At 71.3% G+C, this 56,876-nt stretch carries 53 protein-coding genes and 1 pseudogene (2 of these 54 only partly in view); 39 read left to right on the top strand and 15 right to left on the bottom strand.

Annotated elements, in window-relative coordinates:
• From ACFY2L_RS00675 to ACFY2L_RS00655, 5 genes are all read left to right on the top strand, one after another.
• Positions 1-1,332 carry the 3' portion of a hypothetical protein gene (locus ACFY2L_RS00675; protein ID WP_390656042.1) on the top strand. It extends 108 nt beyond the left edge of the window, so the window shows 1,332 of its 1,440 coding nt (coding positions 109-1,440); its start codon lies beyond the left edge, outside the window; its stop codon occupies positions 1,330-1,332.
• 914 nt (positions 1,333-2,246) lie between these two features.
• The gene (locus ACFY2L_RS00670; protein ID WP_390821160.1) at positions 2,247-3,695 is read left to right on the top strand and encodes an alkaline phosphatase PhoX; all 1,449 of its coding nucleotides are present in this window, start codon (positions 2,247-2,249) and stop codon (positions 3,693-3,695) included.
• Between the two features lie 506 nt (positions 3,696-4,201).
• A complete protein-coding gene (locus ACFY2L_RS00665) occupies positions 4,202-5,785 on the top strand; it encodes a TROVE domain-containing protein (protein ID WP_390656044.1) in 1,584 nt (527 codons plus the stop codon).
• A gap of 84 nt (positions 5,786-5,869) precedes the next feature.
• Entirely contained in the window at positions 5,870-6,517 is a 648-nt protein-coding gene (locus ACFY2L_RS00660) for a GntR family transcriptional regulator (protein ID WP_390656045.1), read from the top strand.
• Between the two features lie 14 nt (positions 6,518-6,531).
• Positions 6,532-7,557 carry a 1-aminocyclopropane-1-carboxylate deaminase gene (locus ACFY2L_RS00655; RefSeq protein ID WP_390656046.1) on the top strand — a complete coding sequence of 342 codons (1,026 nt, stop codon included), beginning with the start codon at positions 6,532-6,534 and terminating at the stop codon, positions 7,555-7,557.
• Positions 7,558-7,682: 125 nt separating this feature from the next.
• On the opposite strand, the gene ACFY2L_RS00650 is transcribed toward ACFY2L_RS00655, so the two are convergent.
• A complete protein-coding gene (locus ACFY2L_RS00650; protein ID WP_390656047.1) occupies positions 7,683-8,090 on the bottom strand; it encodes a MerR family transcriptional regulator in 408 nt (135 codons plus the stop codon).
• Between the two features lie 49 nt (positions 8,091-8,139).
• Between ACFY2L_RS00650 and ACFY2L_RS00645 the strand changes: the two genes are divergently transcribed.
• On the top strand, positions 8,140-9,024 hold the full coding sequence (locus ACFY2L_RS00645) for an NAD(P)-dependent oxidoreductase (RefSeq protein WP_390821158.1): 885 nt from the start codon (positions 8,140-8,142) through the stop codon (positions 9,022-9,024).
• Between the two features lie 12 nt (positions 9,025-9,036).
• Positions 9,037-9,465, top strand: a pseudogene (locus tag ACFY2L_RS00640) (IS1380 family transposase); the annotation flags it as partial.
• A 2-nt stretch (positions 9,466-9,467) separates the two neighbouring features.
• Here ACFY2L_RS00640 and ACFY2L_RS00635 read toward each other — a convergent pair.
• The 3 genes from ACFY2L_RS00635 to ACFY2L_RS00625 all read right to left on the bottom strand — a co-directional run bounded on the left by ACFY2L_RS00635 (position 9,468) and on the right by ACFY2L_RS00625 (position 12,515).
• The gene (locus tag ACFY2L_RS00635) at positions 9,468-10,658 is read right to left on the bottom strand and encodes a TerD family protein (protein ID WP_390821682.1); all 1,191 of its coding nucleotides are present in this window, start codon (positions 10,656-10,658) and stop codon (positions 9,468-9,470) included.
• Positions 10,659-10,740: 82 nt separating this feature from the next.
• Positions 10,741-11,511: a DeoR/GlpR family DNA-binding transcription regulator gene (locus tag ACFY2L_RS00630; RefSeq protein ID WP_390821157.1), complete on the bottom strand. Its 771-nt coding sequence runs from the start codon at positions 11,509-11,511 to the stop codon at positions 10,741-10,743.
• A 194-nt stretch (positions 11,512-11,705) separates the two neighbouring features.
• Positions 11,706-12,515: an NAD-dependent epimerase/dehydratase family protein gene (locus tag ACFY2L_RS00625; RefSeq protein WP_390821156.1), complete on the bottom strand. Its 810-nt coding sequence runs from the start codon at positions 12,513-12,515 to the stop codon at positions 11,706-11,708.
• Between the two features lie 214 nt (positions 12,516-12,729).
• Here ACFY2L_RS00625 and ACFY2L_RS00620 point away from each other — a divergent pair, with 214 nt between their 5' ends.
• The 23 genes from ACFY2L_RS00620 to ACFY2L_RS00510 all read left to right on the top strand — a co-directional run bounded on the left by ACFY2L_RS00620 (position 12,730) and on the right by ACFY2L_RS00510 (position 38,137).
• Complete coding sequence (locus tag ACFY2L_RS00620; RefSeq protein ID WP_390656051.1) at positions 12,730-13,731, top strand: 5-dehydro-4-deoxyglucarate dehydratase; 1,002 nt, start codon at positions 12,730-12,732, stop codon at positions 13,729-13,731.
• A complete protein-coding gene (locus ACFY2L_RS00615) occupies positions 13,728-14,891 on the top strand; it encodes a hypothetical protein (RefSeq protein WP_390821154.1) in 1,164 nt (387 codons plus the stop codon). Before ACFY2L_RS00620 ends, ACFY2L_RS00615 begins: the two co-directional genes overlap by 4 nt.
• 157 nt (positions 14,892-15,048) lie before the next feature.
• Positions 15,049-15,642 carry a TIGR03086 family metal-binding protein gene (locus ACFY2L_RS00610; RefSeq protein WP_390656053.1) on the top strand — a complete coding sequence of 198 codons (594 nt, stop codon included), beginning with the start codon at positions 15,049-15,051 and terminating at the stop codon, positions 15,640-15,642.
• A 75-nt stretch (positions 15,643-15,717) separates the two neighbouring features.
• Positions 15,718-16,470, top strand: a complete 753-nt coding sequence (locus tag ACFY2L_RS00605) for an MBL fold metallo-hydrolase (RefSeq protein WP_390821153.1) — start codon at positions 15,718-15,720, stop codon at positions 16,468-16,470.
• A gap of 173 nt (positions 16,471-16,643) precedes the next feature.
• On the top strand, positions 16,644-17,312 hold the full coding sequence (locus ACFY2L_RS00600; protein WP_390656055.1) for a GntR family transcriptional regulator: 669 nt from the start codon (positions 16,644-16,646) through the stop codon (positions 17,310-17,312).
• Positions 17,309-18,220, top strand: coding sequence for a dihydrodipicolinate synthase family protein (locus ACFY2L_RS00595; RefSeq protein WP_390656056.1), 912 nt, complete (start codon positions 17,309-17,311; stop codon positions 18,218-18,220). Before ACFY2L_RS00600 ends, ACFY2L_RS00595 begins: the two co-directional genes overlap by 4 nt.
• On the top strand, positions 18,217-19,983 hold the full coding sequence (gene araD, locus ACFY2L_RS00590; protein WP_390656057.1) for an L-arabinonate dehydratase: 1,767 nt from the start codon (positions 18,217-18,219) through the stop codon (positions 19,981-19,983). Before ACFY2L_RS00595 ends, araD begins: the two co-directional genes overlap by 4 nt.
• Positions 19,984-20,062: 79 nt before the next feature.
• A complete protein-coding gene (locus ACFY2L_RS00585) occupies positions 20,063-20,998 on the top strand; it encodes a carbohydrate ABC transporter permease (protein WP_390656058.1) in 936 nt (311 codons plus the stop codon).
• A complete protein-coding gene (locus ACFY2L_RS00580) occupies positions 20,995-21,894 on the top strand; it encodes a carbohydrate ABC transporter permease (protein WP_390656059.1) in 900 nt (299 codons plus the stop codon). The genes ACFY2L_RS00585 and ACFY2L_RS00580 overlap by 4 nt, the downstream gene beginning before the upstream one ends.
• On the top strand, positions 21,891-22,088 hold the full coding sequence (locus tag ACFY2L_RS00575; protein ID WP_390656060.1) for a hypothetical protein: 198 nt from the start codon (positions 21,891-21,893) through the stop codon (positions 22,086-22,088). The genes ACFY2L_RS00580 and ACFY2L_RS00575 overlap by 4 nt, the downstream gene beginning before the upstream one ends.
• On the top strand, positions 22,085-23,263 hold the full coding sequence (locus ACFY2L_RS00570; protein WP_390656061.1) for a Gfo/Idh/MocA family protein: 1,179 nt from the start codon (positions 22,085-22,087) through the stop codon (positions 23,261-23,263). The genes ACFY2L_RS00575 and ACFY2L_RS00570 overlap by 4 nt, the downstream gene beginning before the upstream one ends.
• Positions 23,263-24,114, top strand: a complete 852-nt coding sequence (locus tag ACFY2L_RS00565) for a PmoA family protein (protein WP_390656062.1) — start codon at positions 23,263-23,265, stop codon at positions 24,112-24,114. The genes ACFY2L_RS00570 and ACFY2L_RS00565 overlap by 1 nt, the downstream gene beginning before the upstream one ends.
• Entirely contained in the window at positions 24,111-25,673 is a 1,563-nt protein-coding gene (locus tag ACFY2L_RS00560) for a family 43 glycosylhydrolase (RefSeq protein WP_390656063.1), read from the top strand. Before ACFY2L_RS00565 ends, ACFY2L_RS00560 begins: the two co-directional genes overlap by 4 nt.
• A 32-nt stretch (positions 25,674-25,705) precedes the next feature.
• Positions 25,706-27,697, top strand: a complete 1,992-nt coding sequence (locus tag ACFY2L_RS00555) for a pectinesterase family protein (RefSeq protein WP_390656064.1) — start codon at positions 25,706-25,708, stop codon at positions 27,695-27,697.
• A gap of 51 nt (positions 27,698-27,748) precedes the next feature.
• Positions 27,749-29,086 carry an ABC transporter substrate-binding protein gene (locus ACFY2L_RS00550; RefSeq protein ID WP_390656065.1) on the top strand — a complete coding sequence of 446 codons (1,338 nt, stop codon included), beginning with the start codon at positions 27,749-27,751 and terminating at the stop codon, positions 29,084-29,086.
• A 96-nt stretch (positions 29,087-29,182) separates the two neighbouring features.
• Positions 29,183-29,977: a rhamnogalacturonan acetylesterase gene (locus ACFY2L_RS00545; protein WP_390656066.1), complete on the top strand. Its 795-nt coding sequence runs from the start codon at positions 29,183-29,185 to the stop codon at positions 29,975-29,977.
• Between the two features lie 18 nt (positions 29,978-29,995).
• Positions 29,996-31,309 (top strand): polysaccharide lyase family 1 protein, encoded by a 1,314-nt coding sequence (locus tag ACFY2L_RS00540; protein ID WP_390656067.1) that lies wholly within the window; start codon positions 29,996-29,998, stop codon positions 31,307-31,309.
• A gap of 125 nt (positions 31,310-31,434) precedes the next feature.
• Entirely contained in the window at positions 31,435-32,553 is a 1,119-nt protein-coding gene (locus ACFY2L_RS00535; protein ID WP_390656068.1) for a pectinesterase family protein, read from the top strand.
• 4 nt (positions 32,554-32,557) lie between these two features.
• On the top strand, positions 32,558-33,589 hold the full coding sequence (locus ACFY2L_RS00530) for a pectinesterase family protein (RefSeq protein ID WP_390821681.1): 1,032 nt from the start codon (positions 32,558-32,560) through the stop codon (positions 33,587-33,589).
• On the top strand, positions 33,573-34,733 hold the full coding sequence (locus tag ACFY2L_RS00525; RefSeq protein ID WP_390821151.1) for a dienelactone hydrolase family protein: 1,161 nt from the start codon (positions 33,573-33,575) through the stop codon (positions 34,731-34,733). Before ACFY2L_RS00530 ends, ACFY2L_RS00525 begins: the two co-directional genes overlap by 17 nt.
• A gap of 37 nt (positions 34,734-34,770) precedes the next feature.
• Entirely contained in the window at positions 34,771-35,883 is a 1,113-nt protein-coding gene (locus ACFY2L_RS00520) for a chondroitinase-B domain-containing protein (protein ID WP_390821150.1), read from the top strand.
• Positions 35,884-35,991: 108 nt separating this feature from the next.
• Positions 35,992-36,789 (top strand): HAD family acid phosphatase, encoded by a 798-nt coding sequence (locus ACFY2L_RS00515; RefSeq protein ID WP_390656071.1) that lies wholly within the window; start codon positions 35,992-35,994, stop codon positions 36,787-36,789.
• A 187-nt stretch (positions 36,790-36,976) separates the two neighbouring features.
• Entirely contained in the window at positions 36,977-38,137 is a 1,161-nt protein-coding gene (locus ACFY2L_RS00510) for a right-handed parallel beta-helix repeat-containing protein (protein ID WP_390821149.1), read from the top strand.
• A 429-nt stretch (positions 38,138-38,566) separates the two neighbouring features.
• On the opposite strand, the gene ACFY2L_RS00505 is transcribed toward ACFY2L_RS00510, so the two are convergent.
• Both ACFY2L_RS00505 and ACFY2L_RS00500 read right to left on the bottom strand, forming a co-directional pair.
• Positions 38,567-39,451 carry a hypothetical protein gene (locus ACFY2L_RS00505; RefSeq protein WP_390821147.1) on the bottom strand — a complete coding sequence of 295 codons (885 nt, stop codon included), beginning with the start codon at positions 39,449-39,451 and terminating at the stop codon, positions 38,567-38,569.
• Complete coding sequence (locus ACFY2L_RS00500) at positions 39,448-40,011, bottom strand: SigE family RNA polymerase sigma factor (protein ID WP_390656074.1); 564 nt, start codon at positions 40,009-40,011, stop codon at positions 39,448-39,450. Before ACFY2L_RS00500 ends, ACFY2L_RS00505 begins: the two co-directional genes overlap by 4 nt.
• Before the next feature lie 297 nt (positions 40,012-40,308).
• Here ACFY2L_RS00500 and ACFY2L_RS00495 point away from each other — a divergent pair, with 297 nt between their 5' ends.
• Complete coding sequence (locus ACFY2L_RS00495; protein ID WP_390656075.1) at positions 40,309-41,760, top strand: NCS2 family permease; 1,452 nt, start codon at positions 40,309-40,311, stop codon at positions 41,758-41,760.
• A 71-nt stretch (positions 41,761-41,831) separates the two neighbouring features.
• Here ACFY2L_RS00495 and ACFY2L_RS00490 read toward each other — a convergent pair whose 3' ends face one another.
• The 3 genes from ACFY2L_RS00490 to ACFY2L_RS00480 form a co-directional block, all read right to left on the bottom strand.
• Entirely contained in the window at positions 41,832-43,280 is a 1,449-nt protein-coding gene (locus ACFY2L_RS00490) for a peptidoglycan D,D-transpeptidase FtsI family protein (RefSeq protein ID WP_390821146.1), read from the bottom strand.
• A gap of 65 nt (positions 43,281-43,345) precedes the next feature.
• The gene (locus ACFY2L_RS00485) at positions 43,346-43,828 is read right to left on the bottom strand and encodes a GNAT family N-acetyltransferase (RefSeq protein WP_390656077.1); all 483 of its coding nucleotides are present in this window, start codon (positions 43,826-43,828) and stop codon (positions 43,346-43,348) included.
• Between the two features lie 25 nt (positions 43,829-43,853).
• Positions 43,854-44,627, bottom strand: coding sequence for an IclR family transcriptional regulator (locus ACFY2L_RS00480; protein ID WP_390821144.1), 774 nt, complete (start codon positions 44,625-44,627; stop codon positions 43,854-43,856).
• A 149-nt stretch (positions 44,628-44,776) separates the two neighbouring features.
• Between ACFY2L_RS00480 and ACFY2L_RS00475 the strand changes: the two genes are divergently transcribed.
• The 5 genes from ACFY2L_RS00475 to ACFY2L_RS00455 all read left to right on the top strand — a co-directional run bounded on the left by ACFY2L_RS00475 (position 44,777) and on the right by ACFY2L_RS00455 (position 49,647).
• Positions 44,777-46,306, top strand: a complete 1,530-nt coding sequence (locus tag ACFY2L_RS00475; protein WP_390656079.1) for an aldehyde dehydrogenase (NADP(+)) — start codon at positions 44,777-44,779, stop codon at positions 46,304-46,306.
• 45 nt (positions 46,307-46,351) lie between these two features.
• Complete coding sequence (locus tag ACFY2L_RS00470) at positions 46,352-46,960, top strand: DUF1349 domain-containing protein (RefSeq protein ID WP_390656080.1); 609 nt, start codon at positions 46,352-46,354, stop codon at positions 46,958-46,960.
• A 243-nt stretch (positions 46,961-47,203) separates the two neighbouring features.
• Positions 47,204-47,707, top strand: coding sequence for a GNAT family N-acetyltransferase (locus tag ACFY2L_RS00465; protein WP_390821143.1), 504 nt, complete (start codon positions 47,204-47,206; stop codon positions 47,705-47,707).
• A gap of 75 nt (positions 47,708-47,782) precedes the next feature.
• Entirely contained in the window at positions 47,783-48,499 is a 717-nt protein-coding gene (locus ACFY2L_RS00460) for a DsbA family oxidoreductase (RefSeq protein ID WP_390656082.1), read from the top strand.
• A 95-nt stretch (positions 48,500-48,594) separates the two neighbouring features.
• Positions 48,595-49,647 carry an aminotransferase class V-fold PLP-dependent enzyme gene (locus tag ACFY2L_RS00455; RefSeq protein ID WP_390656083.1) on the top strand — a complete coding sequence of 351 codons (1,053 nt, stop codon included), beginning with the start codon at positions 48,595-48,597 and terminating at the stop codon, positions 49,645-49,647.
• A 25-nt stretch (positions 49,648-49,672) separates the two neighbouring features.
• On the opposite strand, the gene thpD is transcribed toward ACFY2L_RS00455, so the two are convergent.
• The 6 genes from thpD to ACFY2L_RS00425 all read right to left on the bottom strand — a co-directional run bounded on the left by thpD (position 49,673) and on the right by ACFY2L_RS00425 (position 54,806).
• Complete coding sequence (thpD, locus tag ACFY2L_RS00450; RefSeq protein WP_390821142.1) at positions 49,673-50,560, bottom strand: ectoine hydroxylase; 888 nt, start codon at positions 50,558-50,560, stop codon at positions 49,673-49,675.
• A gap of 7 nt (positions 50,561-50,567) precedes the next feature.
• Positions 50,568-50,987, bottom strand: a complete 420-nt coding sequence (locus ACFY2L_RS00445; RefSeq protein WP_390656085.1) for an ectoine synthase — start codon at positions 50,985-50,987, stop codon at positions 50,568-50,570.
• 13 nt (positions 50,988-51,000) lie between these two features.
• The gene (gene ectB, locus ACFY2L_RS00440; protein ID WP_390656086.1) at positions 51,001-52,272 is read right to left on the bottom strand and encodes a diaminobutyrate--2-oxoglutarate transaminase; all 1,272 of its coding nucleotides are present in this window, start codon (positions 52,270-52,272) and stop codon (positions 51,001-51,003) included.
• Positions 52,273-52,306: 34 nt separating this feature from the next.
• Positions 52,307-52,819: a diaminobutyrate acetyltransferase gene (gene ectA / locus ACFY2L_RS00435; protein WP_390656087.1), complete on the bottom strand. Its 513-nt coding sequence runs from the start codon at positions 52,817-52,819 to the stop codon at positions 52,307-52,309.
• 247 nt (positions 52,820-53,066) lie between these two features.
• Complete coding sequence (locus ACFY2L_RS00430; protein WP_390821141.1) at positions 53,067-53,594, bottom strand: DinB family protein; 528 nt, start codon at positions 53,592-53,594, stop codon at positions 53,067-53,069.
• 111 nt (positions 53,595-53,705) lie between these two features.
• Positions 53,706-54,806 (bottom strand): pyridoxal-phosphate-dependent aminotransferase family protein, encoded by a 1,101-nt coding sequence (locus ACFY2L_RS00425; RefSeq protein ID WP_390656089.1) that lies wholly within the window; start codon positions 54,804-54,806, stop codon positions 53,706-53,708.
• Between the two features lie 198 nt (positions 54,807-55,004).
• On the opposite strand from ACFY2L_RS00425, the gene ACFY2L_RS00420 reads away from it, so the two are divergent.
• The 3 genes in view from ACFY2L_RS00420 to ACFY2L_RS00410 are tightly spaced (each overlapping or abutting the next) and all read left to right on the top strand, a layout consistent with a single transcriptional unit that may run on beyond the window.
• On the top strand, positions 55,005-55,856 hold the full coding sequence (locus ACFY2L_RS00420; protein ID WP_390821140.1) for a transporter substrate-binding domain-containing protein: 852 nt from the start codon (positions 55,005-55,007) through the stop codon (positions 55,854-55,856).
• Complete coding sequence (locus ACFY2L_RS00415) at positions 55,853-56,686, top strand: amino acid ABC transporter permease (protein ID WP_390821139.1); 834 nt, start codon at positions 55,853-55,855, stop codon at positions 56,684-56,686. Before ACFY2L_RS00420 ends, ACFY2L_RS00415 begins: the two co-directional genes overlap by 4 nt.
• A protein-coding gene (locus ACFY2L_RS00410) for an amino acid ABC transporter ATP-binding protein (protein WP_390656092.1) crosses the window boundary here: on the top strand, positions 56,683-56,876 show its start. 598 nt of this gene lie beyond the right edge of the window; the window shows 194 of its 792 coding nt (coding positions 1-194); the start codon lies at positions 56,683-56,685; its stop codon lies beyond the right edge, outside the window. Before ACFY2L_RS00415 ends, ACFY2L_RS00410 begins: the two co-directional genes overlap by 4 nt.

Raw genomic sequence — 56,876 nt, 5'->3', positions numbered from 1 at the left:
TGGGCCGGCCCCGACACCCGCGTCGACACCGGCGGCCAACTGGTCGAGGAACAGCTGCCGGCCGCCGCCGAGGTGCTCGGACTGACCGGTGACGACGCCGCCGCCTACGCGAGCGAGGCCTGGCGGATCGCCATGGACATCGGGCTCGTCGAGCCCGTCGACGAGGAGGCCGGCACCGTCACGGCCGGCGAGGACCTCGCCCGGCTGACCGGCGGCGCCCCGCACGACGTGCTCGGCGTCTGGCTCGGCGCCCTGGAGTCCGTGATCGCCGACGCGGCCGTACCCGACCTCGACGAGCTGATCGACGCCATGGACGAGGGCGGCGCCGTCGACTTCTCCCAGCTGGACTGGGACCCCGAGCGCGAGGCCGAGTTCCTCAACGGTGTGCTCGGCAACCTCTACCTGCTCACCGCCGGCGAGGACGGCCCCGGCGACGGCCCCGTCCCCCTGCCCGCGCTCGCCGCCTCCATGATCGTCCCCGGCGACATGAGCGAGCCGACCAACGACGTCCTGGAACAGGTCTCCGACGCGATGATGCGCCTCGACGACCAGTTCCGGCTCCTGGAGCCGGTCGGCCTCGTCGTCTACCAGCCCGTCGACGAGGCACTGATGGGGGACGCCGAAGAGAGCGCGGAGGACCCCGCCGCGACCCCGGTCGACGAGACCGACGTCTCCCGCTACGGCATGGTCCGCCTCACCCCGCTCGGCCTGTACGGGCTGCGGGCGCGCCTGCTGGAGGCCGGCTTCCAGGCGCCGGCCGTCGGCGAACTCTCCGACAAGGGCGCCGACGTGCTCCTCGACGGCAGCGCCGGCTACGGTCCGAGCGCCGCCCGCGCCGAGACCGAGCAGTGGCTGGCCCGCCGCGAACCCGTCGCCGCCGCACGGGAGTTGCTCGCCGCCGCCCGCGGCTCGGACCCCGGCGCGCCCCTGCGCCGGCTGCGCTGCCAGCAGGCCCTCTCGCTGGTGGGCGCCCAGGCCGAACCCGCCGTCCGCGAGGTCCTCGACGACGCCGAGCTCGGCGGGCTCGCCCGGGTGTGGCTCACCGAGCTGGGCGCCACCGACGTACCGGCCCCGTCCGAGAAGCTGGTCTTCTGGCTCACCATCGACACGGTGGCCGCGCAGCTCGCCGCCGAGGGCAACTCCGAGGAGCTGCAGGCCCTCGTCGAGGGACTCGCCCAGCAGCACAGCGGCTTCTTCGCGGCCGCCTGGCGCGTCGAGCACCCCGCGACCCCGGACGTCCTGGAGGCGATGGGCCGCCTCCACCCGGACAAGCGCATCGCCAAGGAAGCCCGCAAGGCGGCCTTCAAGGCGCGGTCCCAACAGAACGGCTGAGCGGACCCCTGCCGGGCCCGTCGGGGCCGGGGCCTCCGCCCCGTGAGGGAGCGTCACCGGTTCCTGCCCTGGCGGGCGCGTCCCCGGCTTCCGCTGGGCGGGGGGGGGGGGGGAGTTGTTACCCGCCCGGCGGGTGGGCCCCGTCGTGCCTCTGTTCCGGGATGGGGCGTGACCGGTTCTGCCCTGGCGGGGACGGGTCCGCGGCTTCCGCCCGGCGGAGGGTGTCCCGCCTGGCGGGTGGGCCGCGTCGTGTTCCGTTCCGGGATGGGGCGTGACCGGGTTCTGGCCTGGCGGGGCGCGTCCGTGGCTTCCGTCCGACGGGGGGCGTTGTTTCCCGCCCGGCGGGTGGGCCTCGTCGCGTTCCGTTCCGGGAGGGGGCGTGACCGGTTTCCGCGCTGGTGGGGTGGTGTCACCGGCTCTCGCCCGGCGCGGGGCATCTGGTCTCTTGCCCCGGGAGGCTGGGCGTCTTGGCTTCCACGCTGTCCGCGCGGGCCACCGCTTCGGGCTTCCACCCTGGTGAGGGGGCTTTCGGGGGTCCAGTCCCGCCGAGGGGGCCATCTCGGCTCCCGTCCCGTCCAGGGAGGTGGCTTCGGGCCTGTGTGCCGGCCGGGGTGAGGTGTCTGCGGGCTTCGGTCCTGTCCGGTGAGGCGTCCTCGGGCTCCGGTCGCGTTCGGGGAGGCGTTTCGGCTCGTGTCCCGCCCGAGGCGGGGTTCCTCGGGGCTCCGGCCCTGCCGAGGAAGGGCTCGTCGGGGTTCCCGCCGTTTCGGCCCGGCGGCTGGATGCGGGCGGGTTCATGGAACCGGGTCCCCCCGCGCCGTCCTCCGTTCAACCGCTGTTCAGGCGTGGGCGGGACGGTGGCGCCGGAACCGAGGTCCGCCACCCTCCACGGCACACCCACCGTCTCAGGAGACACCATGTCGCTCACCCGCAGGGACTTCGCCAGACACTCCGCGCTCACCGGTGCCGGGGTGGCACTGGCGGGCAGTGTCGGCGCCCTCGCCACCGCGCCGAACGCCCTCGCCTCCACGGAGACCGAGAGCGCGACGGCGGAGTCCGCGGCCGCACACTGCGGGGTCGGCTACGGGCCGCTGGTCCCCGACCCCGACGGCATCCTCGCGCTGCCCGCCGGGTTCACGTACGAGATCATCACCTACAGCGGCAGGACCAAGCTGGAGTCGGGCGAGTTCACCCCCTCCAACCACGACGGCACCTCCACCTTCGACGGCCCGCGCGGGGCGACCCTCCTGGTCAACAACCACGAGCTGAAGGGCCCCCGGTCGGCCTGGAAGTACCCCGTCCCGCTCACCGAGGGCCTGGTCTACGACCCGGCCGCGTCCGGCGGCTGCACGGTCGTCGAGGTGCGTCCCGGCGGCCATGTCGCCGAGTGGGTCGGCATCGCGGGCACCTCCACCAACTGCGCCGGTGGCAACACCCCTTGGGGCACCTGGCTCACCTGCGAGGAGACCGAGGACAAGGCCGGCCAGAACGGCATGACCAAGGACCACGGCTACGTCTTCGAGGTCGACCCCGAGGACCGGCGCGCCAACAGGGACCCCAAGCCCCTCAAGGCGCTGGGCCGTTACGCCCACGAGGCGGTCGTGGTCGATCCCCGGCGCGGCCACCTCTACCTCACCGAGGACGCCTCGGGCCCCAACGGCCTCCTCTACCGCTGGACCCCGCCGGAGGGCTTCCGCCACGGCCGCGGCAGGCTGCGCACCCTCGGCGACGACGCCGGTGTGCTCCAGGCCTTCAAGTGCTTCGACTCCGGCGGCAAGTTCGTGGACGACCTCTCCCGCGCCACGAAGATCGGCACGGTGTACGGCGTGGACTGGGTGACCGTACCCGACCGCGACGCGAAGACCACGTCCGTCCGCAAGCAGTTCACCGACGGCCAGATCACCCGCGCCCGCAAGCTGGAGGGCATGTGGTGGGGCGACGGCGGCACCTACATCGTCTCCTCGTACGCCCGTGACGAGAGCCCCGTCCAGCACGACGGCGCCGTCTGGTTCTACGACCCCAAGCGCCGCACCCTCACCCTGAAGGTCCTGCTCGGCGTCAACCCGGACCCGGACGCGGACGGCCACTTCGACGGCCCGGACAACATCACGGTCTCCCCGTACGGCGGTCTGGTCATCGCGGAGGACGGCGAGGGAATCCAGCATCTCTTCGGCGCCACCGACAGCGGCCGCACCTACCCGATCGCCCGCAACGAACTCAACATCGGCACCGTGGAGGAGCCGGAGTACAGCGAGTTCACCGGCGTCACCTTCTCACCCGACGGCCGGACCCTGTTCGCCAACATCCAGGACCCGGGAATCATGCTGGCGATCACGGGGCCGTGGAAGCGGCAGAAGCGCGGCTGACGTTCCGCCGAATTAATTCGCTCGCTCGGCCCGCGGCCGCCCTCCTAAAGTGATGAACGTCCAGGTGCGAAGGCAGGACCTACTTCCACTGATAATGGGGCGGTCGCGGGTTCGAGTCCCGCCACCGGTACAACCGGCCGGTGTAGCTCAGGGGTCAGAGCACCTACGTCGGTTCCGCCGACCTCGATCTCTGGACACCACAACTTCATCGCACCTCCCGGTGCGCGGGCTGCGGCTACTTCTTTTCCAAAGAGAATCCGATGCCGCCGCCGACCTGATCTCGGGAGGCGCAGCACATGGTGGGTGCCCGGTGCGCAGGCAGCGGATACTTCAGGGACCTGGTCAAGAAATTGGTACGGGTTCGAATCCCGTCGTCGGCCCGGCGCCGATGTGGCGGAACAGGAAGACGCGCCAGGCGTCAGTCCCGTCGCCGACCTCTGACCTCGGACACCCTCCATCTGCTGTGCCTCCCTCCGAAACAGAACCAGAATTCGGGGGAATTCACCATGGCGCGATTCAACACGAAGGGCGCGAAGGCGCAGCCCACTTCGCGGGTGACGTCGACGGGCCGAGTGCTCCGCACCTATGAGGGCGGCCGCGGACACGAGCGCGAGGCGCGCTCCGAGCTCTTCCTGCTCGCCGTCGCCAACTTCGTGTCACAGCAGACCTTCTACGAGACCGGCGCCGACCGCGACGACCGCTTCGCGCGGCTGGTACGGCGGCTCGCCGTCGAGGACCCGGCCTGGACCGCCGGCCTCCTCGGCTGGCTGCGCGGCGAGGGCAACCTCCGTACGGCCTCGATCGTGGGCGCCGCCGAGTACGTGAAGGCACGCCTCGACGCGGGCGCGACCGACGGCCCGTCGAACCGCCAGGTCGTCGCCTCCGTGCTGCAGCGCCCCGACGAGCCCGGCGAACTGCTCGCGTACTGGACGGCGATGTACGGCCGCAACGTGCCCAAGCCCGTCAAGCGGGGGATCGCCGACGCCGTACGGCGCCTGTACCACGGCACGTCGCTGCTGAAGTACGACACCGCGTCCAAGGGCTACCGCTTCGGCGACATCCTCAACCTCGTGCACGCGGCCCCGGACCCGGACAAGCCGTGGCAGGGCGAGCTGTTCCAGTACGCCCTGGACCGCCGGCACCACCCGGACACCGCGGTGCCGCCCGCGTCGAGCCGTGTGCTCACCGCGCACCGTGAGCTGATGGCGCTGCCGGTGGCGGAGCGGCGCGCGGTGGTCACGGCGGCCGACGGTGCCGAGCGGCTGGCCGCGGCCGGCATCACCTGGGAGGCGCTGGCCGGGTGGCTCCAGGGGCCGATGGACAAGGCGGCCTGGGAGGCCGTGATTCCGTCCATGGGCGCCATGGCACTGGTCCGCAACCTGCGGAACTTCGACCAGGCCGGCGTGTCCGACGAGGTCGCGGCCCGGGTGGCGGCCAGGATCAGCGACCCCGCCGAGGTCGCCCGGTCGCGGCAGTTCCCCTTCCGGTACCTCGCCGCGTACCAGCACGCGCCCTCGCTGCGCTGGTCGTACCCGCTGGAGCAGGCGCTCGGCCACTCGCTGGCCAACGTGCCCGCGCTGCCCGGCCGTACGCTGGTGCTCGTCGACCGTTCGGGCTCGATGTTCTACTCGCGGCTGTCGGACCGCTCGGAACTCAACCGGGCCGACGCGGCGGCGATCTTCGGCACGGCGCTGGCGCTGCGGGCGGCGAAGGCGGATCTCGTGGAGTTCGGAACCACGAGCAAGCGCCTCGCGATCCGCAAGGGCGAGTCGGTGCTCAAGATCCTCGGGCGCTTCGGCGACCTGGGCGGCACCGACACCACCGGGGCGATCCGCGCCCACTACCGGGGGCAGGACCGGGTGCTGATCGTCACCGACGAGCAGTACACCCACCACCGCAACGGTGACCCGACCGAGCAGGTGCCGGCGAACGTGCCGGTCTACACCTGGAACCTCGCCGGCCACCGGGCGGGTCACGGCCCGTCGGGCAAGGCGAACCGTCACACCTTCGGAGGTCTCTCGGACGCGGCCTTCCGGCTGGTGCCTCTCCTGGAGGCCGCCCGGGACGCCGACTGGCCCTGGGCTGCCTGAGCGCCGACCGCGTGGCCCGCACTCCCTCGGGGGTGCGGGCCGCACCCTTGTGCACGGCGAGGACTGACATCTAACATTTCAGTCGTGGAGGCCATGCGACCCGTCCAGCGCACCCTGCTCAGGGACCGCGCCTACGCTTCGATCCGGGACGCCATCGTGTCCGGGGAGCTCGAGCCCGGGGCGGTGGTGCGGGACGCCGAGCTCGCCGAGCGGCTCGGGCTGTCGCGGGCGCCGGTGCGGGAGGCGTTCTCGCGGCTGGTGGACGAGGGGCTCCTGGAGAGCAAGCCGCAGAGCTACACACGGGTGACGCCGGTCGTCGCCGCCGACGTGCGGGACGCGGCGGCCGTGGTCGGCGCCATGCACGAGCTGGTCACCCGGGTCGCGGTGCCCCGGCTGTTCGCGGCGGACGTCGAGGGGATGCGCACGGCCAACGAGCGGTTCGCCGCCGCCGTGCGGGCCGGGGACGTGGACGCCGCGCTGAGCGCCGACGACGACCTGCACGACATCCTCGTCCGCGCCGCCGGCAACCGCGCGGCCGCCGCCACCATCGCCCGCTACACCCCCCTGATCCGGCGGCTGGAGCGACGACGCTTCGGCGAGGGCGGCACCTGCCGTTCGGCCGGGCTGCACGGCCGGCTGATCGAGGCCTGCGCCGGCGGTGACGTGGACGAGGCCGTCCAGGTCACGGCGGAGATCTGGCGCACCCTGGCCGACCTGGCCGACACCGACTGAGCCAAGGAGGCTCCATGGCCCCGAAGTCCCTCTCCTCGTACGAGCGTTACCCCCTCCTCTTCGGCCCCTCGCCGGTGCACCCGCTGGAGCGTCTGACCGCCCGTCTCGGCGGGGCGGCCCTCTGGGCCAAGCGGGAGGACTGCAACTCCCCGATCGCGTACGGCGGGAACAAGACCCGCAAGCTGGAGTACCTGGTCGCGGACGCGCTCGCCCAGGGCTGCGACACGCTGGTGTCGATCGGCGGCGTGCAGTCCAACCACACCCGTCAGGTCGCCGCCGTGGCCGCCCGCGCCGGGCTGAAGTGCGTGCTGGTGCAGGAGAGCTGGGTGGAGTGGCCCGACGCCGTGTACGACAAGGTCGGCAACATCCTGATCAGCCGGCTGGCCGGCGCCGACGTACGGCTGGTGCGCGCCGGGTTCGGGATCGGCTTCAAGGAGAGCTGGGAGCAGGCGCTGCGGGAGGTCGAGGAGTCGGGCGGCAAGCCGTACGCCATTCCGGCCGGGGCCTCCGACCATCCGCTGGGCGGCCTCGGCTTCGCCGGCTGGGCGTACGAAGTGGCCGAGCAGGAGCGTGCGGCGGGCGTCTTCTTCGACACCGTGATCGTGTGCTCGGTGACCGGTTCGACCCAGGCCGGCATGGTCGCCGGTTTCGCGGCGCTGGAGGAGGCCGGTGGCCGCCCCCGTCGGGTGATCGGGATCGACGCCTCGGCCAAGCCCGCCGAGACCCGCGAGCAGATCGCCCGTATCGCCCACCGCACCGGCCGCCTCATCGGACTCACCCGCGAGGTGACCGTCGACGACATCGAGCTGGACGAGCGGTACCACGCGGGCGTCTACGGCGTTCCCGACGAGACGACCCTGGAGGCGATGCGGCTCGCCGCCCGGACCGAGGGCATGGTCACCGACCCCGTCTATGAGGGCAAGTCGATGGCCGGCCTCGTCGACCTGGTCACCCGTGGCGAGATCGCCCCCGACTCCACCGTCCTGTACGCCCACCTGGGCGGCCAGCCCGCACTCAACGCGTACAGCGCGCTGTTCTAGCCCGGGGCTTTCACGATGTTGGGCGCTCCGGATGCTGATCCAATGGGTGGAAGCCCTGCTGACCTGGGAGGACGGGGCTGGTCGAAGGCTCCGTCCACCTCGGGGGAGAGGGGCGCCCCGGCTGCTCAGGCGGGGACGGGCTCCAGGTCGGCACCGTCGAATGGTGGATAGGTCTCGTCGCCCAATCGCTCGGCCGCGTGGATGTAGCCGGCAAGAGCGTCGCGGGACTGAGCGAGTCTGTTGATCTGATCGTCCAGTCGCCGCAGCCGTGACCTCATCGCGGCCAGCGACTCGGGACACCCGAGCAGCTCCGGGGCCTCCCCGACCACACAGGGCAGCAAGTACGCGATGTCCTCGCAGGACAAACCGGCACCAAGCAGGTGCCGGATCTGCGTCACCCGCAGCACGGCGTTCTCGGCGTACTCGCGGTATCCGTTCGCACCGCGGTCTGCCTCCAGCAGGCCCTGGGCCTCGTAGTAGCGCAACTGATGGGCATGGACGCCCGTCCGGCGGCTCAGTTCCCCGATTCGCATCGAAACCTCACTTGACCTTCACGCCGGTATCAACGTTGACGATGCTGCCATGAACAACAAACCCGGAACACCCGTGACGGTCATCGGACTTGGACTGATGGGCCAGGCACTCGCCGGAGCGTTCCTGAAAGCCGGGCATCCCACAACCGTGTGGAACCGCACGACCTCCAAGGCCGACCAACTGGTGGCCCTGGGTGCACGGTTGGCGCCAACGGTCGGCGACGCGATCAGGGCAGGTGCCCTGACGATCATCTGCGTCACCGACTACCAGGCCATGCACGAGCTGCTCGGCGCGAGCGATATCGAGCTGCGCGGCACGATGTTGATCAACCTGACCTCGGGCGACTCGACCCAGGCTCGGGAAGCCGCCCAATGGGCCGAGCAGCGCGGCGCCCATTACCTGGACGGCGCCATCATGGCCATCCCGCCGGCGATCGGCAGCGCCGATGCGGTGATCCTGCACAGCGGGCCGCAGTCGGACTTCGAGGCGCACAGGTCAACACTCGACGCGCTCGGCACCGTCACCTACCTTGGCGCGGACCATGGGCTGGCATCCCTGTACGACGTGGCTGGCCTGGCCATGATGTGGAGCGTCCTGAACGCCTGGCTGCAGGGCACCGCCCTGCTCAGGACGGCCGGTGTTGACGCCGCCACGTATGCGCCGTTCGCGCAGCAGATCGCTACCGGTGTGGCCGAATGGCTGCCTGGGTATGCCCAGCAGATCGACAGCGGCTCCTTCCCGGCCGAGGTGTCGGCCCTGGAGACCGACGCGCGGGCGATGGCTCACTTGATCGAGGAGAGCGAGGCGGTGGGTGTCAACGCCGAACTGCCGAAGTTGATCAAGGCGATGGCCGACCGCGCGATCACCGCCGGACACGGTGGGGAGCAGTACCCCGTGCTGATAGAAGAGTTCGGCAAACCCCGCAACGACTGACCGATTGGCGCTCGCGACCGCACTGGGGTGTTTGGTCCGGTGGCCTCGGATCGGACGGTGTCCCGGCTGGTCGATGTCCTGGCCGCGGCTGGGCAGTGGTCCCTGTCCGAGATCCGGGCCGCGCGGGCCGAAGTTCGCGAGCGGGTGTGGCAGCCGGCGGGCGAGGTGGCACCGGACGCGGGCGGGCAGGTGGTCGTGGACATCGACGGAGTGCTGGTCATCGCGCACTCGGACAAGCAGGACGCCGCCGCGACCTGGAAGATGACGTATGGCAAGGAACGTCCGCTCCCCGGCGCCCAGTTGCGCTTCACCGGCGCCGACGGCCATCGGCTGACCTGCTTTGCGTGCCGGCGGGGGTACGTGTGGCGCGATGGCGGGCCGGACCGCAGCGGCGGCGCAAGGCCGGCCGCTGCGGCGGCGGTGTCACCCTCCCGCCGTGGGTGCTACAGGGCCTGGGCCGCCGGCTGGACCATGTTGCGTACCGTGCGCGCCTTCACGAACTGGCCCATCGCCGTCATCTCCCACTCGCCCGAGAACTGGCGGATCAGCTTGGCCATCATCACGCCCGTCTGGGCCTCGGCGTTGGTGAGGTCGAAGCGGACGAGTTCCTCCCCGGAGGCGGCGTCCAGGAGGCGGCAGTACGCCTTGGCGACCTCGGTGAACTTCTGGCCGGAGAAGGAGTTGACGGTGAAGACCAGGCCGGTGACCTCCTGGGGGATCCGCCCCAGGTCGACGACGATCACCTCGTCGTCGCCCCCGCCCTCACCGGTGAGGTTGTCGCCGGAGTGCTTGATCGCGCCGTTCACGATGGACAGCTTGCCGAAGTAGCAGCTGTCGATGTGGTTGCGCTGCGGACCGTAGGCGATGACGGACGCGTCGAGGTCGATGTCCTTGCCGCGGTACGCCGGTTCCCAGCCGAGCCCCATCTTGACCTGCGAGAGCAGCGGGCGGCCGCCCTTGACGAGGGAGACGGTCTGGTTCTTCTGGAGGCTGACGCGGCCCTTGTCCAGGTTGATCTTCCCGGCGCCGGGGGCGGGCGGGGGCGGCGCCTGGGGCATCGGCGGGGCCGGCGGGGTGACCGCTGCCTGCGCCGCGGGCGCCGCGGGCGCCGCGGGCGCCGCGGGCTGGGCCGGTGCCGCCGGTTCCTCCACCGAGACGCCGAAGTCGGTGGCGATGCCGGCCAGACCGTCGGCGTACCCCTGGCCCACCGCACGGGCCTTCCAGACGCCGTTGCGCAGGTAGATCTCCACGACCACCAGTGCCGTCTCGGTGCCGAGCTGCGGGGGTGTGAAGGTCGCCAGGACGCTGTTGTCGTCCGCGCCGCGGATCGTGGCCGTCGGTTCGATGCCCTGGAACGTCTGGCCCGCGGCGTCCGGGCTCGCGGTGACGACGATCTTCTCGATGCCGGGCGGGACCGCGGACGTGTCGACGGTGATCGCGTCGGGTGCCGTGCCGCCGCCCGAGCGGTACGTCACCCCCGGTCCGCTCGGCTGGTTGTAGAAGATGAAGTCGTCGTCGGAGCGCACCTTGCCGTCGGCGGTGAGCAGCAGGCCCGATACGTCGAGCCGCACCGGTGCGGCGACGTCCACCGTCACGCGCACGACGGGGAGAGGGATGTTCGAGCCGGGGGTCATAGCTGTCATGCCGGGTGAACGAACGAGACCACTTTGCCGTTCCCTTACCTGGGCCGAACGGGCCCGCCCGTGCTCCTCGCGTTCAGACGCGGATGACCTGCGGACCGAGCAGCGCGTACCGCTGGGCCTCGGCCGAGGGCAGCAGGGTGCTCGTCACGATCGCCTCCAGCGCGTCGATCCCGGCGAACCGGCAGAAGGTCACCGCTCCGAACTTGGTGTGCACGCCCGCGAACACGGTGCGGCGCGCGGCCCGGATCGCCTGCGCCTTGACCTCGCCGACCGCGGGGTCGGGCGTGGTCAGACCGTGCTCGCGGGAGATGCCGTTGGCGCCGATGTAGGCGAGGTCGACCACGAAGCCGGCCAGCATCTTCGTCGTCCAGTGGTCGACGGTCGCGAGGGTGCCGGGCCGCACCCGGCCGCCGAGCAGCAGCACCGAGGTGTTCTCGGCTTCCGCGAGCGCGCCCGCGACCGGCAGGGAGGCGGTGACCACGGTCAGCGGCCGGTCCCGGGGCAGGGCCTCGGCGATGAGCTGCGGGGTGAAGCCCTCGTCGACGAAGACCGTCTCGGCCTCCCCGAGCAGTCCGGCCGCGGCGGCCGCGATCCGGCGCTTCTCGGGCACGTGACTGGTGGCGCGGTAGGAGAGCGTCGTCTCGAAGCCGACGCTCTCGACGGGATAGGCGCCGCCGTGCGTACGGCGGACCAGGCCGTGGTCCTCCAGGGCGCGCAGATCCCGCCGTACGGTCTCCTTGGCCACACCCAGTTCGGCGGCGAGTGCCGCGACGTCGACGGAGCCGGTGGCACGGGCGGAGCGCACGATCTCCCGCTGCCGCTCCTCCGCCGTTCTCGGGGTCATGACCACACCTCCTCGCTTCCCCCCCCGGACTGCCCGTTCGGGCCCCGCGGGCCCATGGGGGAATTTCTACAGCGGGTGTGCGGCGGTGGACCAGGTCTGTTGCGGACCGGCGGGCCGGGGGACCGGCGGGCCGGGGGACAGGCGGGCCGGGGACAGGCGGGAGGGTGCGTCCCGGCCCGGGGCGGGGCGTCCCGTCAGTACGGCCAGATCGGCGGGTCGCTGACGAAGTGGCCGCCCAGGCAGGCGTGCGCGATGTTGTCCGGGTCCAGCTCTCCCTGCTCGGCGATCAGCTTCTCGGCGTACGGCTCGGAGTCGTCCTGCGGCTCGTAGCCGAGCGCCCGCGCCGACGACAGGTCCCACCACAGGCGGGTGTTGGCGGAGGAGCCGTAAACGACCGTGTGGCCGACGTCCTCGGCGGTCAGGGCCGCGTGCAGGAGACGGGCGCCGTCGGCCGGGCTCATCCACACCGACAGCATCCGCACGCTGGTCGGCTCGGCGAAGCAGGAGCCGATGCGCACCGACACCGTCTCCAGGCCGTGCTTGTCCCAGTAGAGCTGGGCGAGGTCCTCGCCGAAGGACTTGGACAGGCCGTAGAAGGTGTCCGGGCGGTGCGGCGTGTCGACCGGGATCAGGGGGTCGTCGCCGCGGGGGCGGGGGGTGAAGCCGACGGCGTGGTTCGAGGAGGCGAAGACGATCCGTCCGACGCCCTCCTCGCGGGCGGCCTCGTACAGGTTGTACGTCCCCTCGATGTTGGCCTTCAGGATCTTCTCGAAGGGGGCTTCCAGGGAGATGCCCGCGAGGTGGATGATCGCGTCGACGCCCCGGACCGCCTCCCTCAGGGCCTCCCGGTCGGCGAGGTCCGCGACGATCGCGTCCGGCTCGCCCTCGACGGGGCGCAGGTCGAGCAGGCGCAGTGCGTAGCCGTAGTCGGGGAGCAGGTCCCGCATCAGCGTGCCGAGGCCGCCGGCGGCGCCGGTGAGCAGGACGGTACGGGGAGCGGGCATCCTCGGGTCTCCTTGCGGTCGACGGCCGGACCGCCGCATGCACGGACCGCGTTGTACGGCCGCATGCATGGACGATATTCACATGCTTGGACACGCTAAGGATCTCCCGCGTCCTCCGTCAAGTGTCCCGCGGACCTGGCGATTCCGGCCCTGACGTGCCGTGTCCGCGCTTGACCGGGCCGGAACCCGCTCCCTAGGGTGAGCGTGTTCAGAAATGTGGACACTGGTCAGAAGAACGCACGCGTCGTTCCAGGGAGAGCCCGTGACGTCAGCCCCTCTCGCCGCCCCTCTCTCCGCACGCCTCCGCGTCCCCAGCGGACCGCTGTTCTTCCCCGTCACGGCCTACGGCGCCGACGGCTCCGTGAACCTCGACGTCTACCGCGCGCACGTGCGCCGGGGCGTGGAGGCCGGCGCCGCCGCCGTGTTCGCCTGCTGCGGCACGGGGGAGTTCCACGCGCTCACGCCGGAGGAGTTCGAGGCCTGCGTCGGGGCGGCCGTCGAGGAGACCGGCGGACGGGTGCCGGTCGTCGCGGGCGCCGGGTACGGGACCGCCCTCGCCGTGCGCTACGCGAGGCTGGCGCGGGCGGCCGGGGCCGACGGACTGCTCGCCATGCCGCCCTACCTGGTCGTCGCCGCCCAGGAGGGCCTGCTGCGGCATTACCGGGAGGTGGCGGCCGCCACCGGACTGCCCGTGATCGTCTACCAGCGCGACAACGCCGTCTTCACCCCCGCCACCGTCGTCGAACTCGCCCGCACCGACGGGATCATCGGACTCAAGGACGGTCTCGGCGACCTCGACCTCATGCAGCGGATCGTCAGCGCCGTACGCACCGAGGCCCCCGGCGACTTCCTCTACTTCAACGGCCTGCCGACCGCCGAGCAGACCCAGCTCGCGTACCGCGCCCTGGGCATCACCCTCTACTCCTCCGCCGTGTTCTGCTTCGCCCCCGAGATCGCCCTCGCCTTTCACCGCGCGCTCGCCACCGGCGACGAGGCCACCGCCCACCGCCTGCTCGACGGCTTCTACCGCCCCTTCGTCGAACTGCGCGCCCAGGGCCGCGGTTACGCCGTCTCCCTCGTCAAGGCGGGCGTGCGGCTGCGCGGGCTGGACGTCGGCGAAGTCCGCCCGCCGCTGCACGAACCGAGCGAGGATCATGTCAAGCAGCTCGCCCGGGTGATCGAGCGCGGGCACGCGCTCCTGGAGGAGGACAAGTGAAGGCGTCGACGTTCGTCTACCCCTGGGACGTCATCGGCGATCCCGAGGCCCCGGCCCGCATCGCCTCCCTGGGCGTGGAACAGGTGACCCTCGCCGCCGCCTACCACTCCACCCGCGCCCTCACCCCCCGCCACCCGCGCCACCGCATCGTCACCGCCGAGCACGCGGCCGTGCTGTACCCCGTGGACGGCCGCTGGGAGGGCCGGGAGCTGCGCCCGTACGCGGCCGGCGACTGGGCCCCCGGCGACGCGTACGGCGAGGCCGCCCGGGCCCTCGCGGACACCGGCCTGGAGGTGCACACCTGGGTCGTCCTCGCCCACAACTCCCGGCTGGGCGCCGACCATCCGCGGACCTCCGTCGTCAACGCCTACGGCGACCGCTACCCCTGGGCGCCCTGCATCGCCCAGCCCGCCACGCGCGCGTACCTCGTCGACCTCGCCGCCGAGGCCGCGGTACGCCCCGGCGCGCGCGGCACCGAACTGGAGTCCCTCGGCTGGTACGGCCTCCAGCACCTGCACGCCCACGACAAGACCGGTGGGGTCGGTCTCGGCGACGCCGGCCAGTACCTGATGGCGCTCTGCTTCTGCCCCGCCTGCCGGGCCGGATACTGCGCCCAGGGCCTGGACGCCGACGCGCTCGCCGCCGCCGTACGGGAGGCGCTCCGGCCGCTGTGGCAGGGGGAGCCGGACGACGGGGGCTGGGCGGGCGTCGAGAAGCTGCTCGGGGAGGAGACGGCCGCGGCCACACGCGCGTGGCGCGACGAAACCGCCCGCACCCTCCAGGAGGCGGCCGTCGCCGCCGTCCGCGCGGCCGCCCCCGACGGCTTCCAGGTGCTGCTGCACGCCGACCCGGTGACCTACCACGTCGGCGCCAACCCCGGCGTCGACCCCGCCCACGTCCTGTCCGTCGCGGACGGTGTGGTGGTGCCGTGCGCCGGCGGGCCGGGCCTGCTGACCCCCTTCGCCGAACAGGGCGCCGAGGGCGCGGTGATCGCCGCCAACTTCGGCGTCGTCTCCGGCATGGGCGGCAGCCCGCGAACGCTCACGGCCGACGCGGCCCGCGCGCGCGAACTCGGCGCGACGGAGATCCGTCTGTACCACGCGGGCCTCGCCTCCGACGCGGACCTGACAGCCGTGAGGGAGGCGCTGCGCGCCCGCTGAACGGAGGCGCCCAGGGATAGGTGCCGCACATTCCGGCGACGGGGGACCGCCGAACAGGGGCGCCCCGGGGAAAGCCGCAGGGCCGGCGCCTGCGGTGGGCGGGACCGGTGTTTTCGGGGGAGCGATGAGTTCCGGGGGTGCGGGCGGTCCACCCCGTATGACCGACACGACGACCACACTCGACCTCGGACCGCAGACCAGGATCGTGGCGCGCCTCGCGGCGGCCGTCCGGGACGAGCAGCTCGCGGGCGGCACGCCCTGTCCGGGGTGCGCCGTCCGCAACATGCTCGGCCATCTCACGGGCCTGGCCGCCGCCTTCCGGGACGCCGCGCGCAAGGAGCCGGGGTCCCTCACCGACACCGCGCCCGACGCCGCCGCGGCGGATCTCGGACCCGGCTGGCGCACCGCGCTGCCCCGGCTGCTCGACGAACTCGCCGACGCCTGGCGGGACCCCGCCGCCTGGACCGGCATGACCCGTGCGGGCGGCCTCGACATGCCCGGCGCGGTCGCCGCCGCCGTCGCCGCCGACGAGCTGGTGATCCACGGCTGGGACCTGGCCCGGGCCACCGGCCAGGAGTACGCCCCCGACCCGGCGGCGCTGCGGGCGTCGTACGCCTTCCTGCGGGCGGCCGCCGACGGGTCGGACCGGGGCGACGGGATCTTCGGCCCCGTCGTGCCCGTCCCGCAGGACGCCCCGCTGCTCGACCGGGCGGTCGGGCTCAGCGGACGTGATCCGGGCTGGACACCGTAGACGGCCTTGTGAGATTGGCCCAGACATACGGAATAAGGGCGCACCCGGCCGCGGGAGATCCGTACGCTCCCCAGCATGCCCCTCAGTCTCACCGTCCTCGGCACCGCCTCCCCGCACCCCCGGCCGGGCCGCCCCTGCTCCGGCTACCTGCTGCGCGGCGGAGGCGCCGAGATATGGGTGGACGCGGGATCCGGAACGTTCGCCGAGTTGCAGCGGCACACGGATCCGGAGCGGCTCACGGCGATCTGGATCTCCCATCTGCACGCCGACCACAGCGCCGATCTCCTCGCCGCCGCCTACGCGTTCGCCTACGGCGGGATGACCCCGCCCGTCCCCGTCCGGGTGTACGCGCCCACCGACTGCGCCCGGCGCCTGGCCGGCTTCTTCGGGCGTCCCGACGTACGGTTCCTGAGCGGCGTCTTCGACTTCCGTCCCTTGTACGACGGCCACTCCGTCCGGCACTGGAACGTGCGCCTCACCTCCCGCGCGGTGGCGCACGACACCGAGACCTACGGTCTGCGCGCCGAGTCCCAGGGGAGCATCTTCGCGTACTCCGGGGACAGCGGGCCCTGTGACGCCCTCGGTGAACTCGCCTCCGGGGCGGACATGTTCCTGTGCGAGGCCGACACCGACCGGCATCGCGAGGGCGAACAGGTCCACCTCACGCCGGAGGACGCCGGCGACGCCGCCCGCAAGGCGGGTGTGCGCGAGCTGTACATCACGCACGTCGGCCCCACGCTGACCAGGGAGTCCGCGACCGCCCGGGCCGCCGCCGTCTTCGGCGGGCCGACCCGCGCCGCGCGCGAGGGCGAGACCATCCCGTTCTGATCCCCTCCCGATCCCTTCTGACGCCCCATGAGGCGCAACCTCAACTTCCTTTGTCAGAAGCATTGACGAAACACAGGCGCCCTCCTACCTTCAACGCGTCGTACTTCGTACGTCATATATGAGACGCGATATGTGAGATCCGATCCGAGATCCGTGAGATCCGAGAGGCGCGCATGACCTCTGTGCCCACGCCGATCCCGTCCCGCACGCAGTACGTGCTGGAGGAGATCAAACGCCGCATCCTCACCGGGCGGTTGACGCCGGGTCAGGCCCTGGTCGAGACCGAGCTCGCCGCGCAGTTCGGGGTGTCGAAGACCCCGGTGCGCGAGGCGCTCAAGACCCTGGCCGGCACCGGACTGGTCGTGATGAGCCAGTACAAGGGCGTCACGGTGCGCATGGTGGACGCGGACATGGCGCGCGAGGTCTACGACGTACGGCTGCTGCTCGAACCGGAGGCGCTGCGACGGGCCGTGCGCCGCGGAGCCTCGCTGGACGCGGCGCGTTCCGCGCTGACCAGGGCCGACGAGGCGACCGACACCGCCGAACGGTCCCTGGCCAACCGGGAGTTCCACCGCGCGCTGTACCTGCCGTGCGGCAACCCGCTGCTCGGCCGGATGCTCGACGAGGTCCGCGACCAGGCCGCCCTGGTCTCCGCCGTCGCCTGGGCCGCCTCGCCCTCCTGGGAGCGGGAGGCCGGCGAGCACCGCGAGATCCTGCGGCTCGCCCTGACCGGTGACGCGGACGGCGCGGCGCGCGCGCTCCACGCCCACATCGCGTCCTTCGTGCACCGGGCGTTCCCCGAGACCGCCGAGGACATCCAGGCAGAGGAAGGTCAGGAATGAGCAGCGTGGCGTTCGAGACCCAGCGGGCGGCCCTGGCCGACGTGGTGGCGATCCCGGTGACCCCGTTCGCCGAGGACGGCTCCGTGGACCAGGCCGCCCACCGGGCCCTGCTGCGCCGTCTGCTCGACGGCGGGATCACCACCCTCACCCCGAACGGCAACACCGGCGAGTTCTACGCCCTCACCCCCGAGGAGCGGCGGCTCGTCACGGAACTGACGATCGACGAGGCGGGGGAGCGTTCCACCGTCCTCGTCGGGGTCGGCCACGACGTCCCCACCGCCGTCGCCTCCGCCCGGCACGCCCGTGAGCTGGGCGCCCAGATGGTGATGGTCCACCAGCCGGTCCACCCGTACGTCTCGCAGCGCGGCTGGGTCGACTACCACCGGGCCGTCGCCGAGGCCGTGCCCGAACTGGGCGTCGTCCCGTACATCCGCAACGCGCAGCTGCACGGCGAGCGCCTCGCCGAACTCGCCGACGCCTGTCCGAACGTGGTCGGCGTGAAGTACGCCGTCCCGGACGCGGCCCGCTTCGCCGCCTTCGCCCGGGACGCGGGCCTGGAGCGCTTCGTCTGGGTCGCGGGCCTCGCCGAGCCCTACGCCCCCTCCTACTTCTCGGCGGGCGCCACCGGCTTCACCTCGGGGCTCGTGAACGTCGCCCCTGCCGTTTCGCTGAACATGATCGAAGCGCTTCGATCTGGGGACTATCCGGCGGCGATGAAGGTCTGGGAACAGATCCGCCGCTTCGAGGAGCTGCGCGCCGCGAACGGCTCCGCCAACAATGTCGTGGTCGTCAAGGAAGCTCTGGCCTCCCTGGGCCTGTGCCGCCGTGACGTCCGTCCGCCGAGCCGCCCGCTGCCGGAGGGCGAGCGCGCCGAGGTCGCCGCGATCGCCGCGGGGTGGTCCATATGAAGCGCTTCGACGATCATGCCGACGACCGCGCCGAGCGTCCCGTGAAGCGCCCGGAGGAGCTCCGGAGCCACCAGTGGTACGGCACCGAGGGCCTGCGCTCCTTCAGTCATCGCGCCCGCACCCGCCAGCTCGGCTACCTCCCCGAGGAGCACCTCGGCAAGCCGGTCGTCGCGATCCTCAACACCTGGTCGGACATCAACCCCTGTCATGTGCACCTCCGTGACCGCGCCCAGGCGGTCAAGCGGGGCGTGTGGCAGGCGGGCGGCTTCCCGCTGGAGTTCCCGGTCTCCACCCTCAGCGAGACCTTCCAGAAGCCCACGCCCATGCTCTACCGCAACATGCTCGCGATGGAGACCGAGGAGCTGCTGCGCTCGTACCCGGTCGACGGGGCCGTCCTGATGGGCGGCTGCGACAAGACGACCCCCGCCCTGCTCATGGGCGCGGCCAGCGTCGACCTGCCCGCCGTCTTCGTGCCCGCCGGGCCCATGCTGCCGGGCCACTGGCGCAACGAGGTCCTCGGCTCCGGCACCGACATGTGGAAGTACTGGGACGACAAGCGCGCCGGCCTCATCGGCGACTGCGAGATGGCCGAGCTGGAGAACGGTCTCGCGCGTTCGCCGGGCCACTGCATGACGATGGGCACCGCGTCCACGCTGACCGCCGCCGCCGAGGCGCTGGGCGTGACGGTCCCGGGCGCGTCCAGCATCCCGGCCGTGGACTCCGGGCACGACCGGATGGCGGCCAGGGCGGGCATGAGCATCGTCGAGCTCGTCCACCGGGACCGGAAGCTCTCCGACATCCTCACCCGTGACGCCTTCGAGGACGCCGTGACCACCGTCCTCGGCCTCGGCGGCTCCACCAACGCCGTCATCCACCTCATCGCCATGGCCGGCCGCGCCGGCGTCGTCCTCACCCTCGACGACTTCGACCGCATCGCCCGCACGGTCCCGGTCCTCGCCAACGTCCGCCCCGGCGGCCGGACGTACCTCATGGAGGACTTCCACTTCGCCGGCGGTCTGCCCGGATTCCTCTCCCGGATCCCGGACCTGCTCCACCTGGACCGGCCGACCGTCTCGCACGACACGATGCGCGAGCAGATCGCCGGCGCCCGGGTGCACGACGACGACGTCATCCGGACCCGCGACAACCCGGTCGCCGCGGAGGGCGGGGTCGCCGTGCTGCGCGGCAACCTCTGCCCGGACGGCGCCGTCATCAAGCACATCGCGGCCGAGCCGCACCTGCTCAAGCACACCGGTCCCGCGGTCGTCTTCGACGACTACAGGACCATGCAGCGCACCATCAACGACCCCGACCTGGGCATCACCGCCGACAGCGTGCTGGTGCTGCGGAACTCCGGCCCCAAGGGCGGCCCCGGCATGCCCGAGTACGGCATGCTGCCGATCCCCGACCACCTGCTCAGGCAGGGCGTGCGGGACATGGTCCGGATCTCCGACGCCCGCATGAGCGGCACGAGCTACGGCGCCTGCGTCCTGCACGTGGCACCGGAGTCCTACGTCGGCGGCCCGCTCGCCCTGGTCCGCACGGGCGACACGATCACCCTGGACGTCGACGCCCGCACCCTCCATCTCCACGTGGACGACGAGGAACTGGAGCGGCGCCGGGCGGCCTGGACCCCGCCGCCCACCCGCTACGAGCGTGGCTACGGCGCGCTCTACAACGAGCAGATCACCCAGGCCGACACCGGCTGCGACTTCGAGTTCCTGGCCCGCCCGGGCAAGGTCGCGGACCCCTACGCGGGCTGAACCGGCAGCACGACAGCGCACACCCCTGCGCATGGAGAAAGCGCTTCCTGCACGACGTAACCGAGAACGGAGAACAGTCATGGCCCAAGCCGCAGCCGTGGCGAAACCGCCCGCGCCACCCCGGCGGCGCCGTGCCTCCGCCACGCCCCGCAGGCTTCCGTACCTGCTGATCGCGCCGGCGGCCCTGTTGATGCTGGGCTTCATCGCCTACCCGGTGATCAGCGTCTTCTACTACAGCCTGCAGAACTACAACCCCACCAAGCCGTGGCGGAACGGCTACGCGGGCTTCGACAACTTCGTCCACGCCTTCACCGACGACCCGCAGTTCTGGGACACGCTGACCTTCAGCGCCAAGTGGGTCTTCGTCGAGGTCGGACTGCAACTGCTGTTCGGCCTGGCACTGGCGCTGATCGTCAACCAGACCTTCGTGGGCCGTGCGCTGGGCCGCGCCCTGGTCTTCTCCCCGTGGGCCGTCTCGGGCGTGCTCACCTCCGCGATCTGGGTGCTGCTCTACAACTCCCAGACGGGCATCACCCGATACCTCGCCGACCTGGGCATCGGCTCCTACGGCACCAGCTGGCTGTCCGACACCTCCACCGTCTTCCCGGCGGCGATCGTCGCCGACCTGTGGCGCGGTGTCCCGTTCTTCGCGATCCTCATCCTCGCCGACCTCCAGTCCGTCTCCGCGGACCTGTACGAGGCCGCCGAGGTCGACGGGGCGAGCCGGCTCCAGCAGTTCTGGCACATCACCCTGCCCCATCTCAAGGACGCCATCGTCCTGTCCACGCTGCTGCGCGCGGTGTGGGAGTTCAACAACGTCGACCTGCTCTACACGCTCACCGGCGGCGGCCCGGCGGGGGAGACCACCACCCTCCCGCTCTACATCGCCAACACCAGCGTCGACGCCCACAACTTCGGCTACGCGTCCGCCCTCACCACGGTCGCGTTCGTGATCCTGCTCTTCTGCTCGATGGTCTATCTGCGGCTGAGCAAGTTCGGAGGTGAAGGCAAGTGATCACCAAGGAAGCCCCCGAGGTCGCGCCCGCCCCCGTGCCCGTGACCCCCGCCGCCGACCGGCGCCCGCGCGGCAAGCACCGCGCCTGGGACGAGGTCCCCCGCTGGCAGATCTACGTCCCCCTGTCGATCTACCTGGTCTTCACCCTCGTCCCCTTCTACTGGATCCTGCTGTTCGCGCTCCGCCCCGCCGGCTCGACCTCGCTCGTCCCCTGGCCGATGACCTTCGAGCACTTCGAGAAGGTCTGGAACGAGCGGGACTTCGGGATCTACTTCCAGAACAGCGTCCTCACCGGCGTCGCGACCCTGCTGCTCACCACCCTCGTCGCCCTGGCCGGCGGCTACGCCCTGGCCCGCTTCGACTTCACGATCAAACGCGGCTTCATGCTGGCCCTGCTGTGCACCCAGTTCGTCCCGGGCGCGCTGCTCCTGGTCCCGCTCTTCCAGATCTTCGCCGAGCTGCAGATGATCAACTCCCTCGGCAGCGTCATCATCGCCGAGACGGTCTTCCAGCTGCCCCTGTCGATGATCCTGATCAGCGGCTTCATCCGGAACGTGCCCTACTCCCTGGAGGAGGCCGCCTGGGTCGACGGCTGCAACCGGTTCACCGCCTTCCGGATCGTCGTCCTGCCCCTGCTGCGTCCCGGACTGATCGCCGTCGGCTCCTTCGCCTTCGTGCACGCCTGGAACCACTTCCTGTTCGCCCTGATGTTCCTCTCCGACCAGACCAAGCAGACCATCCCGGTCGGCCTGAACACCCTGATGAGCGCCGACAGCGTCGACCTCGGGGCGCTGGCCGCGGGCGGCATCATCGCCGCCGTCCCCGTGGTGATCGTGTTCGCCTTCATCCAGAAGTGGCTGATCACCGGGTTCAGCGCGGGGGCGGTGAAGGGATGAGGATCCGTCAGGCCCCGGCCGCCGCCCCGCTGCGGGTGCCCGGCGTCCCCGCCCACGCCGACTCCCGCGACACCGGCCGCGAGACCCCGGCCGCCGGCGTCGGCCGGACGCCTACCCTGCACGGAAAGATCGACAGCGCCGGGACGGCCGACCGAGCGGTGGCCCACGGCGCGGGCGCAGGGAGGACCCCATGAACACCACCGAGCCGATGAGCGCACCCGTCCCGGTCGTCCTCGCGGGCGCGCGCGGCCACGGCCACTGGCACCTGGACAACATCCGCCGGCTCCAGGACAAGGGGATCGTCCGGCTCGCGGGCATCTGCGAGCTGACGCCGCTCACCCCGGGAGAGCTCCCCGAGGGCCTCGGCACCCCCGAGCAGTCCGCCGACTTCGGCGCGCTCCTCGACTCCACCGGCGCCCGTGTCGCGGTGATCTGCACCCCGATCCCCACCCACACCGACCTGGCCCTCATCGCCGCCGCGCGAGGTGTGCACCTGCTCCTGGAGAAGCCGCCCGCCCCGTCCTACGCCGAGTTCCGCCGGATGGCCGACGGGGTCGCCGAGGCCGGAGTGGTCTGCCAGATCGGCTTCCAGTCGCTGGGCTCGCACGCCGTGCCCGCGATCCGTGAGCTGATCGCCGACGGCGCGATCGGCGAGATCGCCGGGGTCGGCGGCGCCGGGGCCTGGGCCCGCGCCGAAGCGTACTTCCGGCGGGCGCCCTGGGCGGGCAGACGACGGCTGAACGGCGTCGACGTCATCGACGGCGCCCTCACCAACCCGCTCGCGCACGCCGTCGCCACCGCCCTCGCCCTCGCCGGGGCCACCCGCGCCGAGGACGTCACCGGCATCGAGACCGAGCTGGCGCACGCCAACGCCATCGAGTCCGACGACACCTCCTGCGTCCGGATCACCACCGCCGACGGCCTCCCGGTCGTCGTCGCCGCGACCCTGTGCGCCGAGGACCCCGACGATCCGTACGTCGTCGTCCACGGCGACCGGGGCCGGATCACCTACTGGTACAAGCAGGACCGCGTCCTGCTGCAGCGCGCCGGCCACGGCCCCGAGGAGTTCGAGTACGGCCGCACCGACCTGCTGGAGAACCTCGTCGAGCACCTCACCGACGGGACCCGGCTGCTCGTCCCGCCGGCCGCCACCGAGGCCTTCATGCGGGTCGTCGAGGCCATCCGCACCGCCCCCGACCCCGTGCAACTCGACCAGGACACCTGGCACCTGCTGAAGGACGAGGACCGCCGGGTCGTGCCCGGCATCGACGGACTGGTCGCGGCCGCCGCCGACACCCTCGCCCTCTACTCCGAACTGGGCGCCCGCTGGGCGTTCACGACCGCGCATCCGAAAGAGGTGAGCACCTGATGGCACAGCCACCCGACGCACCGGTCGTGCTGCGCGTCGCGGGCCGCCCGGTCGGCCGCTACGTCATCCGGCCCGAGCTGCCCGCCCGGCTCTCCCCGCGCCCCTACCTCCACCCCGTCACCACCCTGGCCGGCACGGCGGTCACCGAACTGACCCCCGCCGACCACACCCACCACCTCGGCGTCGGTGTCGCCGTTCCCGACGTCGAGGGGCACAACTTCTGGGGCGGCCGCACCTACGTCCGCGACCGGGGCCCGACCGAGCTCGACAACCACGGCACCCAGCGGCACAGCTCCTTCCAGCTGCGCGATCCCGACGGCTTCGTGGAGGAACTGCGCTGGGTCGCCTCGGGCACCGAGCTGCTGCGCGAGCGCCGTACCGTCGCGGCCACCGAACTCACCGACACCGCCTGGGCGCTGGACTTCACCTTCTCCCTCACCAACGTCACCCCCGACCCGCTGTCCATCGGCAGCCCGGCGACGAACGGACGCCCGGGCGCGGCCTACGGCGGCTTCTTCTGGCGCGCCCGCAAGGAGGAGACCGCTCCCGAGGTCTTCACCGCCGCCGGCGAGGGCGAGGACGAGGTGCACGGCCGCCCCGCCGACTGGCTGGCCCTGGCCGGCACCGGCTGGACCCTGGTCTTCGCGGGCGCCACCGAAACCACCCGCCGCGACCCCTGGTTCGTCCGCACCACCGAGTACCCGGGCGTCGGCTCCTCCCTCGCCTCGGCGGCCCGGCTGCCGGTCCCGCCCGGAGAGACGGCCGTCCGCCGCGTCGTCACGGTCGTCGCCGACGGCCGCCTGAGCCGGGACGAGGCGGCGGCGCTGGTCCGCAAGGCGGTGAGCCAGTGACGTACGGGACCCCCGAGACGTGTGAGACGTACACGAACCCGATCCTGAACGCCGACTGGTCGGACCCCGACGTCGTCCGCGTCGGCGACGACTTCTATCTCACCGCCTCCAGCTTCGGCCGCGCCCCCGGCCTGCCCCTGCTGCACTCGCGCGACCTGGTGAACTGGACGCTCGTCGGGCACGCGCTCGAACGCCTGGAACCGGCGGCCGAGTTCAGGACGCCGCGCCACGACTGCGGGGTCTGGGCCCCGTCCCTGCGCCATCACGACGACCGCTTCTGGATCTTCTGGGGCGACCCCGACCAGGGGATCTTCCAGGTCAACGCCCCCGAGATCAGAGGCCCTTGGACCCGCCCGCACCTGGTGAAGGAGGGCAGGGGACTCATCGACCCCTGCCCGCTGTGGGACGAGGAGACCGGCGAGGCGTATCTCGTCCACGCCTGGGCGAAGTCCCGCGCGGGGATCAAGAACCGGCTCACCGGTCACCGTATGCACCCCGACGGCACCTCACTCCTCGACGAGGGCAAGCTGATCGTCGACGGGGACCGCATCCCCGGCTGGTTCACCCTCGAAGGACCGAAGCTCTACCAGCACGACGGCTGGTTCTGGATCCTCGCGCCCGCCGGGGGAGTGGAGACCGGCTGGCAGGGCGCCTTCCGCGCCCGGGACTTCTTCGGGCCGTACGAGGAGCGGATCGTCCTGGAACAGAAGGACACCGACGTCAACGGTCCCCACCAGGGCGGCTGGGTGCGCACCCCGTCCGGCGAGGACTGGTTCCTGCACTTCCAGCAGCGCGGCGCCCACGGCCGGGTGGTCCACCTCCAGCCGATGCGCTGGGGCGACGGGAGCACCTCGCGCCCGGGCGGGACCGGGAGCGGGGAAGGCTGGCCGGTGTTCGGCGACGAGGGCGCCCCCGTCCTCGAACACCGGCGTCCCGACCTGCCCCCTCAGCCGCCGGCCGCGCCCGCCACCGACGACGACTTCCCCGGCGGACGCTTCGGCCGCCAGTGGCAGTGGACGGCCAACCCCCGTGCCGGCTGGGCCACCCAGCACTCCGGCGACGGTCTGCGCCTGTCCTGCGTCCGCACGGCGGACGCGCACGACCTGCGCAGACTGCCGAACGTCCTCACCCAGCGGCTGCCCGGAACCCCGTCGGCCGTCGAGGTGGAGCTGGCCCTGCACGGCGAGGAACCGGGCGCCCGCGCCGGACTCGCGGTCCTCGGCGACGCGTTCGGCTGGATCGGCCTCCAGCGCGGCACCGACGGGACGGTCCACCTCGTACACCGCTTCGCCGAACCCGTGGCGGACCGGGAACGGGACGCCGCCCCTCCACGCCTCGCGCCGGAGGGCCGGGCGCGCCTGAGGATCGAGATCGGCGCGGGTGCACGGTGCCGCTTCGCGTACGACCTCGGCGAGGGCCCGCGCTTCTCCGGTCCCGTCTTCGCCGCCACCCCCTGGCGCTGGGTCGGCGCCCTGCTCGGTCTCTTCGCGCTTGCCCCCTCGGGAGCGGGGCACGCCGGAGCGGCCTCGTTCACGGAGTTCCGGATCAGACCGCTCTGACTCTTCCCCCTGTACGCCTCTTGGGAGCCGCAATGACGCACTTCCATAGCAAGCGCTTGCCGAGGACCGGCCTGGTGATGGCCGCGGTCGCCGGTCTCCTCGCCGCCCTCGGCCTCGGCACGGTCGAGGCGAGGGCCGCCGCACCGGTGCCCCCGGCGCCCGCGCCCGCTTCCGCCGCCGACCGCTGGAGCGACCACGCCCACGGTTTCGCCTCCCTCGCCGGCGGCACCACCGGAGGCGCCGGGGGCAAGGTCGTCACCGTCACCGACCGGGCCGCGCTCGCCGAGTACGCGGCCGCCGAGGAGCCGTACGTCATCCGGGTCAAGGGCTCGGTCGCCGTCGAGCCCTTCGGCTCGGACATCGTCGTGGCCTCGGACAAGACCATCATCGGTGTCGGCGACACCGGCGAGATCGTGCACGGGGAGCTGCATCTGAACCCCGGCACGCACAACGTGATCATCCGCAATCTGACCATCCGGGACTCGTACGTCGAGGGCGACTGGGACGGCAAGACCACCGACTTCGACGCGATCCAGATGGACACCGTCGACCACGTCTGGATCGACCACAACCGCTTCACGCACATGGGCGACGGGCTGCTCGACATCCGCAAGGACAGCCAGTACGTCACCGTCTCCTACAACCGGTTCAGCAACCACAACAAGGCGTTCGGAATCGGCTGGACGACGAACGTCCTCACCCAGATCACCATCGACCACAACTGGTTCACCGGCACCAAGCAGCGCAACCCGTCCGCCGACAACTGCGCCTACGCGCATCTGTACAACAACTACCTGTCCGCCCAGGTGACCGACGGCGACCCGGTGTGGACGTACGGGAACTGGTCCCGGGGCCGCACGAGGATGGTCATCGAGAACAGCTACTACGACGGCGTGCAGCACCCGTACCAGGCCGACGCGACGGCCGAGTTGGCGCAGCGCGGATCGGTCCTGAAGAACACGAGCGGGCGGACCGACGAGTGGGGCGCCGCCTTCGACCCGCGCGAGTTCTACGACTACCGGCTGGATCCGGCGGCCGCCGTGCCCGCGCTGGTCGAGCGGTTCTCGGGACCGCAGCGGCGACTCGGCGTCGTGCTCGACGTGCCGGCCGCCTACCCGACCGTCCAGGCCGCCGTGGACGCCGTGCCCGACGGCAACACCGACGCCGTGACCATCGCCGTGGCGCCGGGCACGTACCGCGAGAAGGTCCTCATCCCCGCGACCAAGCCGAACATCGTGCTGCGGGGGACCGGACACGACCGCTCCGACACCGTCATCGTCCACGACACCCCTGCCGCGTACGGGGGTTCGACGGGAAGCGCGACCGTCCGGATCGCCGCGAACGACGTCACCGCCCGCCACCTCACCTTCAGCAACGACTTCGACGAGGCCGCGGTCGAGCTGAACGGCGAGCAGGCCCTCGCCATGAAGACCACCGGTGACCGGATCGTCTTCGAGGACACCGCGTTCCTGGGCAACCAGGACACGTTGATGACCGACAGCCCCAAGCTGACCACGGTCAGCCGGGTCTACATCCGCGACTCCTACATCGAGGGCGACGTCGACTTCGTCTACGGGCGGGCCACGACCGTGATCGAGCGGTCCGTGATCCGGCTGCTGAGCCGGGGCTCCGCCACCAACAACGGCTACCTGACGGCCGCTTCGACCTGGACGGGCAATCCGTACGGCTTCCTGATCACCCGCTCGAAGGTCGTGAGCGACGCCCCCGACCAGAGCTTCCACCTGGGCCGGCCCTGGCATCCGGGCGGTGAGCCGGAGGCGGTCGCGCAGGTGCTGATCCGGGACACCGAGCTGCCGGCGGCGGTCAAGTCGTCGCCGTGGACCGACATGAGCGGCTTCTCGTGGCGGGACGCGCGGTTCGCCGAGTACCGCAACCACGGCCCCGGGGCCGTCCCCTCGGCCGACCGGCCGCAACTGAGCGACGAGGACGCGTCGACGTACACCGTCGCGCACTACCTCGAGGGCGCGGACGGCTGGGCGCCGTACGTCCGCGCCACCCACTGACCCCCCACAACTTCATCACTCCGCTGGATCCGGAAGAAGAGAGCCGACCACATGAAGAGCAGCATCCGCAGAAGCAGGCGCGCCGCCCTGGCCGTCGCCCTGGGCTCCGTGCTCGCGCTGACCGCCACCGCCTGCGGTGACGACGGCAGCGGCAGCGCGGGGGACAAGGGCGACGAGGGCTCGGGCAAGGGCGAGATCACCTTCTGGGACAACAACGGCGGTGTCCGCACCGACATCTGGAAGGAGATCATCGCCGACTTCGAGAAGGCGAACCCGGACATCAAGGTCAAGTACGTCGGTGTCCCGGCCGACAGCGTCCAGTCCAAGTACGACACCGCCATCCAGGGCGGCGGTCTGCCCGACGTCGGCGGCGTGGGCACCGCGATGCTCGCCGAGGTGGCCGCACAGGGCGCCCTCGAACCGCTGGACAGCCGCATCGAGAAGAGCGACCTGAACGGCCAGCTCAACGTGAAGTTCCTGGACAGCGTCAAGGCGGCCGGCATCGACGGCAGGACGTACTCGGTGCCGACCTCGGCCAACAACGGCACCCTGTGGTACCGCACCGACCTCTTCGAGCAGGCGGGGCTGGACGCGCCGACGACCTGGACGAAGTTCTACGCGGCCGCGGACAAGCTCACCGACACGTCGAAGAACGCGTTCGGCTACACCATCCGCGGTGGTGCCGGCTCCATCGCCCAGGCGCTCGACGCCACCTACGGGCAGAGCGGCATCACCGAGTTCTGGAGCGGCGACAAGACCACGGTCAACGACCCCAAGAACGTGGCCGCGCTGGAGAAGTACGTCGGCCTGTACAAGAAGGACACCCCGGCCGCCGACGTCAACAACGACTTCACCAAGATGGTCGCCCAGTGGGACAGCGGCACCATCGGCATGCTGAGCCACAACCTCGGCTCCTACGCCGACCACCAGAAGGCCCTCGCCGGAAAGTTCAAGGGCATCCCCGCGCCGACCCTGGACGACGGCACCCGGGTGCAGGTCTCCAACCCCGTCGACGGGCTCGGGCTGTTCAAGTCCAGCAAGAACAAGGCCGCCGCCTGGAAGTTCATCGAGTTCGCCGCCTCGCACGAGGCGAACAGCAAGTGGAACGAGACGGCCGGGCAGGTGCCGGCGAACCTGGAGGCGGCGCAGGACAGCTGGGTGCAGTCGTCCGAGCCGACGAAGCTCGCCGCCGAGGCGCTGTCCGGGGAGGGCACCAAGATCGTGCAGCTTCCCTACTACCTGCCCGACTGGAACACCATCTCGAAGGCCGACAACGAGCCGAACTTCCAGAAGGTGCTGCTCGGGAAGATGAGCGCGAAGGACTTCCTGGACACGCTCGCCGAGCAGCTGAACGCCGCGCAGGCGGACTGGAAGAAGAACCACGGATAGCCGTTCGGGTGATTGCCGCCGTGGGGAGCTGCGGGTCCGTCGTGGCCGGTCGCGCAGTTCCCCGCGCCCCAGAGAACTCTCGAGAGGTGTGTGTTCGTGTCCCTTACCCGTAGGCAGGTCACCTCGGCGGCACTCGCCGCCCTTCCCCTCGGTGTCGCGGCGGCCGGTACCGCCCGTGCCGGGGGACGCAAGCGGACGATCTACATCGCCGGTGACTCCACCGCCGCCCAGAAGTACTCCGACGCCGCCCCCGAGACGGGGTGGGGCATGGCGCTCCCGTTCTTTCTGCGCGCCGGCCTGCCCGTCGCCAACCACGCGGTGAACGGGCGCAGTTCCAAGAGCTTCATCGACGAGGGGCGGCTCGACGCCGTCCTCGCGGCGATCCGGCCGGGGGACGTCCTCCTGGTCCAGTTCGCGCACAACGACGAGAAGACCACCGACCCCACGCGCTACACCGAGCCCTGGACGACGTACCAGGACCACCTGCGGCAGTACATCGCCGGCGCCCGGGCGAAGGGAGCGCGGCCGGTGCTCGCCACGCCGGTGGAGCGGCGCAGGTTCGACGCGGAGGGGAACGCCGTGCCCACGCACGGGGAGTACCCCGCCGCCATGCGCGCCCTCGCCGAGGAGGAGCGGGTGGCGCTGCTCGACCTCCAGGCGCTGTCGCTGGCGCTCTGGCAGGAGCTGGGGGCCGAGGCGACGAAGACCTACTTCAACTGGACCGACACCGAGCAGGACAACACGCACTTCAATCCGCCGGGCGCGATCGCCGTGGCGCGGCTCGTCGCGCGGGAGCTGCTGCGCACGCGGGTGCTCGGCCCGCGTGACGTGGTCCGGCTGCACGACGAGATCCCCCCGTCCTGGATCACCTGGCCCGAGCCGCTGACGTAACAAGAGGAGACCCGCACAGTGCGTACACAGAAATGTCATGGACGTGTCATAGCGGCCCTGGTGGGGTGCACCGCGCTGGTGCTGTCCGTCACCGGCACCGCCTCCGCCCACGCCGCCTCCCGCGACCTCGGACGGCAGGTCCTGGCCGCGAACGACGGCTGGGCCTCCTCCGGGACCGGGACCACGGGCGGGTCGGCCGCCGACGCCGACCACGTGTACACCGTCACCACCTGGGCCGGGTTCAAGGCCGCCCTCGCCGCCGGCGGCTCCGCCCCGAAGATCATCAAGGTGAAGGGCGTCATCGACGCCGTCGCCGAGGGATGCGACGCCTTCGCCGCACCCGGCTACGACTTCGACGCCTACCTCGCGAAGTACTCGCCCGAGGCGTGGGGGCTGGACACCGACCTGAGTGCCGAGCCCGACGACAGCCCGGAGGGACTGCGGCGCCTCTCCCAGGCCAACCAGGACACCGCCATCAAGGCGAGCGTCCCCGCCAACACCACCATCGTCGGCATCGGCAGGAACGCCGGGTTCAAGGGCGTCAGCCTGCAGATCAAGGCCGTCGACAACGTCATCGTCCGCAACCTGGCCTTCGAGTCGCCCATCGACTGCTTCCCGCAGTGGGACCCGACCGACGGCTCCAACGGCAACTGGAACTCCGAGTACGACACCGCCGTCGTCTACGGCTCCACCCATGTCTGGCTGGACCACAACACCTTCACCGACGGGTCCCACCCCGACAGCGCCGCCCCCACCTACTTCGGGATGCTCTACCAGCAGCACGACGGCGAACTCGACATCGTCCGCGGCTCCGACTACGTGACCGCCTCCTGGAACGTCTTCACCGAGCACGACAAGACGATCCTCATCGGCAACAGCGACAGCGAGTCGACGGCGGCGGGGGACCGCGGGCACCTCAAGGTGACCTTCCACCACAACCTGTTCTCGAACCTCGTCGAACGCGCGCCCCGCGTCCGCTTCGGCCAGGTCGACTCCTACAACAACCACTTCGTCGCGAACAGCGACTACTCCTACAGCTTCGGCATCGGCAAGGAGTCCCGGCTCGTCGCCGAGCACAACGCGTTCACCCTGCCGGACGGGGTCAGCGCGGCCAAGGTGCTCAAGCGCTGGAACGTCTCCCCGCTGACCGCCGACGACAACTACGTCAACGGCGCCGAGACCGACCTGATCGCCGTCCACAACGCCGAGATCCCCGGCGAGGTCCTGGAGTCCGGCGCGGGCTGGACCCCCACCCTGCGCACCAAGGTCGACCCCGCCAGGTCCGTCCCCCGGATCGTCGACTGCGGCGCGGGCGCGGGACGCCTGGGCTGATCCGTCCGTACGCAGCAGGCCGGGGCGGCGGCTCCCGCCGTCACCCCGGTCCCCCGCACGACGGCCGGGCGGCACCCCTCGTCGCCCGGCCCTCCCGCAGAGCCGCACCGCCAAGGAGCACCCGCATGCGCCCCCTTTCCCGAAGGCGGTTCCTCGCCGCGACCGCCGGCACGACCGCCGCCCTGAGCCTCGCCTCCCCGTCCGCCCGGGCCGCCGTCCCCGGCCCACGCGGCCCGTTCGGCCGGCACGGCACCCCGGCCGCCCGCCTCACCCCCCAGACCCTGTACGTCGACCCGCTCGGCCGGGGCGACTTCACCTCCGTCCGCGACGCCGTCGCCGCCACCACCGGCAGCGGCTGGACGCTCGTCCTCGCACCGGGCGTGTACCGCGAGACGGTCGCCGTCGACGCCACCCGCACCGAGGCCACCTGGATCGGCGCCTCCGAGGACCCGCGGGACGTCGTCATCGTCCACGACAACGCGGCCGGCACCCCCAAGCCCGGCGGCGGCACCTACGGCACCACCGGATCGGCCACCACCACCGTGCAGGCCGACGGCTTCACCGCCCGCTGGATCACCTTCGCCAACGACTGGCTGCGCGCCGACCACCCCGACATCACCGGCACCCAGGCCGTCGCCATCAAGATCCAGGGCGACCGCTCCGCCTTCCACCACTGCCGCTTCCTCGGCCACCAGGACACCCTGTACGCCGACTCGATCTCCCTCGCCGTCTTCGCCCGGCAGTACTACGCCCACTGCTACGTCGAGGGAGACGTCGACTTCGTCTTCGGCCGGGCCACGGCCGTCTACGAGAACTGCCACTTCCGCACCCTGAATCGCACCGACCTGGCCGCCGCGCCCTACGGCTTCGTCTTCGCCCCCTCCACGGCCGGCGCCAACCCGCGCGGCTACCTGGTCACGCGCAGCCGGATCAGCAGCGAGGCCCCGGACGCCTTCTACAAGCTGGCCCGCCCCTGGGTGCCCAGCTCCGACACCACCGCCCGCCCGAGCCTCACCGTGCGCGACACCCGCCTGGACGCCGGCATCGACGCGGTCGCGCCCTACACCGACATGTCGGCCTCCTTCCCCTGGCAGGACCAGCGGTTCGCCGAGTACCGCAACACCGGGCCGGGCGCCGAGATCACCGTCCCCGAGAACCGCCCCCAGCTCACCCGCGAACAGGCGCGGTCGGCGACCCGGGAGACCTACCTGGGCGACTGGGAGCCCTGGAAGGAGGAGTGCTGACATGCTGCGCAGACGCACCCTCCTCGCCGGTCTCACCGGCGCCGCCCTGCCCGGGACGACTCCGGCCCACGCGCACAGCCGCCGTGTCCTGCACGTACGCCCCGGCGACTCCGTCCAGGCGGCCGTGGACACGGCCGACGGCCCCGGCTGGACGATCGTCGTGCACCCGGGAACCTACCGGGAGGTCGTGAACATCCCGGCGAGCAAGGGGGAGTTGACCCTGCGGGGCGCAAGCCGGGACCCGCGCGCCGCCGTGATCGTCCACGACAACGCCAACGGCACCCAGCGGCCCGACGGCTCGGGCACCTACGGCACCGCGGGCTCCGCCACCTTCACCTCCGCCGCCCCCGGGCTCACCGTCCGCGACCTCACCCTCGCCAACGACTGGCTGCGCGCCGACCACCCCGACATCACCGGCACCCAGGCCGTCGCCGCCTATGTCACCGGCGACCGCAGCCACTTCGAGAACGTCCGCCTCCTCGCCCACCAGGACACCCTCTTCGCGGACACCACCGCGCTCGACGCCTTCGACCGGCAGTACTACCGCCACTGCTACGTCGAGGGAGACGTCGACTTCGTCTTCGGCCGGGCCCGGGCGGTGTTCGACGCCTGTCACTTCCACACCATCCAGCGGGACGTCACCTTCACCCCCAAGGGCATGGTCTTCGCACCCGCCACCGCCCGGGCCAACCCCTACGGCTTCCTCGCCCTGCGCGGCCGGATCACCTCCGGCGCCGAGGACGCGGCGTACAAGATCGCCCGGCCCTGGGTGCCGACGTACGAGACGACCGCCTGGCCCTCCCTGGTCGTCCGGGACACCTGGATCGGCCCCGGCGTCGACGCCGTCGCCCCCTACACCAACATGCGGGACGCCTACCCCTGGCAGACCATGCGCTTCCGCGAGTACGCCAACTCCGGCCCCGGCGCGCTGATCTCGGTGCCGGAGAACCGCCCGCAGCTCACGGCCGAGGAGGCGGCCACCCACACCCGGCGGACGTACCTCGGGGACTGGAGGCCGGATGAGCGGCGTCCGTGACCCGGTGGGGCGGCGGGCGTTCATGGCCGGGACGGGGGCCGCGCTGCTGGCCGGCACGGCCGCCGCCGACGCGGAGGCGGCCGTCGTGGACGGCCCGCTGCCCGACTTCCACCCCGTCCTCAAGGCCGCCCTGACCTTCCCCCTCGCCTGGGGGAACTCCCCGGTCCGCGACTTCCGCGCCTGGCGCAGGGCCGCCCGCACCAAGGTCGAGGACCTGCTGATCGTGGAGCGCGAGGACGGCACCCCGTACGCCCCCGAGTACGGCCCGCCCGTCCGGCGGGACGGCTACAGCGCCCGGTCGGTCACCCTCTCCCTCACCCGGTACGAACGCGTCCGCGCCGCCCTCCTCACCCCCGACGGACCCGGCCCCTTCCCGGCGGTGCTGCTTCTGCACGACCACGGGGCGAAGTTCGACATCGGCAAGGAGAAGCTGGTCCGGCCCTGGGACGACGACGTCCGGCTCGCCTCCGCGCAGGCGTGGGCGGACCGGTACTTCAGCGGGCGGTTCGTCGGCGACGAACTGGCCCGGCGGGGGTACGTCGTGCTGTGCGCGGACGCCCTCGGCTGGGGCGACCGCGGCCCGCTCGCCTACGACCAGCAGCAGGCCCTCGCCTCGAACCTCTACCACCTCGGCTCCTCGCTCGCCGGACTCATGGCCCGCGAGGACGCCAGGGCCGCCGGATTCCTGGCCGGCCTCGACCACGTGGACGCGCACCGGGTCGCGGCCGTCGGGTTCTCGATGGGCGCCTTCCGCGCCTGGCAGGCGGCCGCGCTCAGCGACGACCTCGCCGCCGCGGCCGCCGTCTGCTGGATGACCGGCCTGAAGGACATGATGGTGCCCGGCAACAACACCCTGCGCGGGCAGTCCTCGTACTGCATGCTCCACCCGGGGCTTCCCCGGTACCTCGACTTCCCCGACGTGGCGAGCATCGCCGCACCCCGGCCGATGCTGTTCTTCGCCGGCGGGCTCGACCCGCTCTTCCCCGCCGACGGCGTCCGTGCCGCCCACGAGAAGCTGCGCGCCGTCTGGCGCTCCCGTCACGCCGAGGAGCGGTTGCACCTGAGGACCTGGCCCGACCTCGGCCACGTCTTCGTCGACCGCATGCAGGACGAGGTCTTCCGCTGGCTCGACACCGTCCTGTGAACCATCCCCCCACCCGCACGAGAAAGGACCGCACTCCATGTCTCGTCGTACCGCTCTCACCGCCCTCGCCGCCCTGTCCCTGGGCGCCGGACTCGCCGTCCTGCCCACCCAGGCCCAGGCCGCGACCGTGGTCGTCAGCAACTCCAGCGACCTCTCCAACGCCCTCAAGAACGCCACCGCCGGCACGGTCATCCAGGTCCGCGGCGGCACCTACTACCCGACGGCCACCCTCCAGTCCACGGCCAACGGCACGTCGTCCTCGCCGATCACGCTCACCGCGTACGGCTCGGAGACGGTGAAGATCGACGGCTCGTCGCTGCCCGACGGCGACTGGATCTTCAAGCTGACCGCCGACTACTGGAACGTCTCCAACATCACCTTCCAGAACTCCCCGGACAGCGCGGTCGTCTGCCAGTCCTGCACCGGCACCGTCTGGAACAACATCAAGACCATCAACGGCGGCGACTCCGGCTTCACCCTCACCGGAGACGGAACGGTCAACAACACCGTCAGGAACATCGACTCCTACGGCCACTACGACGCCGCCAACCACGGCGAGAACGCGGACGGCGTCGCGGTCAAGTACGGCTCGGGCAGCGGCAACCTCATCACCGGCGCCCGCCTCTACAACAACTCGGACGACGGGATCGACTTCTGGTCCTTCTCCTCGCCCGTCACCGTCGAGCACACCTGGTCCTTCGGCAACGGCGTCAACCGCTGGTCCGACTCCGCCTTCGCGGGCGACGGCAACGGCTACAAGCTCGGCGGCGACGGCGAGGTCGTCGCCCACGTCGTCAACAACTCCGCCGCCTGGGGCAACGCCGGAAACGGGTTCACCGAGAACTCCAACACCGGCGCGATCGTCATCAACCGCACCACCGCCTACGCCAACAGCAAGTGGGGCTACTACTTCGCCACCGGCTCCGCCCGCCTCGGCAAGAACCTGGCGGTGAGCAACGGCAGCGGCCTGGTCAGCAAGGGCTCCTCCGTGGTGTCCGCCGGCAACAACTGGGACAGCGGCGTCTCCACGCCGGCCTTCAGGTCGACGGACGCCTCCACCACCTACAACGCCCGCAGCTCCAGCGGAACCCTGCCCGCGACCACGTTCCTGACGACGGGTTCGACGACGATCGGAGCGACGATGGACTGACGCACGGTCCGGCCGTCCCGGGCGCTTGACCCGTTTTTTGCCCGACACGGGGTATCGATCGGGCAACGGGTCTCGCGCTCGACCGCGTGACGCGCGTAGAAACCTGTCATGCATAAGCCACTGCGCATCGCGGCCCTCACCGCCGCCTGTGCCGTCGCCGGTGCCGCGCTCTACGGCGCGGGCGCGGCCACGGCCGGCCAGTCCACGGCCAACTCCACCCACGAGCCCTACAACATCGGGCTCCTGGTGAAGGACATCGACACCTACTACGGCACCACGCTGGACGCCGGCGGCGTCTACCAGGCGTCGCCGACCAGCCCGTACGCCAAGGACCTCGCGACCCTCGACAAGGCCGCGAAGAAGTACATCGACCAGGCGGCCCGCAAGGCCCGCCACAAGGGCGAGAAGCCCGCGGTCGTCTTCGACATCGACGACACGCTGCTGCTCAGCCTCGACTACGAGAAGAAGACCAACTACACCTACAACTCGACCACATGGGCCGAGTACGTGGCCAAGGCGGACCGTCCGGCCGTCTTCGGCAGCCCCGAGCTGGTGCGGTACGCCGAGTCCAAGGGCGTCGAGGTCTTCTACAACTCGGGCCTGAAGGAGTCGCAGCGCGTCTCGGCCGTCGACAACCTGAAGAAGGTCGGCGCCGACGTGAACCTCGACACCGACCACGTCTTCCTCAAGGACGCGGCCAACCCGCCGGCCTACCTGAGCGCCTGCGCCACCCCGGGCAGCTGGACCTGCACCACCGTCCAGTACAAGTCGGGCACCCGCAAGCACATCGAGAAGGACCTCGGGTACGAGATCATCGCCAACTTCGGCGACCAGTACTCGGACCTCGAGGGCGGCTACGCCGACCGCACCTACAAGCTCCCCAACCCGACGTACTACGTCAGCTGACGATCCGTCGCGCCGGCCGCCCGGGGGTGGCCGGCGGCGAGCGTGCCGCACCCGGCGAAAGGTTTCGATCTCTTTCGCGGGGTGCGGCAACCCTTTCCGGTCACGGTGGCGACTGGTGTGCGGAAACGGGCCGGGGCGGCCCCTCCGGCCCGTTTCCTCTCCTCGCCCACACGTGAAAGGAACGCCCGTGCGTTTGAGCACCGGACGCCACCGCAGGACGCGGACCCTCTCGATCGCCGCCGCGGTGGCGCTCGCCGCGGGGGCGGGCGGGGTCCACCTCGGCCTGTCGGGCGGCGGCGCCCGGGCCGCGTCGTCGACGGTCACCGTCTCCACCACCGCGCAGTTGGAGTCGGCCGTGAAGAACGCGGTGGCCGGCACCGTCATCCAGGTGCGCGGCGGCACGTACTATCCGAGGACCACCCTCAAGTCCACGGCCAGCGGCACCGGTTCTTCGCGCATCACACTCCAGGCCCACGCCGGCGAGAAGGTGAGGATCGACGGCTCCAAGCTGGCCGCCGGCTCCTGGCTGGCCGGGATCTACGGCAGCTACTGGACCGTCCAGAACCTCACCTTCCAGAACTCCCCGGCCCAGGGGTTCGTCGTCACCTCGTCCACCGGCGGCGTCTTCAAGAACCTGGTCACGGCCGGCAACGGGGACTCCGGGTTCACCCTGCGCGGCGACAACACCGTCGACAACCTCGTGCAGAACCTGGACAGTCACGGCAACTACGACGCGTCCGGGCACGGCCAGAACGCGGACGGCATCGCCATCAAGTTCGGCTCCGGGAAGGGCAACAAGATCACCGGCGCCCGTCTCTACGACAACTCCGACGACGGCCTCGACCTGTGGCAGTTCTCCACGCCGGTCACCATCGCGCACTCCTGGGCCTTCGGCAACGGCAAGAACCGCTGGAACGACTCCGCGTTCGAGGGCAACGGCAACGGCAACGGCTTCAAGCTGGGCGGCGGGGGCGTCGCCGTCGCGCACGTCGTCAACGACAACGCGGCCTGGGACAACACGCTGAACGGCTTCACCGAGAACTCCAACACCGGTGCGATCGTCCTCAACCGCAACACCGCGTACGCCAACACCGAGGCCGGCTTCTACTTCGCCACCGGCAAGGCGCGGCTCGCCCGCAACCTCGCGGTGAGCGACAAGGGCGGGCTGTCCAAGCTGGGTTCTGCGACCGTGTCGGCCGCCAACAACTGGGACAGCCGGGTGTCCACGCCGTCGTTCGTCTCCAAGGACGCCACGACCGCGTACGGGGCGCGGGCGTCGGACGGTTCGCTGCCGGCGACCACGTTTCTGACCACCGGGTCGACGACGATCGGTGCCACCATGAACTGAGCGGCGAAAAGCCCCCGCCTGACCAAGGGCGGGGGCTTTCCGCTGCCGGCCGGAGAGGGGCTCAGGCCGGCAGGTCGACGACGCCGATCGCGGAGGCCCCGAGCACGCGTCGGCGTGTGAGGTGTCGTCTCCTGTGCGTGCTCATGGGGCCTGCTCCGTGGTTCTTCGAAGGTCCACGCAGTCCGTGGCCGGTGTTCCGATGATCACGTTCTTCAGGACCGCCCCGTCGGCCAGTTCGAAGAGGGGCCCGGGGCGGTGGAGCCCGCGATGAGCGCCCGCCGCTTGGTGACCTTGCGGCGGTGCCGGACGCGGCGGTTGTGCTGGAGCAGCCATGTACCGATTCCTCAGGGGGTGGTGACTCTTGCGCTGTGTGGTCGCCACCGGTGAGGAAGGGGTTGCCGCTGTGCCGGAAGTTTTTTCCGAGGTCTTCTACGAGTCGCCGTCGGCCGCGTCGTGGGAGGCGAAGTCGCCGCCCAGGGAGCGGGCCTCGGCGTCCGACTCGCCCGTGATGACGTAGCTGTCGCCGGCGGCGTCCCGGCCGCCGCGGTCGTGGTCGTACTGCCCGGCGAACACCCACTCGCCCGCGGGGACCGTACGGCCCTCCTTGAGCACCCAGGTGTAGACCAGGAATCCGTCCTGCTCGGTGACCGTGAGCGTGAAGTCGTCCTCGGGCAGCGAGCGCCAGGCCCCGGCCGAGGAGACCCCGCCGGTCTGAGCGATCCTCAGCTGCACGGTGAGCGCGGTGACTTCCTGCTTCGCCTTCAGCGTGACGTTGCTCTGCGCCCAGAAGTCGTTGCTGTGCGGATCCACCGAGCCGTCCGACCAGAGCGGCCCGTCGTCATCGTCGTCCGTGCCCGGCAGCAGGGCGACGGCCGGCGCGGCGGACGTCGCCGGTGCGGAGGGCGTCGGGGAGCCGCTCGGCTGCGCCGACTTCCCGGTGTCACCGCCGGACCCGGAGCTCGGGGTGGCCTTCGGGGAGGCCGGCGGCCGGCTCGTCGCGTCCGGGGACTCCACCGGCGGCGAGGAGACGGCGACCGTCTGCGGCGACGACGTGTCGTCCTTCACCGCGGACGCCACCGCGTAGCCACCGACCGCGAGCATGCCCGCGACCGCTGCCGTGGCGCCCACGATCCGTGTCCAGCCCCAGACCGGCGGGCGGGTCGCGCGGTGCGCGCGCCGGTCCTGGCCCGTCACCTCGCCCGCCATGCCGCGCTCGACCCGGGCGAGGATGCGCTCCCGGTTCGGCTCGTACGCCTCGGCCGCCTCGTGCAGCCGGGCGCGCAGTCCGTCGTGCACGTCCCGCTGCATGGTCATCGGTCCCTTCCCGAGGCCTCGCCGGTGCGGGCCATCGCATGCACCTTGAGAGGAGCTCCCTTGGCGCCGAGCAGCTTCTGCAGCTCGGCCATTCCCTTCGAGGTCTGGCTCTTCACCGTACCGACCGAGACCCCGAGGGCGAGCGCGGTGTCCTTCTCCGAGAGGTCGAAGGCGTGCCGGAGCACCACGCAGGCCCGTTTGCGGAAGGGGAGTCTACGCAGCGCGGACTGGACGTCCACAACGCCCGCCACATCGGGGTTCTCCGTCTTCTCCTCGCGCTGCGACCAGAACAGGGCGATTCTGCGGCGCTCGCGGACGGCGCTGCGGATCCGGGTGCGGGCCAGGTTGGCGACGACGCCACGGGCGTACGCCACCGGATGATCGGCCGCGCGCACCCGGTCCCAGCGGTTCCACAGCGCGAGGAGCGCGTCCGCCGCCAGGTCGTCGGCGGCGTCCGCCTCACCGGTCAGGAGGTGGGCGAGACGGGCCAGTTCGGCGTAGTGGCGATCGAAGAAGGCATGGAATTCCACGGAGGCGGCGTCGTCGACGACTGTGCCCACGGGTGACCTCTTCTCGGTGCGTCTATTCGGCATCTGTACGAAGGCGCCGGCGGTGCATGGCTGTGCCTGTCATGTGAATGACATGGGGATGTCCCGAGAAGGAGTCGGGACGAGATCCGGAAGCGTAGCAGTGATCATCCGCATGCTCTGGTACTGGGGTTCGAACATCATGGGGCACCCCGAGCTGGGACGCAGCCCGATTCCGTAACACGGCGAAAACCTGAGGAGGGTTCGACGAGGGAACAATCCAGCCAGCATCCGCAGACCGTTCCCCCAGGCAGCAAGGAGCAGCACGCCATGTCCGAGACGAAGAAGGTGGCCGCCACCTCGAGCGCACCGCCACCGGCGGTGAACGGCATCGACCGGTTCTTCAGGATCTCCGAACGGGGCTCCACCTTCGGCCGGGAGATACGCGGCGGCTTCGCCACGTTCTTCACGATGGCCTACATCCTTGTCCTGAATCCCATCATCCTCGGCAGTGCGAAGGACAAGTTCGGCCACACCCTGGACAGCGTCCAACTCACCACCGCCACCGCCCTGGTGGCCGCCGTGATGACGATCGTCATGGGCGTCGGCGGCAACCTGCCGCTCGCCCTCGCCGCCGGCCTCGGCCTGAACGCGGTGGTCGCCTTCCAGATCGCCCCGCTGATGAGCTGGGACGACGCGATGGGGCTCATCGTCCTGGAGGGCCTGCTCATCTGCGTGCTGGTGGTGACGGGTCTTCGCGAGGCCGTCATGCACGCCATCCCGCAGCCGCTGAAGCAGGCGATCAGCGTCGGCATCGGTCTGTTCATCGCCTTCATCGGCTTCGTCGACGCCGGCTTCGTCAGCCGGATCCCCGACGCCGCGAACACCACGGTGCCGGTCCAGCTCGGCGGCACCGGCACCCTCTCCGGCTGGCCGGTCCTCGTCTTCTGCCTCGGTGTGCTGCTGACCGTCGCGCTGCTCGCGCGCAAGGTCAAGGGCGCGATCCTGATCAGCATCGTGACCATGACCGTGCTCGCGATCGTCGTCAACTCCCTCGCCGACATCAAGTCCTGGGGCCTGACCACGCCGTCCTGGCCCGACCGGCTCGTCGACACCCCCGACTTCGGCCTGATCGGTCACTTCAGCCTGTTCGGCGCGTTCGGCGAGACCGGCGTCATCACCGTGGTCCTGCTGGTCTTCACCCTCCTCCTGTCCGACTTCTTCGACACCATGGGCACGGTCGTCGGCATCAGCGCGGAGGCCGGACTGCTGGACGAGCAGGGCCAGGTGCCCCACCTGGGCCGCGTGCTGCTGATCGACGGCGCGGCCGCGGTCGCCGGCGGCGCGGCCTCCTCGTCCTCCGCGACCTCCTACATCGAGTCCGCGGCCGGCGTCGGCGAGGGCTCGCGCACCGGCTTCTCCAACCTGGTCACCGGCGGTCTGTTCGGCCTCGCCCTGTTCCTGACCCCGCTTCTGACCATCGTCCCGCTCCAGGCGGCGGCCCCCGCCCTGATCGCCGTCGGCTTCCTGATGATGACCCAGGTCAAGAGCATCGACTGGGACAAGTACGAGATCGCCATCCCGGCGTTCCTCACCATCGCCGTGATGCCGTTCACCTACTCGATCACCAACGGCATCGGCGCGGGGTTCCTGGCCTACGTCCTGATCAAGACGGTTCTGGGCAGGGCGAAGGAGGTCCACTGGCTGCTGTGGGGGGCTTCGGCGCTGTTCGTGGTGTACTTCGCGATCGACCCGATCGAGCAGGTGCTCGGGGTGAAGTGAGGTTCGCTGCGCGGCCGGTCGCGGGTTTCGTCGTGGCCGGTCGCGCAGTTCACCGTGTCCCTCGGCAGGCCCTAACTCAGCGCCGCCTTCATCATGGCCCTCGCCACCGGTGCCGCCAGCCCGTTCCCGCTGACCTCCGAGCGTGCCGCGTCCGACTGCTCGACCACCACCGCCACGGCCACCTCCTTGCCGTCCGTCTTTCCGTAGGACGTGAACCAGGCGTACGGCGCCTTGCTGTTGTTCTCGCCGTTCTGGGCCGTGCCCGTCTTGCCGCCCACGGTGACGCCGTCGATGAGCGCGTTGGTGCCCGTCCCCTTCTCGACCACCGTCTGCATCGCCGACTGCAGTTGCTCGGCGGTGGAGGAGCTGACGATCCGTGTGGTGGACGCCTCGTCGTCGTAGTCCGCGAGCACGTCACCGCCGCTGTCGGTGATCTGCGCGACCATGTGCGGCGAGACCAGCTCCCCGCCGTTGGAGATCGCGGCCGACACCATGGCCATCTGCAGCGGGGTCGCGGTCACGTCGAACTGGCCGATGCCGGTCAGCGCCGTGGACGACTCGTCCATGCCGGAGGGGTACACGCTCGGGTACGCCCGCACCGGCACGTCCAGGCTGTCGTCGTTGAAGCCGAACTTCTCCGCCATCGCCTTCAGCTTGTCCTGCCCCAGCTGCACGGCCATGTGCGCGAACACGTTGTTGCAGGAGTACTGCAGCGCCACCCGGATCGAGGCGTTCTCACAGGGCGCGGAGGTGTTCTCGTTCTTCAGCACCGTCCGCGTGCCCGGCAGCGTGTACGGGTCCTCGCTGTCCGTCTTCTCGTCCACCGAGGAGTACAGCCCGTCCTCCAGCGCGGCCGCCGCCACCACCAGCTTGAACGTCGAACCCGGTGCCAGCGGCTGCCGCAGCGCCCGGTTGACGAGCGGCTTGTCGGAGTCCGCGTTCAGCTTCTTCCAGGCCGCGCCGGCGGTGTTGGCGTCGGTGAGCGAGGACGGGTCGTACGACGGTGTCGACACGACCGCGAGGATCTTGCCGGTCGTCGGATCGATCGCGACCGCCGCGCCCTTCTTGTCACCGAGCGCCTTGTACGCCGCCTTCTGCACGTCCGGATCGATCGTCGTGATCACGTCGCCCGGGTCGGCGCGCTGGTCGGTGACCGTGTCCATCACGGTCTTCAGCCGGCTGTCCGTCCCGTTGAGCAGGTCGGCGTAGATGCCCTCCAGCTGGGTGGGGGCGTAGGCCTGCGAGGCGTAGCCCGTCACCGCCGCGTACAGCTCGCCGTCGGTGTACGTGCGCTTGTATCTGAGGTCGCCGCCCGAGGTGGCGGCGGAGCCGGTGACGGCCTTCCCGGCCACGATGATGTTCCCGAGCGGCTCCGCGTACGTCTCGATCGCGTTGCGCCGGTTGTCCGTGTCGTCCGCGAGTGCCCGGCCTTCGTAGAACTGCACCCAGGTCGCCCGGATCAGCAGGGCGAACACCAGCAGCAGCGCGAAGACCGAGGCGCGCCTGATCGTCTTGTTCATTGCGATCAGGAAGACGAACGGGGCGAACGGGACCGTTCCCTCCGCCCGGCTTTCTCATCGTATGTTCATCGGGGCGGAAGCCGGTCCTCCAGTCGCAGCACGACCTCGTCGATCTCCTCGCCGCGCGCCGCTGCGTACCCCGTGGCCCGCGCGGTCAGGTGGAACCCGCACTTGCCGAGCACCCGCAGGGAGCCGGCGTTGTCCGCCGCCGCCCGCGCGTACAGGGGCCGCTCCGGCACCTCGGCGAGCAGGGCGCGCAGTGCGGCCGTCGCCACGCCCCGCCCCCAGTAGGCGCGGTCCACCCAGTACGTGACCTCGCGTTCGCCGGGCTCGCCGTAGACCGCCGCGTGCCCGACGACGTCCCCGTCGGCCAGCACCGTACGCACCAGGGCGGAGGACCTGACCCGTTTCCAGTGGGCCTCGAAGGCGGCTCGGTCGGCGGGGTCCTCCGGGGTGAACGCGGCCATCCGAAGGGCCTCGGGGTCGTTCATCTGCCGGTAGAACACCGGCAGATCACTGTCGTGGACCTGGCGCAGGGCGATCTCCATGCCCCAGAGCCTACGTCCGTCCGGCTCAGAGCCGGCGGGTCGCCAGCGTCAGCCGGTCCCGCGCGTCGAACAGGGCGTCCTTCACCAGCTGCTCGTGCGCCGGGGTCAGCCGGGCCACCGGCACCGAGCAGCTGATCGCGTCCCTGGCCGGGGTGCGGTACGGGATCGCCACGCCGAAGCAGCGCAGGCCCAGGGTGTTCTCCTCGCGGTCCACGGCGAAGCCCTGCTCGCGGACCTGGTGCAGCTCCTCGATGAGCTTCTCGCGGTCCGTGATCGTGTGCTCGGTGAGCGCCGGGAGCGTCTCCGGGAGCATCTTGCGGACCTGCTCGTCGGTGTAGGTGCTCAGCAGCGCCTTGCCCAGGGAGGTGGAGTGGGCGGGCAGCCGGCGGCCGACGCGGGTGAAGGGGCGCAGGTAGTGCTGGGACTGGCGGGTGGCGAGGTAGACGACGTTCGTGCCGTCGAGCCGGGCCAGGTGGATGGTCTCCGTCGTGTCGTCCGAGAGCCGGTCCAGGGTCGGCCGGGCCGACGCGACCACCTCGTCGCCGTCGATGTAGGAGGTGCCGACGAGCAGCGCCCGCACGCCGATGCCGTACCGCGTGCCGGTGGCGTCCGTCTCGACCCAGCCCAGATCCACGAGCGTGCGCAGCAGCATGTAGAGGCTCGACTTGGGGTAGCCGACGGCCTCCTGGACCGCCGCGAGGGAGTGCATGCCGGGGCGACCGGCGAAGTATTCGAGCAGCTCAACCGTCCGCACCGCGGACTTGACCTGGGACCCGCCCCCCGTCTCGCCAGCCGACATCGCCCTTGACCCCTTCGTTCGACGAGAAGCTGAAGTTATAGTCTCCAACAGCATATTCACCATGAGAGACGCTGTTCAGTATATCGAACATCCCTGGTGGATGAGCCAGTACCTGACGTGGCCAGTAAGCAAGCGTGGAGGGACCCGCGGTGGCAGCAGCACCAGTCTGGAGTGTCGACCCCCGTACCGGGAAGCAGCGTGAACAGGTTGCGGTGGAGGCCACGGCCCAGGAGGTGGACACCGTGGTCCGCGCCGCGCACGCCGTCCGGGACTCCCTCGCCGACCGCACCGTCCGCGCGGCCTTCCTGCGCACGGCCGCGGACAGGCTGGAGGCGGCCAAGGACCAGCTGGTCGAGGTCGCCGACGCCGAGACCGCGCTCGGCCCGGTACGGCTGAACGGCGAGCTCGCCCGCACCTGCTACCAGCTGCGCGCGTTCGCCGGCATCGTCGACGAGGGCGCCTTCCTCGACGTCGTCATCAACCACCCGGACGACACCGCCACCCCGCCCGTCCCGGACCTGCGCCGCTACAAGGTGCCGCTCGGGGTGGTCGCCGTGTACTCGGCGTCCAACTTCCCCTTCGCCTTCTCCGTCGCCGGCGGCGACACCGCGAGCGCGCTGGCCGCCGGCAACCCCGTCGTCGTCAAGGCGCACCCCGACCACCCGGCGCTGTCCGAACTGGTCGCCAAGGTGCTGCGGACGGCCGCGGCCGCGCACGGCATCCCGGCGGACGTCGTCGGTCTCGTGCACGGCTTCGAGGCGGGCGTCGAGCTGATCAGGCATCCGCTGGTGGCCGCGGCCGGCTTCACCGGGTCCATCCGGGGCGGGCGCGCGCTGTTCGACGCGGCGGCGGCCCGGCCGGTGCCGATCCCCTTCCACGGCGAGCTGGGGTCGCTGAACCCCGTCGTGGTCACCGAGGCGGCCGCCGCCGAGCGAGCGGAGGCCATCGGCGCCGGGCTCGCCGGATCGATGACCCTGGGCGTCGGCCAGTTCTGCGTCAAGCCCGGGCTGGTCCTCGTGCCCTCCGGCGCGGCCGGTGACGGGCTGGTCAAGTCGCTCACGGACGCGGTCAGCGACACCGAGGCCGGCGTCCTGCTCGACCACCGGATGCGGGACAACTTCATCGCCGGGGTCGCCGAGCGCGCGGAGCTTCCCGACGTCGAGTCGCCGGTGACGCCCGGCGCGGGCGGGGAGCACACCGTCAGCGCGGGCTTCCTGACGGTGCCGGCGGCCCGGCTGGCCGCCGAGGGCGAGCACGACCTGCTGCTGGAGGAGTGCTTCGGCCCGGTCACCGTCGTGGCCCGCTACGAGGACGAGGGCGAGGTCAAGGCCGTTCTGTCGCGGCTGCCGGGCAACCTCACGGCGACCGTGCAGCTCTCCGACGACGAGGCCGCCGGACAGGGCCGGGGCGGGGAGATCCTCGCCGAGCTGACGCCGCTGGCGGGCCGGGTCCTGGTGAACGGCTGGCCGACCGGTGTCGCGGTGGCCCCGGCCCAGCACCACGGCGGCCCGTACCCGGCGACCACCTCCACGTCCACCTCCGTGGGCGGGACGGCCATCGAGCGCTGGCTGCGGCCGGTGGTCTACCAGAACGCCCCCGAGGCCCTGCTCCCGCCGGAGCTGCGCGACGACAACCCGCTCGGCCTCCCGCGGCGCCTGGACAACCGCCTCGAACGCTGACCCCCGAGTGGCACGGGGAGAAGGGGGGACTGGGAAACTCTGAGGATGGACGTCGAGCTTCCCGAACTCCCCTTCCCCCTCCGTACCTACGGGCCCGACGGGCACTGGTCCCACGAGGACGGGGTGCTCACCGGGTGGGCGGGCCCCCGGCAGGACCGCTTCGTGCCGCCCACCGGGGAGGGGCTGGAGCCCGCGGCCGACGCGCCCCGGCTGCTCGGGGCGCCCGAGGGCGACTTCCAGCTGATCGCCCGGGTCACGGTCGGCTTCAACTGGGCCTTCGACGCGGGGGTGTTGTACGTCCACGTCGGTGAACGGGCCTGGGCCAAGCTCTGTCTGGAGTACTCCCCGGACGTGGCCACCGTCTGCACGGTCGTCACCCGGGGACACTCCGACGACGCCAACTCCTTCACCGTGGACGGCAGTTCGGTCTGGCTGCGGGTGAGCCGCACCGGCCGCGCCTTCGCCTTCCACGCCTCCCGTGACGGCCGTCGCTGGACCTTCGTCCGGCTGTTCACCCTGGGCGAGGAGAAGGAGACCGGTGCCGCCCTGGTCGGCTTCATGACCCAGTCGCCGATGGGGGAGGGCTGTGTGGTGACGTACGACCACATCGAGTTCCGGGACAGCTGGCCGGACGACCTCAGAGACGGCAGCTAGGGGCCCCTAGGGGGTGTTTCGAAAGTCCCGCACAGCACCCGCGGCGCCCGGCACGCACCCTCGCCGCACCGGCCGAAGACCCAAGTAGCTCCGCTACGAGGGCCTTCGGCCGGCACGCCGAGGGCACGCACCGGACACCGCGGGCACCGCACAGGACTTTCGAAACACCCCCTAAGCCCGGAACGGGGGCCGGGGGACCGGGGGGCGGGGAACCGGAACGGCTGCCTCCCCGTCCTTCGTTGCATGATCGCACACCGCACCCCCGCAGGCCGGGTGATCCGTACCGTCGTGCCCGCCGAGGCCGAGGCCGTCGCGGCGCTGCACGCGCGCGCCCGGGCGACCTACTATCCCGAGGGGACCCCGCAGGACGGCACCGACTGGCTCGCCACCTGGCGCACGGCCATCGAGCGGCCCGACGGCACCGTGCTCTGCGTCGTCGAGCAGGGCAGGATCGTCGGCCTCGCCTCCTTCCGGGTGCCGGAGGACACCGGTGCGGAGACGGTCAAGCTGTTCCAGTTCCACGTCGACCCCGATCACTGGCGCTCCGGCGTCGGCGCGGCCCTGCACACGGCGTGCGTGGAGCAGTGGCGGGCGGACGGCCGTCGTACCGCCGTGCTCGACGTGCACGTCGACAACCGCCGCGCCCAGGCCTTCTACGCACGTCAGGGCTGGTTCCCGGACCCGGAGAACCCGCCCGCCGAGGGAGACCACCACCTGTTCCTGCGCTTCTCCGTGAGCGGGGAATGAACCCCGCTGCTTGAACGTTCATGCACTCGGCGGAGGGAGCCTTCGTCCCCGTACGAGCTGGAGAGAGCCGAGAACATGCGCGTCGAGATCTGGTCGGACATCGCCTGTCCCTGGTGCTACGTGGGCAAGGCCCGCTTCGAGAAGGCGCTCGAGGCCTTCCCGCACCGCGACCGGGTCGAGGTCGTGCACCGTTCCTTCGAGCTCGACCCGGGACGCGCCAAGGGCGACGTCCAGCCGGTGATCACGATGCTCACGCGGAAGTACGGCATGAGCGAGGCGCAGGCGCAGGCCGGTGAGGAGAACCTGGGCGCGCAGGCCGCCGCCGAGGGCCTCGACTACCGCACCCGGGGCCGCGACCACGGCAACACCTTCGACATGCACCGGCTGCTGCACTTCGCCAAGGAGCACGGCCGGCAGGACGCGCTCATCCAGCTTCTCTACCGGGCGAACTTCGCCGAGGAGCGGTCCCTGTTCACCGAGGGCGACGAACGGCTCGTGGAGCTGGCCGTCGAGGCCGGCCTGGACGCCGAGGCCGCCCGCGCGGTGCTCGCCGACCCGGCCGCGTACGCCGACGACGTCCGCGCCGACGAGCGCGAGGCCGCGCAGCTCGGCGCCAACGGGGTGCCCTTCTTCGTGCTCGACCGCGCCTACGGCGTCTCCGGCGCCCAGCCCGCCGAGGTCTTCGCCCAGGCCCTCACCCGGGCCTGGGGCGACCGCTCCCCGCTGACGCTGATCGACGAGGGCGGCGCGCAGGCGTGCGGGCCGGACGGGTGCGCGGTGCCGCAGCACTGAACGCGCAGGCCGGAGCGGATCTATAAGCGTTGCTTGGCACTACCGCGAAGAAATCAGCAATGGACGGGGAGATCCGCGGGCCCCACAGTGGAGGCATGGAGACCTTCGAGAGCCTCGTCCGCGCCGAGTTCACCCCGAAGAACACCTACCTGAACACCGCGAGCAACGGCCTGCTGCCGGCCCGTGCCGTGGCGGCCCTGCACGAGGCCGTCCGGCTGCGGGCCGACGGCCGGCCGCTGGGCCCGCTGTACGCCGACGTGGAGGCGGCCCGTGCCGCCTACGCCCGGCTGGCCGGCGTGCCGGCCGAGCGGGTGGCGGCCGGCGTCTCGGTCGCCGCCCACACCGCGGTGATCGCCGCCTCCCTGCCCGCCGGCGCGGAGGTCCTCACCGCCGAGGACGACTTCGCGTCCGTCCTCAACCCGTTCCACGTCCGCGGCGACCTCAAGGTGCGCGCCGTGCCCCTGGAGCGGATCGCGGAGTCCGTCCGCCCGGGCACCGCGCTCGTCGCGGTCAGCGCGGCGCAGTCCGCCGACGGCCGGATCGCCGACCTGCCCGCCCTGCGCGAGGCGGCCCGGGAGCACGGAGCCCGCACCTACGTCGACTTCTCCCAGGCCGCCGGCTGGCTCGCGATGGACGCCGGCGCGTACGACTACAGCGCCGCGGTCTGCTTCAAGTGGCTGCTCGGCCCGCACGGAGCGGCGTTCCTCGTCGTCCCGGAGGATTTCGGCGGACTGACGCCGGTGCTGGCGGGCTGGGTCGCGGGCGAGCGGCCCTGGGACAGCTGCTACGGCCCCGTGACCGAACTCGCCCACTCCGCACGGCGGTTCGACCTCACCCACGCGCTGTTCACCTACGCCGGCCTGCGCCGCTCCCTGGAACTCGTCGAGGAACTCGGCGTGGACGCCGTCCGCGCCCACGACCTGGCCCTCGCCGACCGCTTCCGCACCGGACTCGCGGCCCTCGGCCACGAGCCGGTGCCCTCGCCCGGCTCCGCGATCGTCTCGGTGCCCGGACTCGGCCACCGCCAGCCCGCCTTGAGCGAGGCGGGCATCGAGGTGTCCGACCGTGCGGGCAACCTGCGCGCCTCCTTCCACCTCTACAACACCCCGGCCGACGTCGACCGCCTGCTGGACGTGCTCTCGGGCTGACGGCCCGCGGCCGGGCGGCCGTGGTTCACCGGACCGGGGTGAAATCCCTCGCCCCGATGAACTCCGGCCGCCGCACGGGGGCCGCGAAGGGCTCGACGGCCGTGTTCTCCACGCTGTTGAACACGATGAAGACATTGCTGCGCGGGTACGGCGTGATGTTGTCGCCGGAGCCGTGCATGCAGTTGCAGTCGAACCAGGTGGCCGAGCCCGCCCGGCCGGTGAACAGCCGGATGCCGTGCTGGCCGGCCAGCGCGGTCAGCGCCTCGTCCGAGGGCGTGCCCGCGTCCTGCATCTGCAGGGACTTCTTGTAGTTGTCCTCGGGCGTGGCGCCCGCGCAGCCCAGGAAGGTCCGGTGCGAACCCGGCATGATCATCAGGCCGCCGTTGGTGTCGAGGTTCTCCGTCAGCGCGATCGACACCGACACCGTCCGCATGTTCGGCAGACCGTCCTCGGCGTGCCAGGTCTCGAAGTCGGAGTGCCAGTAGAAGCCGCCGGCCCCGAAGCCCGGCTTGACGTTGATCCGCGACTGGTGGACGTACACGTCCGAGCCGAGGATCTGCCGGGCCCGCCCGACGACGCGCTCGTCGCGCACCAGGGCCGCGAACACCGGACTCAGCTTGTGCACCTCGAAGACGGAGCGGATCTCCTTGGAGCGGGGCTCGACGATCGACCGCTCGTCCGCCCGGATCTCCGGGTCGGCGACCAGCCGCTCCAGCTCCCGCCGGCAGACGGCGACTTCGTCGTCGCTGATGAGCTGCTCGACGGAGAGGAAGCCGTCGCGCTCGTACGCCTGGAGACCGGCCGCCGGGATCGGGCCCGGGGTGCTGGGGGAGCCCCAGACGACGGGGTCCTGGCGGGGGACGGACACCTCGCTGGTGCCGCGGGTGGGATAGAGATCGGTGACGGTGGTCATGTGACGGTCACACCTCCTCGGGTTCGGTGAGCTCGGGCTCGGTGAGCAGGGGATAGACGCCGTTCTCGTCGTGGTCCTCCCGGCCCGTCACGGGCGGGTTGAACACACAGAGGCAGCGGAAGTCCTCCAGGACACGCAGCGTGTGCCGCTCATGGCCGTCCAGGAGGTACATGGTCCCGGGAGTGATCGAGTGGGTCCTCCCGGTCTCGTGGTCGGTGAGCTCGGCGGCGCCCTCCACACAGACCACGGCCTCGATGTGGTTGGCGTACCACATCGACGTCTCGGTGCCGGCGTACAGAATCGTTTCGTGCAGGGAGAATCCGACGCGTTCCCGGGCGAGCACGATCCGCTTGCTCTCCCAGGTGCCGGACGCGGCCCGCACATGCCGGTCGGTGTTCTCGATGTCCTTGAAGGAACGGACGATCATGGGTCCCTCTCTGCTAGACGGTCTCGCGGACGGCACGGGCGAGCATGCTCAGCCCCTCGTCCAGCTCCTCCGGGGTGATGGTCAGGGCGGGGAGCAGCTTGACGACCTCGCTCTCCGGACCGGAGGTCTCGATCAGCAGCCCCAGCTCGAAGGCGCGCCGCGCGACCCGCGACGCCCGCTCCTTCTCGTGGAACTCCAGGCCCCACACCAGACCGCGTCCCCGGTACTCCTTCACATCGGCGAGGTTCTCCTCGGTGATGGAGATCAGCGCCTGCTCCACCTGCTCGCCGCGCGCCCGGGTCTGCTTCTCCATCGCGGACCCGTCGGCCCAGTACGTCTCCAGGGCGGCCGTCGCCGTCACGAAGGCCGGGTTGTTGCCGCGGAAGGTGCCGTTGTGCTCGCCCGGCTCCCAGATGTCCAGCTCGGGCCGGAACAGGCACAGCGACATCGGCAGGCCGTACCCGCTGATGGACTTGGACACGGTGACGATGTCGGGCGTGACCCCGGCCTCCTCGAAGGAGAAGAAGGCCCCGGTGCGCCCGCATCCCATCTGGATGTCGTCGACGATCAGCAGCATGTCCTGCCGCTCGCACAACTCCTTGAGGGCGCGCAGCCATTCGGGCCGGGCCACGTTGATCCCGCCCTCGCCCTGCACGGTCTCCACGATCACCGCGGCGGGCTTGTTGAGCCCGGACCCCTGGTCCTCGAGCAGCCGCTCGAACCACAGGAAGTCGGGGACGGTCCCGTCGAAGTAGTTGTCGAAGGGCATGGGCGTGCCGTGCACCAGCGGTATCCCGGCCCCGGCCCGCTTGAAGGCGTTGCCGGTGACGGCGAGCGAGCCCAGCGACATCCCGTGGAAGGCGTTGGTGAACGACACGATCGCCTCGCGCCCCTTCACCTTGCGGGCCAGCTTCAGCGCGGACTCCACCGCGTTGGTGCCGGTCGGCCCCGGGAACATGACCTTGTACGGCAGGTCGCGCGGCCGCAGCACCAGTTCCTGGAACGTCTCCAGGAACGACCGCTTGGCGACGGTCGACATGTCGAGGGCGTGGGTGACCCCGTCGCGCAGCAGATAGTCGATCAGCGCCCGTTTCAGCACGGGGTTGTTGTGGCCGTAGTTGAGGGACCCGGCGCCGGCGAAGAAGTCGAGGTACCGGTGGCCGTCCTCGTCGTACATGAGGCTGCCCTGCGCACGGTCGAAGACGGCGGGCCAGCCGCGGCAGTAGCTGCGCACCTCGGACTCGAGGGTCTCGAAGACGCTGAGATCGGGCTGGGTGATGGTCACGACGAATCGCTCCTCGGTGTGGGGGAGGGAGGGGTCAGCGGGCGGGGGAGAGGGGGCCGATGCGGTACAGCACCTCGGGGTCGTGCGGTCCGTCCGGGAACAGTCCGGCCCCGAACAGCACCTCACGGGTGACGTCCGCCCCGTGCCGGGCGGCGTACGAGGTGAACAGCCGCTCCGAGGCGGTGTTCCCCGGCGTGATGGTGGTCTCGACGGCGGTGAGCGGACGCTCGGCGGCGAGCCGTGCCGTCAGCCCGTCGAGCAGCGCGGCGGCGAGACCGCGGCCCCGGTACGCGGCGTCGACGGCCACCTGCCAGACGAGCAGGGTGTGGGGCTCCGCCGGCCGTACGTATCCGGTGACGAAGCCGACCGGCGTGCCGTCCTCGGCGCGCGCCACGGCCGAGGTGCCGGCGAAGTCGCGGCACCACAGCAGATAGCTGTAGGACGAGTTCAGATCCAGGTTTCCGGATTCCTTGGCAATACGCCAGAGTGCGGCCCCGTCCGCCACGGAGGGGCGGTCGATGCGGAGGTCTGCTTGTGCGGCAGTCATGCGGAAGGAACTTACCCAGCGAAATTCAAAAACGCATGGAGAGGGCGTGGGGATTCCGTGGTGCCCCTGGGGCCAGGTGCCGTTATGCGGCTTTTGTGGCGGGTCAAAAGCCGCATAACGGCTCGCTTGTGCAATGCGTCACGCACATGTAATCGGTCGGAAATCTTCTGCGTTTAACCGCGGGCGATCCGGGCAGAAGAACTTGGGAAAGCTATCCTGGAGCGGAATTGAATGAGTAACGGTGAATTCAGGCTCCGATAACCCCGTCGATACGCTCCCGGAGAATGTCCGCGTGACCGTTGTGCCGGGCGTACTCCTCGACGAGGTGAATGAGCACCCAGCGCAGACTGACCACGGCCCCGGCCATCGGCCCGTCGGTGATCCGCCCGGTCTCCTCCGGCGACCGCCCGGCGATCAGCTCGCGACCCCGCGCGACCTCCCGCCGCCAGATGTCCAGGGCCTCGCCGAGCCCCCGCTCCGGGTGCAGGGCGTACCCGGTCTCCTCCTCGAAGACCAGCGGCACGTCGAGACCGGCGAACACCCGCTGGAACCAGTTCCGCTCCACCTCGGCGAGGTGCTGGACCAGCCCGAGCAGGGTCAGTGCGGACGGCGCCGCCGAGGCCGTCCGCACCTGCTCGTCGTCCAGCCCCGCGCACTTCAGTTCCAGCGTGGCCCGGTGGAAGTCCAACCAGCTTTCCAGCATGGGAAGTTCCTCACCGGTCAGCAGGGGGACCGGGCGGCCGTCGGGAAGCTTCTGGGGCGTGTCGTTGCTCATCCGGCGAGCATGTCACGCGCCGTCGGCACAGCCCCGACGGCAGGGTCCCGGGGTGCTGTCGGCGGGGTCCCGGGACGGTGCTCCCGGGGTGGTGGTCCCGGGGAGCAAGGGCTACGCCCACGCCTCTTCCGCCGCGCGCAGCGCTCCCGCCACGTCCACGTCCAGCCCCTTCTCCGCCAGCGCGGCGCCCAGCGCCACCAGGCTGCCCCGCACCGCACCGGGTGCCGCGGCCGCGCCGTAGTGGTTGACCCGGATCATCTCCTTGGCCAGTGCGCCCCCGCCCGCCGCCAGCGGCAGGGCGGGGTCCATCGCCAGCGCCCGGGCCACCAGCTCCGACGCCGGCACCTCCGAGGGCGCCCTCAGCGTGGTGGCGACCGGCGCCGCCTCCGCCGCCTCGTACACGTAGGGCTCCAGCCCCCCGCCCAGCGCCGCCGCCCCCGCGCGGGTCGCCGCCGCGGCGGCCGCGTGCCGGCCCATCACGGTGTCCAGCCCCTCCGCCTCGATCCGCCGCACACACGCCTCCAGTGCCAGCATCTCCAGCTGCGCCGGTGCGTGCGGCAGCGCCGCGCGGCCCCCGTCGACCCACCGCTCCTTCCAGTCCAGCAGGGAGAGGTACGAGCGGCGCGGCGCCCTCGGGTTGGCCGCCATCCGCGCCCAGGCCCGCTCGCTCACCGACACCGCCGACACGCCCGCGGGCCCGCCCATCGCCTTCTGGGCGCCGATCACGCACAGGTCCACACCCCACGCGTCCGGCAGCACCGGCTCGGCCCCGACGGAGGCCACGGCGTCCAGGTAGAACAGCGCGCCCCGCTCCCGCACCACCTCGCCGATCTCGGCCACCGGGTTCGTGTTGCCGGTCGCCGCCTCCGCGTGCACCAGCGAGACGAAGTCGATCTCCGGGTGCTCGGCGAAGGCGTCCCGGATCCGCGCGGCCGAGACGGCCGTGTGGAAGGGCACCGCCAGATCGATCACCGTGGCGCCGCAGTCCCGCAGCCAGTCGCCGAAGGTCTGGCCGTAGGGGCCGGTGATGACGTTCAGCGCGGTCGTGCCGGGGCCGGCGGTCCCCCGGATCGCCCCCTCCAGCGGTAGCAGCGCCTCCCCCTGCATGATCACGACGTCCTGCTCGGTGCCCAGCAGCCGCGCGACCCGGTCCTCGATCGACGCGAAGCGAGCGGCACTCAGCGGGGCCAGGTCCAGGAACGGGTGCGTCACGGCGGTGCTCTCTCTTCACTCAGGGGGTAGAGGTCACGAGAGTAACCGGCAGACCCCGCACGACCCTTCCGACTACCGCCCCCCACTCCCGGCGATGACTTCTTAGGTCAGACCGCCTCGCAGCCATCGGATTGGTTTGAGACACCCAAACTTCTCCTTATAATCGGAACCCACAGTTCCCTTACAGGAAGGCCCGCCGTGAACACGCTCCCCGGGCGACGGACCCGCATCCTGGCCGCCACCACCGCGACGGCCGGGCTGATGCTCGTGGCCGCCTGTACCTCCAGCGACGGCGGAGGCAGCGGCTCCAAGACCGCGGCGGGAGGGGTCGAGCTCGTCAAGGCCGGCCGGCTCACCACCTGCACCCACCTGCCCTACCCGCCCTTCCAGTCGGAGATCGACGGCAAGGTGCAGGGCTTCGACGTCTCGCTGATCGACCTCGTCGCCGAGGACCTCGGCGTGAAGCAGCAGATCCTCGACACGCCCTTCGAGAACTTCAAGACCGGCGCGTTCCTCAACTCCGGCGAGTGCGACCTGGCCGCGGCCGGCATGACCATCACCGAGGAGCGCAAGAAGAACGTCGACTTCTCCGACCCGTACTTCGACGCCACCCAGGCCGTCCTGGTCGACAAGGACGCCGGCGTCGGCTCCCTGGCCGAGGTGAAGTCCGAGAAGGTCAAGCTGGGCGCCCAGGCCCAGACCACCGGCGAGGACTACGCCAAGAGCCAGGGCTTCGACCCGGTCTCCTTCGAGTCCTCCGACGCCGTCCTCAACGGCCTGCGCACCGGGCAGGTCAAGGCCGTGATCATCGACTACCCGGTCGTCCAGGGCTGGCTGAAGGACAAGGCCAACGCCGACGCCTTCAAGGTCGTCGACAACCTCAACACCGGTGAGCAGTACGGCTTCACGGTGAAGAAGGGCAACACCGAGCTTCTCGCCGCCGTGAACAAGGCGCTCGCCGACGCGAAGGCCGACGGCACGTACAAGAAGCTGTACGAGAAGTGGATCGGCCCCTACGACGAGTCGGCCGCGTCGCCCTCCGCGTCATGACCGGAACCGGCGTGGACCTCCAGCCCCGCAAGAAGGGCCTGACCAGGCGCCAGAAGCGGCGGCTCTCGCGCGGCGCCCAGTACGTCGTCTTCGTCGCGGCCGTGATCGCCTTCGCGGTCTCGGCCGACTGGGACCGGCTGAAGAACCAGTTCGCCCAGGGCGACATCGCGCGGCAGATGTTCCCCGACGTCATCACGCTGGCGCTGAAGAACACCGTGCTGTACACGCTGTCCGGCTTCGCCGTCGGACTCGTGCTCGGCATGGTGATCGCGCTGATGCGGCTGTCGTCGGTGGGGCCCTACCGCTGGTTCGCCGGCGTCTACATCGAGATCTTCCGCGGTCTGCCCGCCCTGCTGATCTTCATCTTCATCGGCGTGGCCGTCCCGCTGGCCTTCCCGGGCACGGAGATCGTCGGCGGCACCTACGGCAAGGTCGCCCTCGCGCTCGGCCTGGTGGCGGCCGCGTACATGGCGGAGACGATCCGCGCGGGTATCCAGGCCGTGCCGAAGGGGCAGCTGGAGGCGGCCCGCTCGCTGGGCTTCTCGCCCGCCCGGGCCATGGTCTCGATCATCATCCCGCAGGCGTTCCGGATCATCCTGCCGCCGCTCACCAACGAGCTGGTCCTGCTGTTCAAGGACTCCTCGCTGGTGCTGTTCCTCGGGGTCACCCTGGAGGAGCGAGAACTGTCCAAGTACGGGCGCGACCTGGCCAGCCAGACCGCCAACTCCACGCCGATCCTGGTCGCCGGGCTGTGCTACCTGCTGGTGACCATCCCGCTCGGCTTCGTCGTGCGCCGCATGGAGGCCAAGGCCCAGGAGGCCGTGCGATGAGCCGACCGGAGATCCAGGTCAGGGACCTGCACAAGTCGTTCGGCGCCAACGAGGTCCTGCGGGGCATCGACCTGGAGATCGGCCAGGGCGAGGTCGTCTGTGTGATCGGGCCGTCCGGCTCGGGCAAGTCGACCCTGCTGCGGTGCGTCAACCTCCTGGAGGAGCCGACCAAGGGCCAGGTCTTCGTCGG

The sequence above is a fragment of the Streptomyces sp. NPDC001381 genome (assembly GCF_042895685.1).
In the GTDB taxonomy this organism is placed as follows: Bacteria; Actinomycetota; Actinomycetes; order Streptomycetales; family Streptomycetaceae; genus Streptomyces.
This window is presented reverse-complemented; position numbering and strand designations above follow the sequence as displayed.

Coding starts and splice junctions, on each gene's coding strand:
- ACFY2L_RS00515 (WP_390656071.1), top strand. CDS start 35,992: ATGCATAAGCCACTGCGCATCGCGGCCCTCACCGCCGCCTGTGCCGTC.
- araD (WP_390656057.1), top strand. CDS start 18,217: ATGAAGCGCTTCGACGATCATGCCGACGACCGCGCCGAGCGTCCCGTG.
- ACFY2L_RS00555 (WP_390656064.1), top strand. CDS start 25,706: ATGACGCACTTCCATAGCAAGCGCTTGCCGAGGACCGGCCTGGTGATG.
- ACFY2L_RS00610 (WP_390656053.1), top strand. CDS start 15,049: ATGACCGACACGACGACCACACTCGACCTCGGACCGCAGACCAGGATC.
- ACFY2L_RS00620 (WP_390656051.1), top strand. CDS start 12,730: ATGTGGACACTGGTCAGAAGAACGCACGCGTCGTTCCAGGGAGAGCCC.
- ACFY2L_RS00585 (WP_390656058.1), top strand. CDS start 20,063: ATGGCCCAAGCCGCAGCCGTGGCGAAACCGCCCGCGCCACCCCGGCGG.
- ACFY2L_RS00605 (WP_390821153.1), top strand. CDS start 15,718: ATGCCCCTCAGTCTCACCGTCCTCGGCACCGCCTCCCCGCACCCCCGG.
- ACFY2L_RS00490 (WP_390821146.1), bottom strand. CDS start 43,280: ATGAACAAGACGATCAGGCGCGCCTCGGTCTTCGCGCTGCTGCTGGTG.
- ACFY2L_RS00485 (WP_390656077.1), bottom strand. CDS start 43,828: ATGGAGATCGCCCTGCGCCAGGTCCACGACAGTGATCTGCCGGTGTTC.
- ACFY2L_RS00495 (WP_390656075.1), top strand. CDS start 40,309: ATGTCCGAGACGAAGAAGGTGGCCGCCACCTCGAGCGCACCGCCACCG.
- ACFY2L_RS00535 (WP_390656068.1), top strand. CDS start 31,435: ATGCGCCCCCTTTCCCGAAGGCGGTTCCTCGCCGCGACCGCCGGCACG.
- ACFY2L_RS00630 (WP_390821157.1), bottom strand. CDS start 11,511: ATGACCCCGAGAACGGCGGAGGAGCGGCAGCGGGAGATCGTGCGCTCC.
- ACFY2L_RS00665 (WP_390656044.1), top strand. CDS start 4,202: ATGGCGCGATTCAACACGAAGGGCGCGAAGGCGCAGCCCACTTCGCGG.
- ACFY2L_RS00625 (WP_390821156.1), bottom strand. CDS start 12,515: ATGCCCGCTCCCCGTACCGTCCTGCTCACCGGCGCCGCCGGCGGCCTC.
- ACFY2L_RS00565 (WP_390656062.1), top strand. CDS start 23,263: ATGGCACAGCCACCCGACGCACCGGTCGTGCTGCGCGTCGCGGGCCGC.
- ACFY2L_RS00550 (WP_390656065.1), top strand. CDS start 27,749: ATGAAGAGCAGCATCCGCAGAAGCAGGCGCGCCGCCCTGGCCGTCGCC.
- thpD (WP_390821142.1), bottom strand. CDS start 50,560: ATGACCACCGTCACCGATCTCTATCCCACCCGCGGCACCAGCGAGGTG.
- ACFY2L_RS00430 (WP_390821141.1), bottom strand. CDS start 53,594: ATGAGCAACGACACGCCCCAGAAGCTTCCCGACGGCCGCCCGGTCCCC.
- ACFY2L_RS00600 (WP_390656055.1), top strand. CDS start 16,644: ATGACCTCTGTGCCCACGCCGATCCCGTCCCGCACGCAGTACGTGCTG.
- ACFY2L_RS00520 (WP_390821150.1), top strand. CDS start 34,771: ATGTCTCGTCGTACCGCTCTCACCGCCCTCGCCGCCCTGTCCCTGGGC.
- ACFY2L_RS00465 (WP_390821143.1), top strand. CDS start 47,204: ATGATCGCACACCGCACCCCCGCAGGCCGGGTGATCCGTACCGTCGTG.
- ACFY2L_RS00525 (WP_390821151.1), top strand. CDS start 33,573: ATGAGCGGCGTCCGTGACCCGGTGGGGCGGCGGGCGTTCATGGCCGGG.
- ACFY2L_RS00570 (WP_390656061.1), top strand. CDS start 22,085: ATGAACACCACCGAGCCGATGAGCGCACCCGTCCCGGTCGTCCTCGCG.
- ACFY2L_RS00595 (WP_390656056.1), top strand. CDS start 17,309: ATGAGCAGCGTGGCGTTCGAGACCCAGCGGGCGGCCCTGGCCGACGTG.
- ACFY2L_RS00415 (WP_390821139.1), top strand. CDS start 55,853: ATGACCGGAACCGGCGTGGACCTCCAGCCCCGCAAGAAGGGCCTGACC.
- ACFY2L_RS00655 (WP_390656046.1), top strand. CDS start 6,532: ATGGCCCCGAAGTCCCTCTCCTCGTACGAGCGTTACCCCCTCCTCTTC.
- ACFY2L_RS00635 (WP_390821682.1), bottom strand. CDS start 10,658: ATGACCCCCGGCTCGAACATCCCTCTCCCCGTCGTGCGCGTGACGGTG.
- ACFY2L_RS00480 (WP_390821144.1), bottom strand. CDS start 44,627: ATGTCGGCTGGCGAGACGGGGGGCGGGTCCCAGGTCAAGTCCGCGGTG.
- ectA (WP_390656087.1), bottom strand. CDS start 52,819: ATGACTGCCGCACAAGCAGACCTCCGCATCGACCGCCCCTCCGTGGCG.
- ACFY2L_RS00575 (WP_390656060.1), top strand. CDS start 21,891: ATGAGGATCCGTCAGGCCCCGGCCGCCGCCCCGCTGCGGGTGCCCGGC.
- ACFY2L_RS00460 (WP_390656082.1), top strand. CDS start 47,783: ATGCGCGTCGAGATCTGGTCGGACATCGCCTGTCCCTGGTGCTACGTG.
- ACFY2L_RS00445 (WP_390656085.1), bottom strand. CDS start 50,987: ATGATCGTCCGTTCCTTCAAGGACATCGAGAACACCGACCGGCATGTG.
- ACFY2L_RS00470 (WP_390656080.1), top strand. CDS start 46,352: ATGGACGTCGAGCTTCCCGAACTCCCCTTCCCCCTCCGTACCTACGGG.
- ACFY2L_RS00455 (WP_390656083.1), top strand. CDS start 48,595: ATGGAGACCTTCGAGAGCCTCGTCCGCGCCGAGTTCACCCCGAAGAAC.
- ACFY2L_RS00670 (WP_390821160.1), top strand. CDS start 2,247: ATGTCGCTCACCCGCAGGGACTTCGCCAGACACTCCGCGCTCACCGGT.
- ACFY2L_RS00505 (WP_390821147.1), bottom strand. CDS start 39,451: ATGACCATGCAGCGGGACGTGCACGACGGACTGCGCGCCCGGCTGCAC.
- ACFY2L_RS00645 (WP_390821158.1), top strand. CDS start 8,140: ATGAACAACAAACCCGGAACACCCGTGACGGTCATCGGACTTGGACTG.
- ACFY2L_RS00650 (WP_390656047.1), bottom strand. CDS start 8,090: ATGCGAATCGGGGAACTGAGCCGCCGGACGGGCGTCCATGCCCATCAG.